The following is a 57671-nucleotide window of genomic DNA, read 5'->3' as shown; positions in this document are numbered from 1 at the left end:
GCTACCCGAACCTGCCAATCCAGATCGGCGGCGGTATCCGTTCCCTGGAGACCATCGAGCACTACGTGAAAGCCGGCGTGAGCTACGTGATCATCGGCACCAAGGCGGTGAAAGACCCAGCCTTCGTCGCCGAAGCCTGCCGGGCATTCCCGGGCAAGGTTATCGTCGGCCTGGATGCGAAAGACGGTTTCGTGGCCACCGACGGCTGGGCTGAAATCAGCACCGTGCAGGTGATCGACCTGGCCAAGCAGTTCGAAGCCGACGGCGTGTCCGCCATCGTTTATACCGATATCGCCAAAGACGGCATGATGCAGGGCTGCAACGTGCCGTTCACCGCAGCCTTGGCAGCGGCCACGAAGATTCCGGTGATCGCTTCTGGCGGCATTCACAACCTGGGTGACATCAAGTCGCTGCTGGACGCCAAGGCGCCTGGCATCATCGGCGCCATCACTGGCCGAGCGATTTACGAAGGCACCCTGGACGTTGCGCAAGCCCAGGCTTACTGCGACGCCTACAACGGCTGAGGACTGACCATGGCGCTGGCCAAACGCATCATCCCTTGCCTGGACGTCGACAACGGTCGCGTGGTCAAGGGTGTCAAGTTCGAGAACATCCGCGATGCCGGCGACCCGGTGGAAATCGCCCGTCGCTACGATGAGCAAGGTGCCGACGAGATTACCTTTCTCGACATCACCGCCAGCGTCGATGGCCGCGACACCACCTTGCATACCGTCGAGCGCATGGCCAGCCAGGTGTTTATCCCGCTGACCGTGGGCGGTGGCGTGCGCACCGTGCAAGACATCCGCAACCTGCTCAATGCTGGCGCGGACAAGGTCTCGATCAATACCGCCGCGGTGTTCAACCCTGAGTTCGTCGGCGAAGCCGCGCAGCACTTCGGTTCGCAATGCATCGTCGTCGCCATCGACGCCAAGAAGGTTTCCGGCCCGGGCGAAACCCCGCGCTGGGAGATCTTCACTCACGGCGGGCGCAAGCCTACCGGGCTGGACGCGGTGGAGTGGGCGATGAAGATGGAAGGCCTGGGCGCCGGTGAAATCCTGCTGACCAGCATGGACCAGGACGGCATGAAAAACGGTTTCGACCTGGGGGTAACCCGCGCCATCAGCGACGCCTTGGGCATTCCGGTGATCGCCTCCGGTGGCGTGGGCAACCTGCAGCACCTGGCCGACGGTGTGCTCGAAGGCCACGCCAGCGCCGTACTGGCGGCGAGTATTTTCCACTTTGGCGAATACACCGTACCCGAGGCCAAGGCCTATATGGCAGCACGCGGTATCGTCGTACGCTAAACGCTGCTGGACACCATGGCAGGCTCGCGGCACTCTCTGCGCTTGCCATGGATTCCGGTAGCCTTCATGTTCAAACACCTGCTGCTCGCCCTCGCCAGTTCCTCCATGCTCATGGTGGCTACGGCACACGCCGATGAATCGTCTGACACTTCCCTGGTGCTGCTGACGGAAAATTTCCCGCCCTACAACATGGCGAAAAACGGCAAGAACTTCGCCAAGGACGAGAACATCGAAGGCATCGCCGTGGACATCGTGCGCGAGACCTTCAAGCGCGCCGGTATTTCCTACAACCTCACCCTACGTTTTCCTTGGGAGCGAATCTACAAGCTCGCCCTGGAAAAGCCCGGCTACGGTGTATTTGTGATGGCGCGGCTGCCTGACCGTGAAGCCTTGTTCAAATGGGTAGGCCCCATCGGCCCGGATGATTGGGTGTTACTGGCCAAGGCCGACAGCAAGATCCAGCTCAACGACCTTGAGCATGCCCGCCGCTACAAAATAGGCGCTTACAAGGGCGATGCGATTGCCGAAACATTGGGAAAACAGGGGCTCAATCCGATTGTCGCCCTGCGCGACCAGGACAATGCGCAAAAACTCATGGACGGCCAGATCGACCTGTGGGCCACCGGCGATCCCGCTGGCCGTTACCTGGCGCGTCAGGTTGGCGTGACAGGGCTCAAGACCGTGTTGCGGTTCAACAGCGCGCAGCTCTATCTTGCGTTGAACAAGAACGTGCCTGATGAGGTGGTCGCCAAGCTCCAGGCGGCGCTGGATGAGTTACGCAAGAGCGGTCGTGTAGAGGAAATCATGGCGCGTTACCTCTAAAGCTGGCAGTTCCCTTGCAGCGCAGGGGAATCAGCAGAATAAACGCGGTCAAAAATGTGGGAGGGGGCTTGCTCCCGATGGCGGAGTGTCAGTCAATACATTCGGGGCTGGCCCACCGCATCGGGAGCAAGTCGAATCGTCGCACCGCCCCTCCCACATTGGATCTTCGCAACCTTCATTTAGCGGTAAATGCCGTCTTTGCCGTGCCCGGCCATAGCCCGATTACTGCGCACACTGATCATCAACTTGATATCGATCCACTCCACGCCCTGGGCCTTGAGCTTGGGCAGTTCGCGCTCCAGCACCGCCAGGGTCTGTGGGTAAGGGTGCCCGATCATCACCGCCGACCCCTGCTTATGCGCCAGCTTGATTGCGGTTTGCAGTTGGGTGGTAATCGCCGCCTCGGTGCGTTCGTCATCGAGGAACACATCCCGCGAAACATGCGCCAGGCCAATCTTCTGCGCCTCGGCGGCGGCGACGGTTTGCGCGCTGGTACGGCTGTCTACGAAGAACTTGTGACGTCGCTGCAGCTCGGCCATCAACCATGCCATCGCCTGCGGCTGCGCCGTCATGCGGCTGCCCATATGGTTGTTGATACCGGCGGTATAGGGCACGGCCTTGAATGCAGCGTCCAGGCGCTTGCCGAGTTCTTCCACCGGCAGTTCGGGGTGCCAGGCGAAGGGCCCGGTGGCCGGGTCCATGGGCATGTGCAGGATCACGATCTTGCCGGCCTTGTGGGCCTCGCGGGCGAATTCGGCGGCGTGGGGCGTGTCGGGCATGATCGCGGTGGTTACCGGCCCAGGCAGGGCCAGCACACGACGATCCCGGGTCAGGTTTTGCCCGAGGTCGTCGATGATGAGGGTCAGGTAGGCTTTGTGTGGCTCGCTGGCCGAGGTCGCTTGAGCGACCCCGGCCAGGCTGCACAGCACAGCGATGATCAGGAAAAAACGCATGATCAACGGCTGCGGGTGATGCTCAGGCCCTTGAGCAGGCTCAGCGCCTGGGCCAACTGATAGTCATCGTCCTGCGGCATCGGCTTGGCTTTGGCGCCGCTGCCGGTCGGCTGGTCGGCGCCGCCGTTGCCATTGCCCAGGTGACCTTGCAGGTCGGCCTCTTTGTAGTACTCGCTGTCGATCTCGTTGGTGATCTTGGCCTTGCGCACTTCGATGTCCGGCACGATGCCCTGGGCCTGGATCGAGCGGCCGTTCGGCGTGTAGTACAGCGCCGTGGTGATCTTCAGCGCCCGCTCATTGTTCAGCGGCAACACGGTTTGCACCGAGCCCTTGCCGAAGGTGGTGGTGCCCATCAGGACGCCGCGCTTCTGATCCTGCAAGGCGCCGGCGACGATTTCCGAGGCCGAGGCGCTGCCGCCGTTGATCAGTACCGCCAGCGGCACGTTCTCGCTCAGGTCGTTGCCGGTGGCCGAGAAGCGCAGTTCGGAGTTGGCGATACGACCCTTGGTGTAGACAATCAGGCCCTTGGTAATGAAGTGGTCGACCACTTCCACCGCCGATTGCAACACGCCGCCTGGGTTGTTACGCAGGTCGAGCACGATGCCGTTGAGTTTCTTGCCGTTGTCCTTGCGCAGCTTGGCCAGGGCCTTGGCCACTTCATCGCCGGTCTTGACCTGGAACTGGGTGATGCGGATATAGCCGTAGCCAGACTCCAGCAATTGGCTCTTGACGCTCTTGACCGTGATGGTCGCGCGGGCCAGGGTCACGTCAAACGGGTTGCCGCCGTCCCGTACCAGGGTCAGGGTGATTTTCTGGCCGAGCTTGCCGCGCATCTTGTCGACGGCCTCGGTCATGCTCTGGCCGCGGGTCGGCTGGCCGTTGATCTTCACGATCAGGTCGCCGGCCTGGATGCCGGCCTTGGACGCCGGGGTATCGTCGATGGGCGAGACCACCTTGATCTGGCCGTCCTCGGAGCCCACTTCGATGCCCAGGCCGCCGAACTCACCGCTGGTGCTTTCCTGTAGTTCAGCGAAATCTTCCGGGCCCAGGTAGGCTGAGTGCGGGTCGAGGTTGCTGAGCATGCCCTTGATGGCGTTTTCCAGCAGGGTCTTGTCGTCTACGGGTTCGACATAAGCGGCCTTGATCCGGTCCATGACCTCGGCAAAGGTGCGCAGCTCGTCCAGCGGCAATGGCGCCTTGGTGGTCGCGGCCATGGCGGCGGGTGCAGCCGGTGCGGTCTGGTCGGCGAAAGCCAGGGGCGCGCCGATCACCAGGGCGATCGTCAAGGCCAACGAAGTGAGGCGGGACAAATGCAGCATGTCGAACGAACTCCTAATGTAGATGCGACCCTATCCTTGGGATCTGCACCATTGTGCAGGATCGCTCGGGCGACCCTGCTGACGAATAGCGAAGTACAGCGCCGGGGTGTCCTGGCCGCCACTGGTACCGACAGTGGAGATGGATTCACCGGCTTTTACAACATCACCTGCCGACTTGAGTAATGTCTGATTGTGGCCGTAAAGGCTCAAATAGCCATTGCCGTGGTCGAGAATCACCAGCAAGCCGGCGCCCCGCAGCCAATCGGCAAACACCACGCGCCCACCGTGGACGGCATGGACCTGGCTGCCGGCCGAGGCGCTGATCATCACCCCATCCCACTTGGCGCGGGTGTCATCGCCACGGGTTTCACCGAAGCGTGCCAGTAGTCGACCATCAACTGGCCATGGAAGTTTGCCCCGGGCTGATGCAAAAGGGCCGCCGAACGACTCGCCGCTGCTGGACACCAGCGGGCCAGGGGCTGCGCGTGCCGGTTTGCGCGGTGCTGGCGCGTCGCTGCTGGCGGCCAGTTCGGCCTCACGCTGGCGCTTTTTTTCCGCTTCCTGCTGGGCGATCAGCGCTTTTTGCCGCGCCTCTTCGGCCTCGCGTGCCTGGCGGGCCAGGGTTTCTTCGATGGTCTTGAGCACTTTGGCCAGGTCGGCCTGGTCCTGCTCGCGTGCCTGGAGCTTGGCGTCGCGGGCTTTCACGTCGTTGTTGAGCTTGGCCAGCGCTTGCTGGCGTTCCTTGCGTACCTTGTCCAACTGGTCGCGCTGGGTATCCAGGGCGCTTTTCTGGTCGAGCAGTTGTGACTGCTGGTCGGCAATTTCCTGTTCGACGTTGGCCAACTGGCGCAGGGTTTCGTTAAAACCCTTCAATTGCGCCAGGCGCGCCTGGCTCAGGTAATCGTAATACGTGAGGGTGCGGGCGAATTTTTCCGGGTTCTGCTGGTTGAGCAGCAACTTGAGGTATTCCTGGCGGCCGCTCTGGTACGCGGCACGGGCCTGGATCGCGATCAGGCGTTGCTGTTCAACGCGTGCGCTCTGGAGTTTTTTTTTCTCAGCGTCGAGTCGCTCCAGTTCCGACTCGCTCTTCTTTAATTCTTTTTGCAACTCCTGGACCTGCTTCTCGAGCTTGCCCATTTCGGTTTCCGTGCCGCGCAGGTCTTTCTGCACGCCGGATTTTTCTTCCTGGAGCTTGCCCAGCAGCTTTTTCAGCTCGGCAATGTCCTGACGCGTAGCGTCCAGTTGTTGTTGGGTTTGTGCACGCTCATCGGCAAAGGCCGGTTGGAGCAGGCAGACAAGAGCGAGGGTTATCAAGGCGCGAAGCATAGAGGCGGGCGACACCAGGGAAAGGGACGGCCTAGTATGCCCGCCAAGCGCTGCAAAAAAAACGCCCAATTGGGGCTTGCGGGCAAGATAGGTGCCGAGTGGCAGTGGTATGGCAAAAAGATATCTACCAAACGCTGCAAAGCTAATGTGGGAGGGGGCTTGCTCCCGATTGCGGTGGGTCAGCTACTTATAAGCTGACTGATACACCGCTATCGGGAGCAAGCCCCCTCTAACACTGTTTTGTGGTGATGTCGAAATCAGACCAGGATCGAGGTCCCAGTCATCTCTTCAGGCTTCTCCAGCCCCATCAGCATCAGCATGGTCGGCGCCACATCCGCCAGCACGCCACCTTCACGCACTTTCAGGTCACGTTTGCCGACATAGATGAACGGCACCGGCTCGGTCGTGTGGGCGGTATGCGCCTGGCCGGTGGATTCGTCGGACATCTGCTCGCAGTTGCCATGGTCGGCGGTAATCAACGCTTCGCCGCCGACTTTTTCCAGGGCGTCGACAATGCGGCCAACACACAGGTCCAGGCATTCAACAGCCTTTACCGCCGCTTCCAGGTTGCCACTATGGCCGACCATGTCGCCGTTGGCGTAGTTGACCACGATCACGTCGTAACGCTGGTTGTCGATGGCATCGACGATCTTGTCGGTAACTTCCGGCGCGCTCATTTCCGGCTGCAGGTCGTAGGTGGCGACTTTTGGCGACGGGATCAGGATGCGCTCTTCGCCCGGGAACGGCTCTTCGCGGCCACCGGAGAAGAAAAAGGTCACGTGGGCGTATTTCTCGGTCTCGGCGATGCGCAGTTGGGTCTTGCCGTTCTTCGCCAAATAGTCGCCCAGCACGTTTTCCAGGCTGCCGGGGGCGAAAGCCGACGGCGCCGGGATGTTGGCGGCGTATTGGGTAAGCATGACGAACTCGACTTTCGGCTGGCGTGCGCGCTCGAAGTCCTTGAAACCCTCATCGACAAACACATGGCTCAGCTCGCGGGCACGGTCGGCGCGGAAGTTCATGAACACCACGGCATCGCCATCTTCGACCTTCACCGGTTCGCCGATGGTAGTGGCCTTGACGAACTCGTCGCTTTCGCCACGGGCGTAAGCGGCTTCCAGGCCTTCCTGGGCGGTGGCGGCATGGAATTCGGCCTGGCCGTCGACGATCAGGTTGTAGGCCTGGGACACGCGGTCCCAGCGGTTGTCGCGGTCCATGGCGAAGTAACGGCCCACCAGGCTGGCGATGCGGCCCTTGCCGAGGGCGGCGAAGGTGGTGTCGAGCAGTTCGATGGACGATTGCGCGCTTTTCGGCGGGGTGTCGCGACCGTCGAGGAAGGCGTGCAGGTAGATCTTGTCAGCCCCGCGCTTGAAGGCTAGTTCAGCCATGGCCACCAGGTGGTCCTGATGGCTGTGTACGCCGCCGTCGGAGAGCAGGCCCATGAAGTGCACGGCCTTGCCGGCGGCGACGGCTTTATCGACCGCGGCGCAGATGGTCGGGTTCTCGAAGAACTCGCCATCGCGGATCGCTTTGGTGACACGGGTGAAGTCCTGGTATACCACTCGTCCGGCGCCGAGGTTCATGTGGCCGACTTCCGAGTTGCCCATCTGGCCGTCCGGCAGGCCCACGTCCATGCCGGAACCTGAGATCAAACCGTTGGGGACGGTGGCGGCCAGGCGATCCAGTACCGGCTTGTTGGCCGAGTACACGGCGTTGTCGTGGTGGCTTTCACTGTGTCCGAAGCCATCGAGAATTATCAGGACCAAAGGTTTAGGCGTAGTAGTCATAGATCCTCTCGCGGCGGTAATAAAGGAAGACAATTGAAAAGGGAGTGGCAGTTTAAAGCGAAGTTCCAACCACGTCACCGCTTTACGGGGGTTGGCCGCCCCTGGCGCCTGTGTATACTTACCGCCATTTTAACGCCCTGGAACCTCCTTGATGGTTGATCACCTGATTGCATTTGCCACTGCCCACTACCTGCTCGTGGGTGCCTTCGTCATCCTGCTGGCGCTGCTGATCGCTCATGAACTGAGCCGCGGTGGTCGCAGCCTGAGCACGTCGGAGCTGACCGCGCTGGTCAACAAGGATGAGGCCGTTGTCGTCGATATTCGCCCGGCCAAGGATTATGCCGCCGGCCATATCGTCGGTGCCCTTAACATCCCGCAGGACAAGCTGATCGCACGCTTGGCCGAGCTGGAAAAATACAAGGCCAAGACTATCATCCTGGTCGACGCCCAAGGCCAGCACTCCGGCACCCACGCCCGCGAGATGCTCAAGACCGGCTTTACCGCCGCCAAGCTGTCGGGTGGTATCAGCAGCTGGCGTGGCGATAACCTGCCGCTGGTGAAGTGATATGAGCCAGGTTGTCGTGTATTCCAGCGATTATTGCCCTTATTGCATTCGAGCCAAGCAGTTGCTCCAAAGCAAGAAGGTGGCCTTCGAAGAGATCAAGGTCGATGGCAAGCCCCAGGTGCGCGCCGAAATGGCCCAGAAGGCCGGCCGCACGTCGGTCCCGCAGATCTGGATCGGCGCCACGCACATCGGTGGTTGCGATGACCTGTTCGCCCTGGAGCGCGCCGGTAAACTCGACGCGCTGCTGCTCGTCTGACTCCTAACCCCTTAAAGACCCCAAGATAGAGAAGGATCTGCGATGACTGACCAACAGAACACCGAAGCAGCAGAAACCCAAGGCCCACAGTTTTCGCTGCAGCGCATCTACGTGCGTGACCTGTCGTTCGAAGCGCCGAAAAGCCCGGCCATCTTCCGCCAGGAGTGGACCCCAAGCGTTGCGCTGGACCTGAACACCCGTCAGAAAGCCCTGGAAGGTGACTTCCACGAAGTCGTGCTGACCCTGTCGGTTACCGTTAAGAATGGCGAAGAAGTAGCCTTCATCGCTGAAGTGCAACAGGCCGGTATCTTCCTGATCCAGGGCCTGGACGAAGCGTCCATGAGCCACACCCTGGGTGCGTTCTGCCCGAATATCCTGTTCCCGTATGCTCGCGAGACGCTGGACAGCCTGGTCACCCGTGGCTCGTTCCCGGCGCTGATGCTGGCTCCGGTGAACTTTGATGCTTTGTACGCCCAAGAACTGCAGCGCATGCAACAGGAAGGCGCGCCGACGGTTCAGTAATCTCGAACCCGACGCAGCACTCAATGTGGGAGGGGGCTTGCTCCCGATAGCGGTGGAACAGTCACTTAGATGTCGACTGACACTCCGCCATCGGGGGCAAGCCCCCTCCCACATTTGTTTTGCGTGTTATTTGAAACCGAGTTGGCGCCAGCCTTCGTAGACGGCGACGGCCACGGTGTTGGACAGATTCAGGCTGCGGCAGCCTTCGCGCATCGGCAAGCGCAGGCGGTGGCCGTCGGGCAGGGCGTCGAGCACGTCGGCCGGCAGGCCACGGCTTTCCGGGCCGAACAGGAAGGCGTCGCCTTCGGCAAAGCTGGCATCATGAAACGGCCGTGAGCCCTTGGTGGTGAACGCAAACAGCCGTGGATGGCCCAGGCTTTCCAGGCAGCTGGCCAGGTCGGCATGGCGCTGGAGGGTGGCGTACTCGTGGTAGTCCAGCCCGGCGCGGCGTAGGCGCTTGTCGTCCATGTCAAAGCCCAGCGGCTCGATCAAATGCAGGTGGCAGCCACTGTTGGCGCACAGCCTGATAACGTTGCCGGTATTCGGCGGAATTTCTGGTTGAAAAAGGATGACGTGAAACATGCACGGCTCCGAAGGCAAAGATGCGCTGCATTCTACCCCTGAAGACGACCCCAGGCCGAAGCTATTGCCGCGGGTCTTGGGTTCGTTGGCGATTGTCGGCTTGATGATTGGCCTGATGATTGGTCGCCTGACCACCCCGGACCCGGTTGAGCTACTGGAGGTAAGGCCTGCGGTCGACGGTGTGGTGGTGTGGTTCAACAGCGAGCCCAAGCTGCATGGCGAACATATCGATGGCACCGTGGCGCTGCTGTTCGACGCACTGGGCAAGCCTGCCGGCGGGCAACTTAAGGTCAATGACAAGGATGTCAACTGGCGCGTGCGCAAGACCGACGGCGGTTTGCTGCTGAACCTGGTGGCGGCGCGGCCATTGCGAGGGGAATGGAAAGGCGAGCAGGTCGATGACCGCTGGCGGCTGGAGGTCCATCTCCAAGAGCAATAAAAGAGGGAGTTCCCGGCCTGCCTGTACCAGGGCTCCCAAAAGCGTGAAGCCCAAAGGCTCCGTATAAAAGAGGGGATTCTCGGCCTGCCTGTACCAAGGTCCCCGAAACTGGGTAGTACTGGGGTTGTTGCAGGGCGCGTGCCAGAGTCGTCGATTTGTGCCAAATAATGTCTTCAGAAAGCCAAAAGCCCCGGATTACGGGGCTTTGGTGTTTTTGCAGCTCAATATTTTCCGGGCTGTTCGGTTGTTTCATCTTTGAAAGGTCTGCCCGATGCCGGTTCATGGTGCATCGAAGCGGTGCACAATCCTGCGGCCTTGTAGAGATCCAAATGTGGGAGGGGGCTTGCTCCCGATAGCGGTGTATCAGTCAGCAACTCTGTAGCTGACCCACCGCCATCGGGAGCAAGCCCCCTCCCACATTAGACTTTCCAGTGGATCTGGGAGGTGTGATCAGGCGTCATCGCTTTCGTCGTCGTCCCCGCCATCCACCTTCATCCCCAGCTCCTTGATCTTGCGCGTCAGGGTATTGCGTCCCCAACCGAGCAACACTGCCGCGTCGCGACGGCGACCGGCGGTGTGCTTGAGGGCGGTCTCGATCATGATCCGCTCGAACGCTGGCACGGCGCTGTCCAGCAGGTTCGACTGGCCGCGGGCCAGGGCCTGGTCGGCCCATTGGCGCAAGGCCTGTTCCCAGTTGGTCACAGGGGCCGAATCCTGGGGCAGGCTCAGCAACTCAGGCGGCAGGTCGCTGATATGCACTTCGCGCCCGGACGCCATCACGGTAATCCAGCGGCAGGTGTTTTCCAGTTGGCGCACATTGCCGGGCCACGGCAGGTTCTTGAGGTATTCCTCGGTCTCGCTTTTCAGCAGCTTCGGCTCTACGGCCAGCTCCAGGGCGGCGCGGCTGAGGAAGTGGCGGGCGAGGGTGGGAATGTCTTCGCGGCGGTCCGACATGCGTGGGATATGGATACGGATCACATTGAGGCGATGGAACAAGTCCTCACGGAATTTGCCCGCGTGTACCAGGGTTTCCAGGTTCTGGTGGGTGGCGGCAATGATGCGCACATCGACCTTGACCGGCGTATGCCCGCCGACGCGATAGAACTCACCGTCCGCCAATACCCGCAGCAAGCGGGTTTGGGTATCGGCCGGCATATCACCGATTTCATCGAGGAACAGCGTACCGCCGTCGGCCTGTTCAAAACGCCCGCGCCGCAGGTTGGCGGCGCCGGTGAACGCACCTTTCTCATGACCGAACAGCTCTGACTCCATCAAGTCCTTGGGGATCGCCGCCATGTTCAGCGCGATAAACGGCGAGGCCGCCCGTGGGCTGTGGCGGTGCAGAGCATGAGCCACCAGCTCTTTGCCGGTACCTGACTCGCCGTTGATCAGCACGGTGATGTTGGAGTGGCTCAAGCGCCCGATGGCGCGAAAAACCTCCTGCATCGCCGGCGCTTCACCGATGATTTCCGGGGTGCGGGTCAGGGTGGGCGGGGCCTCCTGGTTCTGTTGTTCCTGGGCGTGCTGGTTGGCACGCTTGACCAGCGCTACGGCCTCATCCACGTCGAATGGCTTGGGCAGGTACTCAAAGGCGCCGCCTTGGTAGGACGCGACAGCGCTGTCCAGGTCCGAGTGAGCAGTCATGATGATCACTGGCAGGCGCGGGTGCTGCTCGCGGATGCGTGCGAGCAAGTCCAGGCCACTGGCGCCGGGCATGCGGATGTCAGAGATGATCACGTCCGGCTGCTGGCGCGCCAGGCGGCTCATCACGCCGTCGGCGCTGTCGAAGCTCTGGGTGGTCATGCCTTCCTGTTGCAAGGCTTTCTCCAGAACCCAGCGGATAGAACGGTCGTCATCGACGATCCAGACAGTTTCACTACGGCTCATGTCGTGGGGGCTCCTTGTTCCAATGGCAGGAAGATCGAGAACGTGGTGTGGCCGGGATGGCTTTCACATTCGATCAGGCCCTGATGCTGGCTGATGATGTTCTGGGTAATGGCCAGGCCCAGCCCGGTACCGTCCGGGCGGCCGCTGACCATGGGAAAGAAAATGGTTTCCTGCAGTTCGGCGGGGATGCCCGGGCCGTTGTCGATGATCTCGACCTTGGTCACCAGGCGATGACGCACATGGCCGATGGTGAACTGGCGCAGGGCGCGGGTGCGCAGGCTGATGCGGCCCAGGCGCAGCTCGTTCTGGCTGCTGATGGCCTGCATGGCGTTGCGCACGATATTGAGCACCGCCTGGATCATCTGCTCGCGGTCGATCAATACGTCGGGAATGCTTGGGTCGTAGTCGCGTACCAGGGTGATGCAGCCCTGGCTCTCGGCCTCGACCAACTGGCAGACGCGCTCCAGCACCTCGTGCACGTTGGTCAACGCCAGGGACGGCAATTTGTTGGAGCCGAGCATGCGGTCCACCAGGTTACGCAGACGGTCGGCCTCTTCGATGATGACGTTGGTGTAGTCCTTGAGGTGCTCCTCCGGCAGCTCCCGGGCCAGCAACTGCGCAGCACCGCGAATGCCGCCCAGGGGGTTCTTGATCTCATGTGCCAGGCCACGCACTAGCATCTTGCTGGTTTCCTGCTTGGACAGTTGCGCCTCTTCCTTGGTGATGCGCAGCAATCGGTCGCGAGGATGCACTTCGAGCAATAGCAGGGTGGCGCCGTTGCTCAGGATCGGGGTCACGGCGTAGTCGACGGTCAGGGTCTGGCCGGTGAGGGCCGTGAGCATCGCTTCGCGCTTGGTGAACGGGTGCGCCTGCTCCACCGCCTGGCGCAACGAGCTCAAGGCTTCGGCCGACTCGGTGAACAACTCGCTGATGAACTGCCCATGGCTGCGCTGGCCGCTGATGGCCAGGAGCATCTCCGCCGCCGGGTTCATGTACTCAAGGCGCAGGTCGGCATTGAGCAGGATGGTCGCGGTGGTCAGGTTGTCGAGTAACAAACGGTGCAGTGCATCGCTGATGGTCATCGGGACCTCTTTTGGAGCAAGGCGCGGGCTTGAGGCACACGCTGATACGAGGAAAATGCAAAAACCAAACCAAGGCTCCGAAAAGAAGCGTTAAAGCCCTGAAATAGGCGTTTGTGGCGCGAAACTGTGGCGTTCTGCCAGCTTGAACGGGAAGATTCGAACCAAAATGGGCTGTGGCTGGAGTGAGGGTGCAACCTATCGCACCAATATAGTGCGGTTTTGTGAAGGTTGTTCAGGAAGCTGCCAGAGATGGCCCTGAATGCATACAGCCCAAATGTGGGAGGGGGCTTGCAGTCATTAACCTTTATAGATGCAGAGTTCGGCGGTGGCGCGGATCATTGCCAGTTGGCGCAGCGGATCGTTCAGCGGTTCGTGCACGGCCTCGGCCAGCCACTGCGGACACTGCGGGTCGGTGCGCTGCGGGGTGAAAGCGGCCAATTGCTCAAGCAGGCGCTTTTGCAGTTGATCCAGCTGCGGGCGAATCTGCTTGACCAGGTCCGGGCGCGGATCGTCAGGCGCCTTGCCCTGGAACTGCCAGTCGGACAGGTGGGTGTATTGCACCAGTTTGTTCGCCTCGATCTGTGCCGAGAAAAACTGCTCGGCGGCGGCAGGGTCAAGCTTGTAGCTCGGGGCTTGGGCGACGACGCTGGCGATCACTTCCTGCTCGCGTTTTTTGTCTTCGACGGGCTTGTGGCTGTCCCATTTGCTCAAGGCCACCTGATCGGCAATCTCCAGGCGTTCGGCGATGCTGTTGAGCAGTGGCTCCAAGGTAGGTGGGGCGGCGTAAACACCGGCGCTGACGAACAGCAGGGCGAACACGAATTTATGTTTCAACGCAGATCTCCTTGTGGGAGGGGGCTTGCTCCCGATGGCTGTGTGTCAGTAACACACATATTGCCTGACACTCTGCCATCGGGAGCAAGCCCCCTCCCACCTTTTTGATTGAGTTTGCAGATTTGAAGCTGCATAACTCCCAGGCAAAAAAAGACCTCCCGGAGGAGGTCTTTTTCATCACGCCACGTTAAGCAGCGCTACCGGATCAGCAGCTGTAGTACAGCTCGTATTCCAGTGGGTGTACGAAGGTGCGAACCTTGATTTCTTCTTCGCTTTTCAGCTCGATGTAGGCATCGATGAAGTCGTCGCTGAATACGCCGCCCTTGGTCAGGAACGCACGGCCCTTGTCCAGCTCTTCCAGGGCTTCTTTCAGGCTGCCGCACACTTGTGGGATCTCTTTGGCCTCTTCAGGCGGCAGGTCGTACAAGTTCTTGTCGGCGGCATCGCCTGGGTGGATCTTGTTCTGGATGCCGTCCAGGCCAGCCATGACCAGCGCAGCGAAGGCCAGGTATGGGTTGGCCGCTGGGTCCGGGAAACGCGCTTCGATACGGCGAGCGCGAGGGCTGGACACGTAAGGAATACGGATCGAGGCGGAACGGTTGCGGGCCGAGTAGGCCAGCATTACCGGCGCTTCGAAACCTGGCACCAGACGCTTGTAGGAGTTGGTCGACGGGTTGGTGAAGCCGTTCAGGGCCTTACCGTGCTTGATGATGCCGCCGATGAAGTACAGGGCAGTGTCGGACAGGCCGGCATAACCTTCGCCAGCGAAGGTGTTCTTGCCTTCTTTGGCGATGGACAGGTGAACGTGCATACCCGAACCGTTATCGCCATACAGCGGCTTAGGCATGAAGGTCGCGGTACGGCCGTAGGCATCCGCCACGTTGTGTACGCAGTACTTCAGGGTTTGTACTTCGTCAGCCTTGGCGACCAGGGTGTTGAACTTCACACCGATTTCGTTCTGGCCGGCAGTGGCCACTTCGTGGTGGTGAACTTCGATGACCAGGCCCATCTCTTCCATGGCGTTGCACATGGAGGTACGGATTTCGTGGTCGTGGTCGAACGGCGGAACTGGGAAGTAGCCACCTTTGATGCCCGGACGGTGGCCCTTGTTGCCGCCTTCGATGTCTTGGTCGGACATCCACGAACCCTGTTCGGAGAAGATCTTGAACATGGAACCGGAGATATCGGACTTGAACTTGACCGAGTCAAAGATGAAGAACTCTGGCTCAGGACCAACGAATACGGTGTCACCGATACCGGTGGACTTCAGGTATTCCTCGGCACGCTTGGCGATCGCACGTGGGTCGCGGTCGTAGCCTTGCATGGTCGAAGGCTCGATCACGTCGCAGACGATGATCAGGGTTGGGTCTTCGGTGAACGGGTCGAGCACGGCAGTGCTGTCGTCCGGCATCAGGATCATGTCGGAAGCTTCGATGCCTTTCCAGCCAGCAATGGAGGAGCCGTCGAACATTTTGCCTTCTTCGAAGAAAGCGTCATCCAGCGCGTCGCGAGCCGGCATGGTCACGTGGTGCTGAGTGCCTTTGGTGTCCGTGAAGCGCAGATCAATCCATTTAACGTCATGATCTTTGATGAGTTGAACCGACTTCGACATGGTGTCCTCCGGGTGGCTTCGGGCTGGGTAGTGGAGTTAGCCCTTAGAATGTGGGTGATGCCGGCGCGGATACTCCGCCATGGCAACCTGCCTCACAAGAGAGCAAATTGCATGCCAGTGCGCCAACATGGCCGTTTTGCCTCAAAATGGCCCCTATAACGGTGCAATCCGCCAAAACGTAATAAATAGCGCACTGCAATGTAGCGTTAATTGGCGCTAATGACCCGTTTTGGTGCGTTGCACAAGCGGTGCATATTAACTGGTTAAACCTTGAGCGATTTCCGCTATAATCCGCGCCCCCCTTTTTCAGCAGGCCCGGCGCGCGCTGTTTCCATGAAATTAATCGTAAAAGTCTTCCCCGAGATCACCATCAAGAGCCGACCGGTACGGACGCGTTTCATCCGTCAGTTGGCCAAGAACATCCGTGCCGTGCTCCGTGACCTGGACCCGGCTGTGGTGGTGAACGGCGTGTGGGACAATCTCGAGCTGGAAACCCGTATTACCGACGCCAAAGCCTTGAAGGACATGACCGAGCGCCTGAGCTGCATGCCGGGCATCGCGCATTTCCTGCAGGTGGATGAGTACCCGCTGGGCGACTTCGACGACATCACCGACAAGTGCAAGCAGCACTACGGCAGCTCGCTGGAAGGCAAGGTTTTTTCGGTGCGTTGCAAGCGTGCCGGCAAGCACCCGTTCAGCTCCATGGACGTCGAGAAATACGTCGGCAGCAAGCTGCGTCGCGAGTGCGGCGCAGCTGGAATTTCCCTCAAGGCGCCGCAAATTGAAGTGCGCATGGAAATTCGCGACCAACGGTTGTTTGTGATTCACAGCCAGCACGACAGCATCGGCGGCTACCCATTGGGCGCCCTGGAACAGACCCTGGTATTGATGTCCGGCGGTTTCGATTCCACGGTGGCGGCCTACCAGATCATGCGCCGCGGCCTGATGAGCCACTTCTGCTTCTTCAACCTGGGCGGGCGTGCACATGAATTGGGCGTGATGGAAGTCGCGCACTACATCTGGAAGAAGTACGGCAGCTCCCAGCGTGTGCTATTTGTGAGCGTGCCGTTCGAGGAAGTGCTGGGGGAAATTCTCGGCAAAGTCGATAACAGTCATATGGGCGTGGTATTGAAGCGTATGATGTTGCGCGCTGCCTCGCGAATTGCCGATCAACTGCAGATCGACGCGCTGGTGACCGGCGAAGCGATTTCCCAGGTATCCAGCCAGACGCTGCCGAACCTGTCGATCATCGACTGTGTTACCGAGAAGCTGGTGTTGCGCCCGCTGATCGCCAGCCACAAGCAGGACATCATCGACCTGGCAGAACAGATCGGCACCGCCGACTTTGCCAAGCACATGCCTGAGTACTGCGGGGTCATCTCGGTGAACCCCAAGACCCACGCCAAGCGGCATCGCGTGGAGCATGAAGAGAAAGAATTCGACATGGCGATTCTGGAGCGTGCGCTCGAGAACGCCAAGCTGGTGCCAATCGATCGCGTCATCGACGAGTTGGGCCAGGATGTGCAAATCGAAGAAGTCAGTGAGGCCCTGGCCGGCCAGATCGTCATCGACATCCGTCACCCGGACGCCGCTGAAGACGAGCCGCTGGAAATTACTGGCATCGACGTGCAAACGCTGCCGTTCTACGCACTGAACGCGCGTTTCAAGGAACTGGATAACAGCCGTCAGTACCTGCTGTATTGCGACAAAGGCGTGATGAGTCGCCTGCATGCCCACCATTTGCTCAGTGAGGGGCATGCCAATGTGCGCGTTTATCGACCGAGCTAAGAGCCCGGGGCTGTTTGCCTGTGGCCTGCGTCACCGGCCCCCCGACTCTGCCGTCAAGCTGTAACGGCAAGGCCTGACTCTACTGTTAATCGCTGCCACGACCTGTCAGCACACCGAATCCTCTGATCGAGATACACAAGTGATCGAAAATCTACGTAACATCGCCATCATTGCCCACGTTGACCATGGTAAAACCACCCTGGTAGACAAACTCCTGCGTCAATCCGGCACCCTGGAGCGCAACGAGCTCAACGACGAGCGCGTGATGGACTCCAACGACCAGGAAAAAGAGCGCGGTATTACCATCCTGGCAAAAAACACCGCTATCAACTGGAACGGCTACCACATCAACATCGTGGATACCCCGGGCCACGCCGACTTCGGCGGCGAAGTAGAACGCGTAATGTCGATGGTCGACTCCGTTCTGCTGCTGGTTGACGCTCAAGACGGCCCTATGCCGCAAACCCGTTTCGTGACCAAGAAGGCCTTCGAAGCCGGCCTGCGTCCGATCGTGTGCATCAACAAGGTTGACCGTCCAGGCGCGCGTCCGGACTGGGTTCTGGACCAGATCTTCGACCTGTTCGACAACCTCGGCGCCACCGAAGAACAGCTCGATTTCCAGGTCATCTACGCCTCGGCCCTGAACGGTATTGCTGGTCTTGACCACAACGACATGGCTGAAGACATGACCCCGCTGTACCAGTCGATCGTCGACAACGTACCGCCGCCGAAAGTTGACCGTGAAGGCCCGTTCCAGATGCAAATCTCGGCACTGGACTACAACAGCTTCCTGGGTGTTATCGGCGTTGGCCGTATCGCTCGTGGTAGCGTCAAGCCGAACACCCCGGTTGTGGCTATCGGTGCCGACGGCAAGAAGCGTAACGGTCGTATCCTGAAGCTGATGGGTCACCACGGCCTGCACCGCATCGACGTTGAAGAGGCTTTCGCCGGCGACATCGTGTGCGTGAGCGGTATGGACTCGCTGTTCATCTCCGACACCCTGTGCCAGCCAGACAACGTCGAGGCGATGAAGCCTCTGACTGTTGACGAGCCAACCGTTTCCATGACCTTCCAGGTAAACGACTCGCCATTCTGCGGTAAAGAAGGCAAGTTCGTGACCTCCCGTAACATCAAGGAGCGTCTGGACAAAGAGCTGCTGTACAACGTTGCACTGCGCGTTGAAGAAGGCGACTCGGCTGACAAGTTCAAAGTCTCCGGCCGTGGTGAGCTGCACCTCTCGGTACTGATCGAAACCATGCGTCGCGAAGGCTTCGAAATGGGTGTTGGTCGTCCGGAAGTGATCATCCGTACTGTTGACGGCGTGAAGCAGGAACCGTTCGAAAACGTCACCATCGACACCCCTGAAGAATCCCAGGGCAAGGTCATGGAAGAGATGGGCCTGCGTAAGGGCGACCTGACCAACATGGTGCCGGATGGCAAGGGCCGTGTACGTCTGGAATACAACATCCCTGCTCGCGGTCTGATTGGTTTCCGTAACCAGTTCCTGACCCTGACCAACGGTGCTGGCATCCTGACCTCGATCTTCGATCGTTACGACACCATGAAGTCCGGCGACATGTCCGGCCGTCAGAACGGTGTTCTGGTATCGGTAGAAACCGGCAAGGCGCTGACCTACTCCCTGGAAACCCTCCAGGCGCGTGGCAAGCTGTTCGTTGAACACGGTCAAGAGATCTACAACGGCCAGATCGTTGGTCTGAACAGCCGTGACAACGACATGGGCGTCAACCCAACCAAAGGCAAGAAGCTCGACAACATGCGTGCTTCGGGCAAAGACGAAACCATCGCCCTGGTTCCACCTGTTCGCTTCACCCTGGAACAGGCCCTGGAGTTCATCCAGGATGACGAGCTGTGCGAAGTCACGCCTAAGTCGATCCGCCTGCGTAAGAAGATCCTGGACGAAGGCGAGCGTACCCGCGCTGCCAAGAAAGCCAAGAACTGAGTTAACTCAGGCTGAATGAAAAACGCCCCCGGTCGAAAGGCCGGGGGCGTTTTTTTATGCCTGCTGGTTTTGTGGCGCCTGTACCGGCCTCATCGGGAGCAAGCCCCCTCCCACACTTGAATGTGTTCACAAATCAAAATGTGGGAGGGGGCTTGCTCCCGATGAGGCCCTTCAAAACACTACAAATCTTGGATCAGAACTTATCGAGGGTTTTGAAATTGGTCTCGCGCACCACTTCTTTCGGCTTATACGCGCAGTACCCCGGCCGCGGCCCGATTTTCGGGTGGTTGCGGCAAGTATCCGGGCGCTTGTCATAAATAGTGCAGAAGCGCGTCTTACGATCCAGGTACAGGCAGTCGTTGTTGCTCATGCGCTGCAGGGTAAAAATCTCGGATTTGTTGTTATAGCGCTCGACGATGCCTTCCTTCTGCAAGCGCTTGGCGATGTTCTTCGGCGGGTCGCCGCGCTCGAACTCATCGACGATGCCAATGCGGATCAGGTCCTTGATCTTCACCTCCACCGGCAGGGTGCAGCAGCTGGATACGCAGCCGCCGCACATGTGGGCGGAATATTTCTGCCACGTTTCGAGACGGTCGAGTTCCGCGGCGGCGATCAGTTGAGGCTTCATCAGGGTTCCAAGGTGGGGCGGTGTCCGGGCGCGCGATCATACCGGGATTGATGATTTTTTGAACAATATTTTCAGGTTTTTCATCTTCGGTGGCGTTCGGGCACGACCCCTGCATCTAATCCCCTTAACAGTGAATGAGTTAAAAAACTGACGAACCAGAGCCGGCGCCGTGTGTCAGAGCGTCTAGGCTCTAGCAACTCCTTCTATCTCGCCCGAGGTCGCAACTGATGTCTCAGGAACCACTTGCACGAGAAGCAGAGGTAGCCGCATTCCGCGATGCTGTCTTGACCAAACTCACCTACGCGGTGGGCAAGGACCCGGATCACGCCTTCGACCATGACTGGTTCGAAGCCATTGCCCTGGCCGCTCGCGACCAGATGGTCGATCACTGGATGGACCATACGCGGCGTATTTATCGCAAAGGCCAGAAGCGCGTTTACTACCTCTCCCTGGAATTCCTCATCGGTCGTTTGCTCTACGACAGCCTGAGCAACCTTGGCGTGCTGGAAATCGCCCGCGAAGCCTTGTCCGAACTGGGCGTCGACCTGGAACGCATTCGCCTGCTGGAGCCCGACGCGGCCCTCGGCAACGGTGGCCTGGGGCGCCTGGCCGCCTGCTTCATGGAAAGCATGTCGACCCTGGGCATTGCCGGCCACGGTTATGGCATCCGTTATGAGCACGGTCTGTTCCGCCAGGCCATTGTCGACGGCTGGCAGCAGGAACAAACCGAACGCTGGCTGGATTTCGGCAACCCGTGGGAGTTTGAACGAGCCGAGGTGATTTACCCGATCGGCTTTGGCGGCAGTGTCGAAACTATTCCGGACGCCTCCGGCAAGATGATCCAGGTGTGGTCGCCCAACGAGACCGTACGCGCAGTAGCCTATGACACACCGGTAGTCGGCTGGCGCGGCGCCAGCGTCAATACCCTGCGCCTGTGGCGTGCACGGGCCGTAGAAGACTTGCACCTGGAGCGCTTCAACGCCGGTGACCACTTGGGCGCCGTCGCCGAAGTGGCCCGCGCCGAAAGCATCTCCCGCGTGCTGTACCCGGCCGACAGCACCGAAGCCGGACAGGAATTGCGCCTGCGCCAGGAATATTTCTTCGTGTCCGCTTCACTGCAGGATCTGCTGCGCCGCCACAAGAACATGCACGGCTCGGTGCTGAGCCTGGGCGAACACGCCGCCATCCAGCTCAACGATACCCATCCGTCCATCGCCGTGGCCGAGTTGATGCGCCAACTGGTCGACCTGCATGACATTCCTTGGGAAGCCGCGTGGGACGTCACCGTCGAAACGCTTTCCTACACCAACCACACCTTGCTCCCCGAAGCGCTGGAAACCTGGCCGGTAGGTTTGATGGAGCGCATGCTGCCCCGGCACATGCAGATCATCTACCTGATCAACGCCCAGCACATTGACTCGCTGCGCGCCAAGGGCATCCACGACTTTGACGTACTGCGCGCCGTGTCACTGATCGAAGAAGACAATGGCCGCCGCGTGCGCATGGGCAACCTGGCGTTCCTCGGCTCCCATAGCGTCAACGGCGTGTCCGGCTTGCATACCCAGCTGATGCGCAGCACGGTGTTCTCCGAACTGCACAAGCTTTACCCCGAACGGATCAACAACAAGACCAACGGCATCACCTTCCGCCGCTGGCTCTACCAGGCTAACCCCAAGTTGACCGAGATGCTGGTGGAGGCCCTGGGTCCGGACATTCTCGATAGCATGGAAACCCGCCTGACGGAGTTGGAAACCTTCGCCGAGAAACAGACCTTCCGCAAATCCTTCGCCGAACAGCGCTTGCACAGCAAGCGTGCACTGGCCGAGATCATTCATGAGCGCCTGGGCATCGCGGTCAACCCGGCGGCGATGTTCGATGTGCAGGTCAAGCGTATTCACGAATACAAACGCCAACTGCTCAACCTGTTGCACACCGTGGCCCTGTACCAGGCGATTCGTGCCGAACCCGAGGTCGACTGGGTGCCAAGGGTGAAAATCTTCGCCGGCAAGGCGGCTGCCAGCTACCACCAGGCCAAGCTGATCATCAAGCTGACCAACGACATCGCCCGCACCGTCAACAACGACCCGACCGTACGTGGTTTGCTCAAGGTGGTGTTCCTGCCCAACTACAACGTCAGCCTGGCGGAAAGCATCATTCCGGCGGCGGACTTGTCGGAGCAGATCTCCACGGCCGGTTTCGAGGCGTCAGGCACCAGCAACATGAAGTTCGGCCTCAACGGTGCGTTGACCATCGGCACCATGGACGGCGCCAACGTGGAGATGCACGAGCGTGTCGGCGCCGAGCACATGTTTATCTTCGGCCTCAGTGCCCAGCAGGTGGAGGCGCGCAAGCACGCGGGTGAATTCAATGCCGGGCCGGACATCGCCGTGTCCCACCGTTTGAGCGACGTGCTGCAAGCGATTCGCGGCGGGGTGTTCTCGCCGGATGATCCGGGGCGTTATGTCGGCCTGATCGACGGGCTGATCGACTACGACCGCTTCTTGGTGTGTGCCGATTTCGATTCCTACTGGGATGCCCAGGCACGGGTCGAGGCGCATTGGCATGACTCCAAGGAATGGTGGCGTTCGGCTGTGCTGAATACGGCAAGGATGGGCTGGTTCTCCTCGGACCGTACCATCCGCGAGTACGCCACCGAGATCTGGAAAGCCCTCGACTAAACACCGCAACACAAAATGTGGGAGGGGGCTTGCCCCCGATGACGGAGTGTCAGCATTGAATGTATCAGCTGATCCACCGCTATCGGGGGCAAGCCCCCTCCCACATTGCTTCTGCGTCGATATACTGGCCTTCGGTTCGCTCAGGGAATATCGACCATGCAATGGATTTTCATGCTGATTGGCGTGGTACTCGGCTGGGCGCTCGATGAGTCTTTCAGCGATGCGGGTATCGGTGCATTGTTTGGGTTGGGCATCGGCCAGGCGCTCCGCCTGTCGCAGTTGTCGGCCCAGGCGCAGCAGCAGGCCAGTCAGTTGGAAACCATGCAGAAGGCGCTGATAGCCTTGGGCGAGCGCCTGCGGCAGCTGGAAGTGCCCACGCCGACCAGCAACGTTGCAGCCGACCCCCCTGTGCCTGAGCCGACCCCTGTCGTCAAACCGTCCGAACTGGTTTGGGAGCTGCCTGCTGAATTGACGCCTGTGGCCATAATTGCCGAGCCGAGCCGGCCGCTACCGGATGACGCCTGGGCGCCTGCCGCCGCGCCACGCGCCCCCGAACCACTGCGCAGTCCCACGCTGTTCGAACGCGCCATCACCGCTGCACGCAATTGGCTGTTCGGCGGCAATACCGTGCTGCGTGTCGGTTTGGTGCTGTTGTTCCTTGGCCTGGCGTTCCTGCTTCGCTACGCCACGGAAGGCATGGTGGTGCCGATCCAGCTGCGGTACGCCGGAGTAGCGACGGCTGCCATCGGCCTGCTGGGCCTGGGCTGGTGGTTGCGGCGACGTAACAGTAATTACGGCCTGATGCTGCAAGGCGCCGGTATCGCAGTGCTGTACCTGACGGTATTCGCCGCAATGCGCTTGCACCCGTTGATCGACCCGGGCACGGCGTTTGGCCTGTTGGTGGTCGTCACCGTTTTTTCCGCGATTCTGGCGCTCACTCAAGATGCGTTGGGCCTGGCCTGCGCGGCCGTGCTGGGCGGTTTTGCTGCGCCGCTCCTGGCGTCTACCGGTGCCGGCAGCCATGTGACGTTGTTCAGCTACTTCGCCCTGCTCAATGCCGGCATCCTTGCCATCGCCTGGTTCAAGGCTTGGCGCCCACTCAACCTGATCGGCTTTGTCGGCACTTTCGGTATCGGCTTCGTCTGGGGTGTGCGTGCCTATACGCCGGACATGTTGTGGAGCACTGAGCCGTTCCTGATTGTATTTTTCCTGATGTACCTGGCCGTAGGCTTGTTGTTTGCCTGGCGCAAATTGCACGAGATGGCCGATGCGCCCGAGGATGACAGCCGTGGCGCATGGCTGCGCTGGTCGGCGGCCAAGGGCGATTATGTTGACGGCAGCCTGTTGTTCGGTCCGCCGTTAGTGGGCTTTGGGTTGCAGTTCGCATTGGTACAGCACCTGGAATTTGCCGCAGCGTTCAGTGCCTTGGCACTGGGCATTCTCTACATGGCCCTGGCGCGCTGGCTGAGCGGCGGGCGTACCTTGTTGCTGGCGCAAACCTGCCTGGCCCTTGGGGTGATTTTCGTCAGCCTGGCGATTCCCCTGGGGCTTGATGCGCGTTGGACCACGGCGGCCTGGGCAGTAGAGGGCGCCGGAATCTTCTGGCTCGGCTTGCGCCAACAGCGGCTATTGGCGCGGGCATTTGCCTTGTTGCTGCAGCTGGGCTCGGCACTGGCGTTTTTCAGCGAGTTGCGTCCCGGTACAGACACGCTGCTGGAGGGGCCGGCACTGAGTGCGTTGTTGCTAGGCGCAGCGTTGCTGTTCACGTTTTATCAGGTTCACAAAGCTGCGCTTGAGCTCGCCCACGCCTGGGAACGTAAAGGCGCACCGTGGCTTGCGGCGCTCGGCCTGGGCTGTGGATATCTACTGGCGCCGTTGCTGTGGTCGACCCAGGGCAGCGTTATCGGCTGGGCGCTCGCCGGCCTGGTGACGGTGTGGGCAGGCCGGCGGCTCGGTTCGCAGACTTGGGTGCGTTGTGCCGTGGCCGTGCAACTGCTCAGCGGCATCAGCTTTGCGCTCGACCCCGTCAGTAATTTCTACACACCGATGATCATTGCCCTGGCAGCAATGACCAGTGCCTGGTGTTTGCGGCATCAGCAATCGACCCGCAGCTCCAAACTGCTGCTGGGCTGGGGCGTGGTGTGGTGGGGGTTGGCGGTGCTCGGCGAAGTGTGGCGCTCAGCCCCGACGGATTGGCACGCGACCTGGTTATACGCGGCAGCGGCACTCAGCACGGGGCTGTGGTGCTGGCTGGCGCTGCGCCTGCGTTGGGTGGCGCTCGGGGCGGTGTGCACCTTGCTGATGCCGGTTGCCGGTATGGTGCTGCTTGGCACATGGGACGAGTACTACCATCCGGCCGCCAACCTCGCCGGGTTGGCATGGGTGGCGGTTTACGTGCTGCACTTCGTTTCACTGCGCCGCCTGGCGTTGCTGGTGCCGCAGCAAGCGCTGAGTGTTGCCCATGTGCTCGGCTGCTGGATGTTGATCGGCGTGCTGACGCTGGAGCTGCGCTACGGCCTGATGCAGCTGTCGAGCGAGTACAACGCCTGGCGCTGGCTGGGTTGGGCGATTCTGCCAAGTCTGTATCTGATGCTCGCGGCGGCACCACGTGCCTGGCCGTGGCCGGTGTCGGGCTATCCGCGTGAGTACCGCGTGCTGGCCGCGCTACCCCTGGCCGCATTGATGCTGGGGTGGTTCTGGCTGGCGAATATGTTCAGCGACGGTACCGCCAAACCGATGCCCTACGTGCCGCTGATCAGCCCGCTGGACCTGGGCCTGCTGTTTGCGTTGCTCGGGGTGTACCTGTGGTCGCGCAGCGTGGCGCCGCAACGCGGGTCGCAAGTGACATTAATCGCCCAGGCGGTGGTGGGTGCCTCGTTGTTTGCTTTCTTTACCGCGCTGGTGATGCGCACCGCGCACCATTGGAGCGGTGTGCCGTTCCATTTGGATGCGCTGCTGGAGTCGATGCGGGTCCAGGCAGGGTTGTCGATTATTTGGACCCTGATCGCCCTCGGCCTGATGATCGGCGGTCACCTGCGCCATCGTCGCGAAGTATGGCTGGTCGGTGCGGTGCTGATTGCGGTGGTGGTGGCCAAGCTGTTCTTTGTCGAGTTGAGTAACCGCGGCGGCCTGGCGCGGATCGTGTCGTTCATCGGCGTGGGTGGGTTGCTGCTGGTGGTGGGGTATTTCGCACCGCTGCCGCCCAAGCGGGCTGAGCCTGCGGGCAGGCCTTGAACTCTATTGGAGTTAAATCCTCTGATTAGAGGAAATACACCTCGACTCGCGCTAAACTGCGCGGGTTTTCAGCCCCCCATTCTCCGGAGCCGTCCATGTCCCGCGTTACCCTGAGTCGCTATTTGATCGAGCAGACCCGCAGCAACAACACGCCTGCTGATCTGCGCTTCCTTATCGAAGTGGTGGCGCGTGCTTGCAAGGAAATCAGCCACGCCGTATCCAAAGGCGCCCTCGGTGGCGTGCTGGGCAGCATGGGCACTGAAAACGTGCAGGGCGAAGTGCAGAAGAAACTCGACGTAATCTCCAACGAGATCCTGCTCGAAGCCAACGAATGGGGCGGTCACCTGGCTGGCATGGCGTCCGAAGAAATGGACAATGCCTACCAGATCCCGGGCAAATACCCGAAAGGCGCGTACCTGCTGGTATTCGATCCACTGGACGGCTCGTCCAACATCGATATCAACGCACCAGTCGGCACCATCTTCTCGGTACTGCGTTGCCCAAGCGAATACCTGAGCCAGAACGAAGCCCTGAACGAAAAGGCCTTCCTGCAGCCAGGCACTGAGCAGGTGGCTGCCGGCTATGCGATCTACGGCCCACAGACCATGTTGGTGCTGACCCTGGGCGACGGCGTCAAGGGCTTCACCCTCGACCGCGAAATGGGCAGCTTTGTGCTGACCCACGAAGACATTTCGATTCCTGCCTCTACCCAGGAATTTGCGATCAACATGTCCAACCAGCGTCACTGGGAAGAGCCGGTGAAACGTTACGTCAACGAGCTGATGGAAGGCGAAGAAGGCCCGTTGAAAAAGAACTTCAACATGCGCTGGGTCGCTGCGATGGTGGCCGACGTGCACCGTATCCTGACCCGTGGTGGCCTGTTCATGTACCCACGCGACAGCCGTGAGCCATCCAAACCGGGCAAACTGCGTTTGATGTACGAAGCCAACCCGATGTCGTTCCTGGTCGAGCAGGCGGGCGGTGCGTCCACCGATGGCCACCAGCGTATCCTCGATATCCAGCCTGAGGGCCTGCACCAGCGCGTGGCGGTGTTCCTGGGTTCGAAGGAAGAAGTTGAGCGTGTGACCGGCTACCACAAGAAGTAATACACGGCGATAAATTATCCGCCGTGTTGTGAGGCCGTTCACCCTTGAAGAAGCCCCGAAACGTTTCAGCGTTTGCGGGGCTTTTTTGTTTTCGCTCGTCGGGAACCAGACACCTCTTTTCCCTTCTAAGCTTCTGGCAGATACCCCAGCTGCTTTGTCTCTCCAGGAGCTTTTCCATGTCTTTACGCCGTCTCGCCCTGCTGGCTTTTTGCGTGCTGTTAGCCGCTTGCAGCAAGGTCACTCAAGAAAACTACCAGAAACTGTCGGCTGGCATGGCCAAGGCCGAGGTGGAGTCGTTGCTGGGCAAGCCGACCGATTGTTCCGGCGCACTGGGCATGTCCAGCTGCACCTGGGGCGATAAAAACAGCTTTATCAGCGTGCAATACGCCGGTGACAAAGTTCTGATGTTTTCCGGGCAAGGCCTGAAGTAAACCGGGGCGCGAGCCTGCGGGAGAAGAAGAATGATGCGTTTTGTTTTGTTCCTTTGCGCCAGCCTGTTTTTGGCGGGCTGTGCCAGCCATTCTGGCGATGATCTGCAACCCAAGACTGCGAGCAACGTCAACCTCAAGCGTTACCAGGGCACCTGGTATGAGTTGGCCCGATTGCCCATGTACTTCCAGCGCAACTGCGCGCAATCCGAAGCGCGCTATACCCTGCTGCCAGATGGCGACATGTCGGTGTTCAACCGCTGCCTGACAACTGAGTGGAAGTGGCAGGAAGCCAAAGGCACGGCCACGCCGCAAGTGCCCGGCAAGACCGACAAGCTTTGGGTCGAATTCAATAACTGGTTCACGTCACTGCTGCCGGGCGTCGCCAAGGGCGATTACTGGGTGCTGTATGTGAGCGATGACTACAAGACCGCCATCGTCGGCAGCCCGAGCCGGCGCTATATGTGGATCCTGTCGCGCACGCCGACGGTGAGCGCCGATACCCGCGAAGACTTGCTCAGTAGGGCGCGGCAGCAGGGGTATGACACCACGCGGTTGATCTGGCGTACTTCAGATAAACAAATGGCCAAGACTTCGCAGTAATTAAATGTGGGAGGGGGCTTGCTCCCGATGCAGTGTGTCAGCCAGTACATCTGATACTGACACACCGCTATCGGGAGCAAGCCCCCTCCCACATGTGTTAGGTGTTGGCCGTTAGCCCAACAAAGCCTTCAAGACCTGGGTGAATGCCCGGTTGCTTTCCTCTTCACCGGCATGCCGCCCATCCCGCACCACCCACTTGCCATTGACCAGCACATCGCGCACCTGCCGATCACCGCCGGCGAACAACCAGCGGTTGAGAATTGCGTCCTCGGTAGCTGTGGCCAGGTACGGATCGTTACCGTCCAGCACGATCCAATCCGCACGCTTACCCACTTCCAAGCGACCAATCGGCTGGCCCAGCGCCTGTGCGCCACCGTCCAGCGCAGCATTGAACAGCGTGCGCCCAACCATCGGCTGATCACTGCGATACAGGCGATTACGCCGTTGATCGCGCAGGCGCTGGCCGTATTCCAACCAACGCAGTTCTTCCACCACGCTCAGTGATACATGGCTGTCGGACCCGATACCCATGCGTCCACCCTGGGCGAGGAAATCCACCGCCGGAAAAATCCCATCGCCCAGGTTCGCCTCGGTGGTCAGGCACAAACCGGCAATCGCCCGGCTCTTGGCCATACGTGTCACTTCATCGGGGTCGGCATGGGTGGCGTGCACCAGGCACCAGCGTTCATCCACCTCGACATTGTCATACAGCCACTGCAATGGGCGCTTGCCGCTCCAGGCCAGGCAATCGTCGACTTCTTTTTGCTGCTCCGCGATATGGATATGCACCGGACAAGTCTTGTCACTGGCGGCCAGGACGTCGTGGATTTGCTGGGGGATGACGGCGCGCAGAGAGTGGAAACACAGTCCCAGTCGTTGCGCGGGTTGTGCCGCCAGGATCGGCTGCAAGCGTGCTTGCAGGTCCAGGTAGTTTTCGGTGCTGTTGATAAAACGGCGCTGGCCTTCATTCGGCGCCTGGCCGCCGAAGCCTGAGTGGGTATAGAGCACCGGCACCAACGTCAGGCCGATCCCGCTGTTGGCGGCCGCCAGGCTGATCTGGCGCGACAGCTCGGTACGGTCGGCGTAGGGCTGGCCGCTGACATCGTGGTGCACGTAATGAAACTCGGCCACCGAGGTGTAGCCGGCCTTGAGCATTTCGATATACAGCTGGCGGGCGATGACCTGCAATTGCTCGGGGCTGATCTTGCCGACCATGCGGTACATCAGGTCGCGCCACGTCCAGAAACTGTCATTGGGGTTGCCAGCCACTTCGGCCAGACCTGCCATTGCGCGCTGGAAGGCATGGGAATGCAGGTTTGGCATGCCCGCCAATACCGGGCCCCTGAGCCGTTCGGCAGCGTCTGCACTGGCATTGGGCTCAACCTGGGTCAGCAGGCCATCGGCGCTGACTTCAAGACGTACATCGTTGGCCCATCCATTAGGCAGCAGCGCGCGTTCGGCAAAGAAAGCGGACATGATCAAGGCACCCCGGTCGTGTGTTTATTTGTATATACATATACAGACGTTTGCCTGCTCGGTAAACTCCGGCAATCTATGCATCTTTTCTTCCTGCAAGGATTCCCTGTGCCGACTCCGCCCGCCAAGTCTTCGCTGGCTGCCCACATGGACGAAAGTCCGGCGCCCTTGTATGCCCGCGTCAAACAGATGATCAGCCAGCAGATCCTCAACGGCAACTGGCCGCCCCATTACCGCGTGCCGTCGGAGAGCGAGCTGGTCAGCCAGTTGGGCTTCAGCCGCATGACCATCAACCGCGCACTGCGCGAACTGACCGCCGAAGGGATGTTGGTGCGCATGCAAGGTGTGGGCACGTTTGTCGCCGAACCGAAGAGCCAGTCAGCGCTGTTTGAAGTGCACAACATTGCCGATGAAATTGCCTCCCGCGGGCATCGGCACACGTGCCAGGTCATCACCCTGGGCGAAGAAGCCGCCGGTTCCGAGCGTGCCGTGGCCCTGGAAATGCGCGAAGGCGGGCGGGTGTTTCATTCGTTGATCGTGCATTACGAGAACGACATTCCCGTGCAAATCGAAGACCGTTTCGTCAACGCCCTGGTCGCGCCGGACTACTTGCAGCAGGACTTCACCCAGCAAACCCCATATGCCTACTTGAATCAGGTAGCGCCATTGACCGAGGGCGAGCATGTGGTTGAGGCGATTCTTGCCGACGCCGCCGAGTGCAAGTTGTTGCAGATCGAGCCGAGCGAGCCGTGCCTGTTGATTCGTCGCCGCACCTGGTCGGGTCGCCAGCCGGTAACCGCTGCGCGCTTGATCCATCCAGGCTCCCGTCACAGCCTCGAAGGACGTTTCAGTAAATGAGTGAAATCAAGGTCTGGCGCGCCGCCGACTACGTACGCATGCCGTGGAAAAACGGTGGCGGCAGTACCGAAGAAATCAGCCGTGATGAGGGCGCTGGCCTGGATGGGTTTGGCTGGCGCCTATCGATTGCCGATATTGCGGAGTCGGGTGGTTTCTCCACCTTCGCCGGCTACCAGCGTGTGATCACGGTGATCAAAGGCGCGGGCATGGTACTGACCGTGGACGGCGAGGAGCAGCGTGGTTTGTTACCGTTGCAGCCGTTCGCGTTCCAAGGTGAAAGCCAGGTGTCCTGCCGCTTGATCACGGGGCCGATCCGCGACTTCAATCTGATCTACTCGCCTGAGCGTTACCATGCGCGCTTGCAGTGGATTGACGGTGTACAGCGATTCTTCAGCACGGCGCAGACGGTGCTGGTGTTCAGCGTGGCGGATGAAGTGAAGGTGTTGGGCGAGAAGCTCGGCCATCACGATTGCCTGCAAGTAGACGGTAATGTTGGCCTGCTGGATATATCGGTCACCGGCCGTTGCTGCCTGATCGAACTGACCGCACGCGGTTGAAAAATGTGGGAGGGGGCTTGCTCTCGATAGCGGTGGTTCAGTCAATTGATAGGTGACTGATAAACCGCTATCGGGAGCAAGCCCCCTCCCACATTTTGTTTTGTGTGATCCATAGATCTGTTTCCAGCCTGCGCACCAATTTGTTACTTAATGCCCCAGCGTGACGCAAAGCTGCGCTGTCGTGACAAATCCCTCTTGCCGTAAAACATCTCCGTAAGAAATTTCATCAAGCTTCGAAGCCTTTATTTTCAAGGCCTTTGCTCGTCTTCGGAAAAAATCTGCAGGGCTCACTCCAAGAGTTGGCCGCTCGATTGCATATGCTTGTACATACAAGTAAAGATGTGTGCGTAAGACTCTCCTTCGCACCATCCATGTTCGCGCATCGATCGCCGAGGAGTTCTAGCAGTGACCAAGTCTACAAAATACCGTGACGTCGAAATCCGCGCCGCCCGCGGTAACAAGCTCACCGCCAAAAGCTGGCTGACTGAAGCGCCGCTGCGCATGCTGATGAACAACCTCGATCCACAAGTGGCCGAGAACCCGAAAGAACTGGTGGTGTACGGCGGTATTGGCCGTGCGGCGCGCAATTGGGAGTGCTACGACCAGATCGTCGAGAGCCTCACCAACCTGAACGACGACGAAACCCTGCTGGTGCAATCGGGTAAACCGGTCGGCGTGTTCAAGACCCACAGCAATGCCCCCCGCGTGCTGATCGCCAACTCCAACCTGGTGCCGCACTGGGCCAGCTGGGAACACTTCAACGAACTGGATGCCAAGGGCTTGGCCATGTACGGCCAGATGACCGCCGGCAGCTGGATCTACATCGGCAGCCAGGGCATCGTTCAGGGCACCTACGAAACCTTCGTCGAGGCCGGTCGCCAGCATTACAACAGCGACCTCACCGGCCGCTGGGTGCTCACCGCCGGTCTCGGCGGCATGGGCGGGGCCCAGCCGCTGGCGGCAACCCTGGCTGGCGCCTGCTCGCTGAACATCGAATGCCAGCAGGTCAGCATCGATTTCCGCCTGAGCAGCCGTTATGTCGACGAGCAAGCTACCGACCTCGACGACGCCCTGGCGCGCATTGCCAAGTACACCAAGGAAGGCAAGGCTATCTCCATCGCCCTGCTGGGCAACGCCGCCGAAATCCTGCCGGAACTGGTCAAGCGTGGCGTACGTCCGGACATGGTCACCGACCAGACCAGCGCCCACGACCCGCTTAACGGCTACCTGCCAGCCGGCTGGACCTGGGACGAATACCGCGCCCGCGCCAAGACCGAGCCTGCCGCCGTGATCAAGGCCGCCAAACAGTCGATGGCCGTGCACGTCAAAGCCATGCTGGAATTCCAGAAGCAGGGCATCCCGACCTTCGACTACGGCAACAACATCCGCCAGATGGCCCAGGAAGAAGGGGTGGAAAACGCCTTCGACTTCCCGGGTTTCGTACCGGCCTATATCCGCCCATTGTTCTGCCGTGGCATCGGCCCGTTCCGTTGGGCTGCACTGTCCGGCGACCCGCAGGACATCTACAAGACCGACGCCAAAGTCAAAGAGCTGATCCCGGACGATGCCCACCTGCACAACTGGCTGGACATGGCTCGCGAACGCATCAGCTTCCAGGGCTTGCCGGCTCGTATCTGCTGGGTTGGCCTGGGTCAGCGCGCCAAGCTCGGCCTGGCCTTCAACGAAATGGTACGCAGCGGCGAGCTTTCTGCGCCGGTCGTGATCGGCCGTGACCATCTGGACTCCGGCTCGGTCGCCAGCCCGAACCGCGAAACCGAAGCCATGCAGGACGGTTCCGACGCCGTGTCCGACTGGCCGCTGCTTAACGCCTTGCTCAACACCGCCAGCGGCGCGACCTGGGTCTCGCTGCACCACGGCGGTGGTGTGGGCATGGGCTTCTCTCAACACTCCGGCATGGTGATCGTCTGCGACGGCACCGACGAAGCGGCTGAGCGAATTGCCCGCGTGCTGCATAACGACCCGGCGACCGGGGTGATGCGTCATGCCGATGCCGGTTACCAGATCGCTATCGATTGCGCCAAGGAACAGGGCCTCAACCTGCCGATGATCAACGGCTGACGCACCCACTGTAGGAGCGAGCTTGCTCGCGAAGGTATTCCAGGCGCATCGCTGCGTTGAATGTACGTTTTTCGCGAGCAAGCTCGCTCCTACAGAAAAGCATCGAACAATCCATCAGAGGTTGAACCCCATGGCTGCGAATGACACCACCCCGTTGATCGAAAGGCGCTCGATCGACTATATCCCGGAAGCGGAAAGACACGGTCGTCTATTCAGCCAGTTCACCCTGTGGATGGGGGCCAACCTGCAAATCACCGCGATTGTCACCGGGGCCCTGGCCGTGGTGCTGGGTGGTGATGTGTTCTGGTCGTTGATCGGCCTGCTGGTCGGTCAACTGATTGGCGGCGGCGTCATGGCCTTGCATGCGGCCCAAGGCCCCAAGCTTGGCCTGCCGCAGATGATTTCCAGCCGGGTGCAGTTCGGCGTGTATGGCGCGGCCATCCCGATCGTGCTGGTGTGCTTGATGTACCTGGGTTTCACTGCAACCGGCACCGTGCTGTCGGGTCAGGCGCTGGGACAGTTGTTTGGGGTCAGCGACAGTGTCGGCATCCTGATTTTCGCCAGCGTCATCGTGCTGGTCACCGTGCTGGGTTATCGGGTGATCCATTTCATCGGCCGTATCGCCAGCGTCATTGGCGTGATTGCCTTTGTCTACCTGTTCAGTCGCCTGATGAGCCAGACCGACGTTGGCACACTTCTGCAGATCCGCCATTTCAGCTGGAGCAGTTTTCTGCTGGCCGTGTCGCTCGCGGCATCCTGGCAGATCGCTTTCGGCCCGTACGTGGCGGATTATTCGCGTTACCTGCCGAGCAGGACCTCATCGGTGAAAACCTTTCTCGCCGCTGGTGCAGGTTCGGTCGTCGGTGCACAGGTGGCGATGGTCCTTGGCGTGTTTGCCGCGGCGATGTCCAACGGGCAGTTCGCCGGTCACGAAGTGGCCTACATCGTGGGCCTGAGCGGTACGGGCGCCACCGCTGCATTGCTGTACTTCAGCATCGCGTTCGGCAAGGTCACCATCTCCACGCTCAACTCCTACGGCAGCTTCATGTGCATTGCGACCATCATCAGCGGCTTTCGTGGCCGCCTGGAGGTCACGCGTATGCAACGCCTAGTGTTCGTGCTCGCCATCGTCGGTACGGCAACCCTGATCGCCCTGCTCGGCCAGCACTCGTTCCTCGGTGCGTTCAAGTCGTTCATCCTGTTCCTGCTGGCGTTCTTTACGCCCTGGAGTGCGATCAACCTGGTGGATTACTACTGCATCACCCGCGAGCGCTATGACGTGCCGGCACTGGCCGACCCGAACGGCCGCTACGGGCGCTGGAACCTGCTGGGTATCAGCGTCTATGTCTTCGGCGTGCTGGTGCAGCTGCCGTTCATCGCCACCAAGTTCTACACCGGCCCTTTGGTGGCCGCGCTGGGTGGCGTGGATATTTCCTGGATCATCGGCCTGGTACTGCCGGCGGCCCTGTATTACGTGTGTGCGAAAAAATGGCACGGCACGGTACCCGATCACCTGATCCTGCCAAAAGAGCAGGGCGCTTTACCCACAACAAACGGGCTGGCTGCACAAGCCTGATGGGACGTGGACAGGGCAGGACGCCTACTGACTGCCGTAATCCATTTCATGATTGGGAGCGTCACAACAATGACTATGAATAAGACCTTGCTGGCTACCTTGTTCTCGGCTGGCTTGCTGGCAAGCGCCGGCGCCCAGGCGGCCGGCTGGTGCGAATCCGGCAAACCGGTGAAATTCGCCGGCCTGAACTGGGAAAGCGGCATGTTGCTCACCGACATCCTGCAAACCGTGCTGGAAAAAGGCTACGACTGCAAAACCGACAGCCTGCCGGGCAACTCCATCACCATGGAAAACGCCCTGGGCAGTAACGATATCCAAGTGTTTGCCGAGGAGTGGGTAGGCCGCAGCGAGGTCTGGAACAAGGCCGAGAAGGCCGGCAAGGTCGTGGGCGTCGGTGCCCCGGTCGTCGGTGCGGTCGAAGGCTGGTACGTACCGCGTTATGTGATCGAAGGCGACGCCAAGCGCAAGCTGGAAGCCAAGGCCCCGGACCTGAAAAGCATCGCCGACCTGGCCAAGTACGCCTCGGTGTTCAAGGACCAGGAAGAGCCCTCCAAGGGCCGTTTCTACAACTGCCCGGCCGGCTGGACCTGTGAGCTGGACAACAGCGAAATGCTCAAGAGCTACGGCCTGGAAAGCACCTATACCAACTTCCGCCCGGGCACCGGCCCGGCGCTGGACGCGGCGGTGCTGTCGAGCTACAAGCGTGGCGAGCCGATCCTGTTCTACTACTGGTCGCCGACGCCGCTGATGGGCCAGGTCGACCTGGTCAAGCTGGAAGAAAAGCCCGGTGTGGATAAAAGCGTGACCATCAAGGTCGGCCTGTCCAAGACTTTCCACGAACAAGCCCCGGAACTGGTGGCCGTGCTGGAAAAGGTCAACCTGCCCATCGACCTGCTGAACCAGAACCTCGGTCGTATGGCCAAGGAGCGGATTGAGTCGCCAAAACTGGCGAAAATTTTCCTCAAGGAACATCCTGAAGTCTGGCACGCCTGGGTGAGCGACGACGCAGCCAAGAAAATCGAAGCGGCCTTGTAGGTCAAGTGTGCGCGGCTACCCTCAAGGGTGGCCGGGCGGCTGGCCACAACCCACTGGATCGAGAGCACTATATGTTTCCTGAGAGTTTTACGTTTTCCATCGCCGACTGGGTCAACGGTTGGGTGGACTCGCTGGTTACCAACTACGGCGATGTGTTCCGGCACATTTCCGACACCCTGCTATGGGCCATCGTCAACCTGGAAGGGTTGCTGCGCATGGCGCCTTGGTGGCTGATGCTGGCCATCGTCGGCGGCGTTGCCTGGCACGCCACGCGCAAGCTGGTAACCACGGCGGTGATCGTCGGTTTGCTGTTCCTGGTGGGCGCGGTTGGCCTGTGGGACAAGCTGATGCAAACCCTGGCACTGATGATGGTCGCCACGGTGATTTCGGTGCTGATCGGTATTCCCCTGGGCATCCTGTCGGCGCGCAGCAATCGCCTGCGTTCGGTGCTGATGCCACTGCTCGACATCATGCAGACCATGCCCAGCTTCGTGTACCTGATCCCGGTGCTGATGCTGTTCGGCCTGGGTAAGGTCCCGGCGATCTTCGCCACGGTGATCTACGCCGCACCGCCGCTGATCCGCCTGACGGACCTGGGCATTCGCCAGGTCGATGGCGAAGTCATGGAGGCCATCAATGCCTTTGGCGCCAACCGCTGGCAGCAACTGTTCGGCGTGCAACTGCCGCTGGCGTTGCCGAGCATCATGGCCGGGATCAACCAGACCACCATGATGGCGCTGTCGATGGTGGTGATTGCCTCGATGATCGGCGCCCGTGGCTTGGGCGAAGACGTGCTTGTCGGCATCCAGACCCTCAACGTCGGCCGTGGCCTTGAAGCCGGGCTGGCGATCGTGATTCTCGCAGTGGTCATTGACCGCATTACCCAGGCTTATGGCCGCCCACGGCATGAGGCGAGCAAATGACGACTGTCAGCAAAATCGAAGTCAAAAACGTCTTCAAGATCTTCGGCACCCGTTCCAAGGACGCCCTGGCGATGGTCGGCCAGGGCAAGACCAAGGACCAGGTACTGGCCGAGACCGGCTGCGTGGTCGGCGTGAATGACCTGTCCCTGAGCATCGGCACTGGTGAGATCTTCGTGATCATGGGCCTGTCAGGTTCCGGTAAATCCACCCTGGTACGCCATTTCAATCGCCTGATCGACCCCACCAGCGGCGCGATCCTGGTGGACGGCGAAGACATCCTGCAACTGGACATGGAAGCGCTGCGCCAATTCCGCCGGCACAAGATCAGCATGGTGTTCCAGAGCTTTGGTCTGTTGCCCCACAAGAGCGTGCTCGACAACGTTGCCTACGGCCTGAAAGTACGCGGCGAAACCAAGCAGGTGTGTGCCGAGCGCGCCCTGCACTGGATCGAAACCGTAGGCCTCAAGGGCTACGAAAACAAATACCCGCACCAGCTTTCCGGCGGCATGCGCCAGCGTGTGGGCCTGGCCCGGGCCTTGGCGGCCGACACCGACATCATCCTGATGGACGAGGCCTTCAGCGCCCTCGACCCGCTGATCCGCGCCGAGATGCAGGACCAGTTGCTCGAGCTGCAAAAGACCCTGCACAAGACCATCGTGTTTATCACCCACGACCTCGACGAGGCCGTACGCATCGGCAACCGCATTGCGATTCTCAAGGACGGCAAGCTGATCCAGGTCGGCACGCCGCGGGAGATTTTGCATTCGCCGGCGGACGAGTATGTGGATCGCTTTGTTCAGCGGCGGGCGGCGGTGGTCTGAGCCGGGATTTGTGGTGAGGCTGCTGGCCCTATCGGGAGCAAGCCCCCTCCCACATTTTGAACTGTGAACACCTTTAAAGGTGGGAGGGGGCTTGCTCCCGATGGGGCCGCTAAGGCTGCACAAGAATTGAAGAAGGTATGAAGATGCCCCAGGCAACAACAATCATCATCGCCGACACCCCGATGCGCTGGCAGGACGTGGCCGCCGTGGCTCGCCATGGCGCCGTGCTCGAGCTCTCGGGCCAGGCCTGGGCGCGCATCGACAACGCCCAGGCCATCGTGCAACGCATCGTCGCCAGCGGCGAGCGCGCCTACGGCGTCAATACCGGCCTGGGCGCCTTGTGCAACGTGTCGCTCAAAGACGAGCAACTGAGCCAGCTGTCGCGCAATACACTGCTGAGCCACGCCTGTGGCGTCGGCCCGGTGCTCAGCGACGAGCAGACCCGCGCAATCATCTGCGCGGCGATCATCAACTACAGCCACGGCAAGTCCGGCCTGCATCCGCAGGTGGTGCACTCGTTGCTGGCGCTGCTCAATCACGGCATCACCCCACAAGTGCCGTCCCAGGGTTCGGTGGGTTACCTGACCCACATGGCCCATGTCGGCGTGGCCTTGCTCGGCGTCGGCAATGTGAGCTATCGCGGCCAGGTGGTCACGGCGCAACACGCTTTGCAGGCTGAAGGCTTGCACCCCGTGGTGCTCGGCGCCAAGGACGGTCTGTGCCTGGTCAACGGCACGCCGTGCATGACCGGCCTGAGCTGTTTGGCCCTCGCCGATGCCCACCCTATGCTGCAATGGGCCGATGTGATCGGAGCCATGAGCTTTGAAGCACAGCGTGGCCAGATAGATGCTTTTGACGAAGAAATCATCGCCCTCAAGCCGCATCCGGGCATGCAGCAGGTCGGCAGCAACCTGCGAGCCTTGCTCGACGGCAGCGAAGTCATCGCCAGCAGCAAAGGTATTCGCACCCAGGACGCCCTGAGCATCCGCTCGATCCCGCAGATCCACGGCGCCGCTCGCGATCAGCTTGAGCACGCCACTCGCCAGATCGAGACTGAACTCAACAGCGCCACGGACAACCCACTGCTGCTTGGCACGCCGGATAACTATCGCGTGGTATCCCAGGCCAACCCGCACGGCCAGTCCGTAGCGCTGGCGGCGGACATGCTGGCGATTGCCATGGCCGAAATCGGCTCGGTGGCCGAACGCCGCCTGGACCGCCTGATCAACCCGCACGTCAGCGGCTTGCCGGCGTTCCTGGTCAGTAACCCCGGGGTCAACTCCGGGATGATGATCGTGCAGTACGTCGCCGCTTCCTTGTGCGGGCAGAACCGCCAACTGGCGCAACCGGCGGTGCTCGACAACTTCGTCACCTCGGGCCTGCAGGAAGACCACTTGAGCATGGGCACCAACGCCGCGCTCAAGCTGCACCAGGTGCTGGCCAACGTCACCCAGATCCTCGCCATCGAGTATCTGCTGGCAGCCCAGGCGTTCGAATTCCTCAAGGACCAGCGCTTCGGCGTGGGCACCGACCACGCCTGGCGCTTGTTGCGCGAAGTGGTCCCCGCTTACGAGCAGGACCGTTGGCTGGCGCCGGATATTGCCGCCGCTGCCCAGTTGCTTAAAGGCACTGCGTTACCGAATTTGCACTGAACACCTAAGAATAATTCACAAGGAGAACGAATGTGACTGCGCTAAACCTGATTCCAGGCCAACTGACCCTCGCCCAGCTGCGGGCCATCTACCAGCAGCCGGTAACCCTCAGCCTGGATGACAGCGCCTCGGCCCAGATTGAAGCCAGCGTCGCCTGTGTGGAGCAGATTCTCGCCGAGAACCGCACCGCTTACGGCATCAACACCGGTTTCGGCCTGCTGGCCTCGACCCGCATCGCCAGTGAAGACCTGGAAAACCTCCAGCGTTCCCTGGTGCTGTCCCACGCCGCCGGCGTCGGTGAGCCGATCAGCGATGCGCTGGTGCGGCTGGTCATGGTGCTCAAGGTCAACAGCCTCAGCCGCGGGTTCTCCGGGATCCGTCGCCAGGTGATCGACGCGCTGATCGCGCTGATCAACGCCGAGGTGTACCCGCACATTCCGCTGAAAGGTTCGGTCGGCGCCTCTGGTGATCTGGCGCCGTTGGCGCATATGTCCCTGGTGCTGCTTGGCGAAGGCAAAGCGCGTTACAAGGGCGAATGGCTGGAAGCCACCGCAGCCCTGAAAGTTGCTGGCCTTACACCGCTGACCCTGGCCGCCAAAGAAGGCCTGGCCTTGCTCAACGGCACCCAGGTATCCACCGCTTACGCATTGCGCGGCCTGTTCGAAGGTGAAGACCTATTTGCTGGCGCGCTCACCTGTGGCGGCCTCACCGTGGAGGCCGTACTGGGTTCGCGCTCGCCGTTCGATGCGCGTATTCATGCGGCGCGTGGCCAGCGTGGGCAGATCGATGCGGCTGCGGCCTATCGTGACCTGTTGGGCGAAAGCAGCCAGGTGTCGCAGTCGCACCAGAACTGCGACAAGGTCCAAGACCCTTACTCCCTGCGTTGCCAGCCACAGGTCATGGGCGCCTGCCTGACCCAGTTCCGCCAGGCTGCCGAAGTGCTGGTGGTGGAAGCCAACGCGGTATCGGATAACCCGCTGGTATTTGCCGCCGAAGGCGATGTGATTTCCGGTGGCAACTTCCACGCCGAACCGGTGGCCATGGCCGCTGACAACATGGCCTTGGCCATCGCCGAAATAGGTTCCCTGAGCGAGCGGCGCATCTCGCTGATGATGGACAAGCACATGTCGCAACTGCCGCCGTTCCTGGTAGGCAATGGTGGGGTGAACTCCGGTTTCATGATTGCCCAGGTCACTGCCGCTGCACTCGCCAGCGAGAACAAGGCATTGTCCCATCCCCATAGCGTCGACAGCCTGCCGACCTCGGCGAACCAGGAAGACCACGTCTCCATGGCCCCGGCCGCGGGCAAGCGCCTGTGGGAAATGGCTGAGAACACCCGTGGCATTCTCGCGGTGGAATGGCTTGCAGCGTGCCAGGGCCTGGACCTGCGCGACGGGTTGAAAACCTCGCCTGCGCTTGAAAAGGCCCGGAACATGCTGCGCGACAAAGTAGCGTTCTACGACAAGGACCGCTTCTTTGCCCCGGACATCAATGCCGCCAGCGAACTGCTTGCCACCCGTTGCCTGAATGAGCTGGTGCCGGCCAAGTTGCTGCCAAGCTTGTAAGCACGACCGCCTTCACTGTAGGAGCGAGCTTGCTCGCGAAAATCGCCAACGATTACGCGGTAAACCTGACATCCATCAGCGCTCTCAGGTTTTTCGCGAGCAAGCTCGCTCCTACAGGTGAGGTCGCGTTTTTCTCAGGATAAGAATAATAGGGAAGAGAAATGCACCAACAAGAAAAGGGTTTGAAACGCGGGCTCAATGCCCGACATATTCGCTTCATGGCGCTGGGTTCCGCGATCGGCACCGGGCTGTTCTACGGCTCTGCCTCCGCCATCCAGATGGCCGGCCCCGCCGTGCTGCTGGCTTACCTGATCGGCGGCGCCGCGGTGTTCATGGTGATGCGCGCCCTCGGTGAAATGGCTGTGCACAACCCGGTGTCCGGCTCCTTCGGCCAGTACGCCAGCACCTACTTGGGGCCAATGGCCGGGTTTATCCTCGGCTGGACCTATGCGTTTGAAATGATCATCGTCTGCCTGGCCGACGTCACCGCCTTCGGCATCTACATGGGCTTCTGGTTTCCTGAGGTCGCCCGTTGGGTCTGGGTGCTGGGCATCGTGTTTTTGATCGGCGGCCTTAACCTGTGCAACGTCAAGGTTTTTGGCGAGATGGAGTTCTGGCTGTCACTGCTCAAGGTCGGCGCTATCGTGGCGATGATCCTTGGCGGGTTTGGCATCATGCTGTTCGGCATTCATTCGGCGGGTGAAACCCAGGCCAGTGGCCTGAGCAACCTGTGGGCCCACGGCGGCTTCATGCCCAACGGCGTCGGCGGGTTGATCGCCTCGTTTGCGGTAGTGATGTTTGCCTTTGGCGGGATCGAAATCATCGGCATCACGGCCGGCGAAGCCAAGGACCCGCAGCGGGTGATCCCCAAGGCGATCAACGCGGTGCCGCTGCGTATCCTGTTGTTCTACGTGCTGACTCTGTTCGTGTTGATGGCGATCTACCCATGGCCGCAGATCGGCAGCCAGGGCAGCCCGTTCGTGCAGATCTTCAGCAACCTGGGCATAGGCTCGGCAGCGACCATTCTCAATATTGTGGTGATCTCGGCGGCCGTGTCGGCGATCAACAGCGACATCTTCGGCGCTGGCCGCATGATGTACGGCCTGGCCCAGCAAGGGCAGGCGCCCAAGGGTTTTGCGCAGTTGTCCAGGCAGGGCGTGCCGTGGATGACTGTAGTGGTGATGGGCGCCGCGTTGCTCGGCGGTGTGGTGCTCAACTACCTGATCCCGGAAAACGTGTTCCTGCTGATCGCGTCGATTGCCACCTTCGCCACCGTGTGGGTGTGGCTGATGATTTTGTTCACCCAGGTCGCCATGCGTCGCTCCATGACCAAGGAACAGGTCGCCGAGCTGAAATTCCCGGTACCGTTCTGGCCCTATGCGCCGGCAGCGGCCATTGTGTTCATGCTGTTTGTGTTTGGCGTGCTCGGTTACTTCCCGGACACCCAGGCGGCCTTGATGGTCGGCGCCGTGTGGATCGTGCTGCTGATCCTCGCTTACTTGCTGTGGGTCAAGCCCGCCGCCGGGCAAACGGCCAGGGTCCACTACGACCCGGCCTTGTCTCATCGATAACTTAGGGAGGCGTTGATGAAAACCCTTTGGCACCACTGCCACGTCGCAACCATGGCCCAGGGCAAATACTCGATCATCGAGGACGCCGCCATGGTGACTGTCGGCTCGCTCATCGAGTGGGTCGGCCCCCGCAGCAAGGCACCCACGGTGGATTACGCCCAGGTGCATGACCTGCAAGGCGCGTGGGTCACCCCCGGGCTGATCGATTGCCACACCCACACGGTGTTCGGCGGTAATCGCAGCGGCGAATTCGAGCAGCGCCTCCAAGGCGTCAGCTACGCCGACATCGCGGCCAAGGGCGGCGGTATTGCCAGCACCGTGCGTGCCACCCGCGCTGCCACGGAAGATGAACTGTTTGCCAGCGCTGAAAAGCGCCTGCGCAGTCTGTTGCGTGACGGCGTGACCACGGTGGAGATCAAATCCGGCTACGGCCTGGACCTGGCCAACGAACGCAAGATGCTGCGCGTGGCCCGGCGCCTGGGTGAAGCGCTGCCAGTCAGTGTGCGCGCCACGTGCCTGGCCGCCCACGCGTTGCCGCCGGAATACAAAGACCGCGCCGACGCCTACATCGAGCACATCTGCACCGAGATGCTGCCGGCCCTGGCTGCAGAAGGGTTGGTGGATGCGGTGGACGCCTTCTGCGAATACCTGGCGTTTTCCCCGGAGCAGGTTGAGCGTGTATTTAAAGTCGCCCAGCAGCTCGGCCTGCCGGTGAAGCTGCACGCCGAGCAACTCTCGTCCCTGCACGGTTCAAGCCTGGCGGCGCGTTACCACGCGCTGTCGGCGGACCACCTGGAGTTCATGACCGAAGACGACGCCATCGCCATGGCTGCTGCCGGCACCGTCGCCGTCTTGCTACCGGGGGCTTTCTACTTCCTGCGTGAAACCCAGTTGCCGCCGATGGAGGCCCTGCGCAAGCACGGGGTGAAGATCGCCATTGCCAGCGACCTCAACCCTGGCACCTCGCCGGCGTTGTCGGTGCGCCTGATGCTGAACATGGCCTGCACCCTGTTCCGCATGACCCCGGAAGAAGCCCTGGCCGGCGCCACGCAGCATGCGGCTACCGCGTTGGGCATGGGCGACACCCATGGTTCCCTGGAAGTGGGCAAAGTTGCGGATTTTGTCGCCTGGCAGATCGATCGTCCCGCCGACCTGGCCTACTGGCTGGGCGGCGAACTGGATAAACGCGTCGTGCGCCATGGCGTCGATGTCACTGTTTAAGGAGCTCTGTTGTGGATAAGGTCCTGACATTCAAACAAGGCCGCGTACCGCTGCTGATCAGCATGCCCCACGCCGGCCTGCGCCTGACGCCTGCGGTCGAGGCCGGGTTGATCCCCGAGGCGCAAAGTCTGCCGGACACCGACTGGCATATCCCCTTACTGTACGACTTTGCCGAAGAACTGGGCGCCAGCACCCTGGCCGCGGAGTACTCGCGGTTTGTCATCGACTTGAACAGGCCCTCGGATAACAAGCCGCTTTATGCAGGCGCCACCACCGGCCTGTACCCGGAGACGCTGTTCGATGGCGTGCCGTTGTTCCGTGAAGGGCAGACGCCCTCCGAAGAAGAGCGCGCGAGCTACCTGCAAAAGATCTGGGGTCCTTATCACCGCCAGCTGCAAGAGGAACTGGCGCGCCTCAAGGCCGAGTTTGGCTACGCGCTGCTGTTCGATGCGCACTCGATCCGCTCGGTGATCCCGCACCTGTTCGACGGCAAGTTGCCGGACTTCAACCTCGGTACCTTCAACGGCGCCGCATGCGATCCGGAACTGGCCAGCCAGCTCGAAGCCATCTGCGCCGCGCATCCCCAGTACACCCATGTGCTGAACGGGCGTTTCAAGGGCGGCCACATCACCCGGCACTACGGCGACCCGGCGCAGGATGTCCATGCCGTGCAATTGGAGTTGTGCCAGAGCGCGTATATGGAGGAGTTTGAGCCGTTTCGCTATCGTCCCGACCTGGCCGAACCGACCCAGGTGGTGTTGAAGCAACTGCTGCAAGGGTTTTTGTCTTGGGGGCAAAGCCGGTACCGATGATTCAGGGTGTGGCTCAAATAGCTATCGGGAGCAAGCCCCCTCCCACATTTTGACTGCGTTCACACAGTCCAAATGTCGGAGGGGCTGGAGGGGTCGACTGTAGGATTATCTGCGGAGCGAACTGCTGACACAGGTCTAAGTGCTCAAGGACATGCTCATTGCACAATTCGGGTTTATGATGCCTGACGGCAAAATAATAGACGTCCCCCCAGGGATGAACCCGACACCCTACGGAGCGCGCAATGCAGACTTGGTACCCGCAGATCAAACCCTACGCCCGGCATGATCTGGCTGTCGATGACACCCACACCCTGTATGTCGATGAAAGTGGCTCCCCCGAAGGCTTGCCTGTCGTGTTCATCCACGGTGGCCCAGGTGCCGGTTGCGACGCCCAGAGCCGCTGCTATTTCGACCCGAACCTGTACCATATTGTGACCTTCGACCAGCGTGGCTGCGGTCGCTCGACCCCGCGTGCCAACCTCGAAAACAACACCACCTGGGATCTGGTCGCCGACCTTGAGCGCATCCGCGAGCACCTGGGCATCGACAAATGGGTACTGTTCGGTGGTTCCTGGGGCTCGACCCTGGCCCTGGCCTACGCGCAAACCCATCCCGAGCGCGTGCTTGGCCTGATCGTGCGCGGCATCTTCCTCGCCCGCCCGCAGGACATCCACTGGTTCTACCAGGAGGGTGCGAGCCGCCTGTTCCCGGATTACTGGCAGGACTACCTGGCGCCGATCCCGGTGGAAGAGCGCCACGACATGATCGCCGCCTACCACAAGCGCCTGATCGGCAACGACCAGATCGCCCAGATGCACGCAGCCAAGGCCTGGTCTGGTTGGGAAGGGCGCATGCTTGGCCTGTGCCCGAGCCCGCAGCATGTCGAGCGCTTCTCCGAGCCGCAGCGCGCCTTGTCCATTGCCCGCATCGAATGCCATTACTTCACCAACAACTCCTTCCTGGAACCCAACCAGCTGATTCGCGATATGCACAAGATCGCTCATCTGCCCGGCGTCATCATCCACGGTCGCTACGATATGATCTGCCCGTTGGATAACGCCTGGGAGCTGCATCAGGCCTGGCCCAACAGCGAGCTACAGGTGATTCGCGAGGCCGGGCACGCGGCCTCCGAGCCGGGTATCACCGACGCTTTGGTGCGAGCGACCGGCGAAATGGCACGGCGCCTGCTTGATCTGCCCCCTGAAGAAGCATGAAGGGCCTGTTGCAGCGGGTGCGTGGCGCCCGCGTCGAAGTTGCCGGGGAGGTCGTGGGCGCGATTGACCAGGGTTTGCTGGTGCTGGTCGCCGTCGAACCTTCAGATACGCCCGAGAGCGCCGACAAACTGTTGCACAAGCTGCTTAACTATCGGGTGTTCAGCGACGACGAGGGCAAGATGAACCTGTCGCTCAAGGATATCGGCGGCGGTTTGCTGCTGGTGTCGCAGTTCACCCTGGCGGCGGATACAAAAAGCGGGCTGCGGCCAAGTTTCTCCACGGCGGCCCCACCGGCCCTGGGAGCGGCGCTTTTTGAGCACTTGTTGTTACAAGCGCAACAATTGCATGGCAAGGTGGCTTCAGGGCGTTTTGGCGCCGATATGCAGGTGCATTTGGTCAATGATGGCCCTGTGACCTTCCTCTTACAGACATGAATGTATTAAAAACGACTTTAATGCTGAAAAACGCAGGTTTTCGCTACAAATACTTCACTGTCCCTGATGCGTTGTCTCGCGGGCTACTAGATAATCGCGCGCTACGGGGATCAGCGTTGTTTGGTCCATTTTTGACTTAGGTAGAGACTTGTCCGATAGCCTTTGGGGAATCATTTGGCCCTAGGGGAGTCGGAACATTGCTCGCCAACCTGGCATATAGATAGCTGGCCGTTGGTTTTTTGATCTGTTTTCGGCGAGGGTTGCTCGTGATTGTTAGTCCCTGTAATGCACCAAAATTGTCTGCCAAACGGTTACGAAACGCACTGGTGACGGGCTCTGCCCTGTTTTGCCTGTTCGGCGCGGGTCAACTGTGGGCATTCAGTCTGGATGATGTGTCGGCCAAGGCAAAAGAGCTGGCCGGGCAGAAATACGAAGCTCCGCGCAGCAATCTGCCGAACGAATTCCGCGAAATGAAATTCGCTGACTACCAGAAGATTCGTTTCCGCAATGAAAAAGCCGAGTGGGCCGATCAGAACACCCCGTTCAAGCTGTCCTTCTATCACCAGGGCATGCATTTCGACACGCCGGTGAAAATCAACGAAGTCACTGCCGACAGCGTGCATGAAATCAAGTACGACCCGACGCGTTTCGATTTCGGCGACGTGAAATTCGATCCCAAGGCCACTGAACAGCTGGGTTATGCCGGTTTCCGTGTGCTTTTCCCGATCAACAAGGCCGACAAGCAAGACGAAATCATGACCATGCTCGGCGCCAGCTATTTCCGCGTCGTGGGCAAGGACCAGGTATATGGCCTGTCTGCCCGTGGGATGGCCATTGATACCGCACTGCCGTCCGGCGAAGAGTTCCCGCGTTTTACCGAGTTCTGGATCGAACGTCCAAAACCGGGTGACAAGCACCTGGTGATCTTCGCCTTGCTGGATTCGCCGCGCGCCACTGGCGCCTATCGCCTGATCCTGCGTCCTGGCACCGACACCGTGGTCGATGTGAAATCGCAGATGTACCTGCGCGACAAGGTCAGCAAGCTGGGCGTGGCCCCATTGACCTCGATGTTCCTGTTCGGCGCTAACCAGCCGTCCAAGGTCCTCAACTACCGTCGCGAGCTGCACGACTCCAGCGGCCTGTCGATCCATGCCGGCAATGGCGAGTGGATCTGGCGCCCGTTGAACAACCCTAAACACCTGTCGGTCAGCAACTTCAGCGTCGAGAACCCGCGTGGGTTCGGCCTGCTGCAACGTGGCCGCAACTTCAGCCACTACGAAGACCTGGACGACAACTACGACAAGCGCCCAAGCGCCTGGATCGAGCCTGAAGGCGATTGGGGTAAGGGCTCCGTCGACCTGGTAGAGATCCCGACTGCCGATGAAACCAACGACAACATCGTGGCTTTCTGGAGCCCGGCCGAACTGCCGGAAGTCGGCAAGCCACTGGACATCGCCTACCGCCTGCACTGGACCCTGGATGACGCGGCATTCCACTCGCCGGAGAGCGCCTGGGTCAAGCAGACCCTGCGTTCCACCGGTGACGTGAAACAATCCAACCTGATCCGTCAGCCCGATGGCAGCGTGGCCTACCTGGTGGACTTCGAGGGCCCGTCCCTGAAGAAACTGCTGCCGGACGCCCCGGTGCGCAGCCAGGTGAGCGTGGGCGATAACGCCGAGCTGGTCGAAAACAGTGTGCGCTACAACGAGCACACCAAAGGCTGGCGCCTGACCCTGCGCATGAAGATCAAGGACGCCGGCAAGCCAACCGAAATGCGTGCGGCACTGGTGCAGGATATCGTGCAGCCAGAGCCTGAGCCGGTTTCCACCCATGTATTGAAAGCCGACAAAGTCTTGGCCAAGCAGCACGAGAAGCAGGCCAAGAAAGACGCGAAAGACAAGCAAGCCCAGCAGCCAGAAGCTGCCCCAGCCACTCCGGAGCCGATCAAGACCGAGCAAGTCCTGACCGAAACCTGGAGCTATCAGTTGCCTGCCGATGAGTAATTCCCAAGTAACGCCTGAGACTCTGTCCGAGTACCTGGCGCATCTGCCCATGACGGCCGAGCAGCGCGCCGAGCTGGCGGGCTGCCGCTCGTTCAGCGAGTTGCATGAGCGTCTGTCGTCAAAAACCTTCGACGCACCGACCGACGCCGCCCAGGCCTCTGTCGGCCGTCGCTTGACCCTCAGCACTGCCGAAGAGCTGCAAGACGCCGAAATGCTGGCGCTCGACGCCAGCGGTCGCGTATGCCTCAAGGCCACGCCGCCGATCCGCCGGACCAAAGTGGTGCCCGAGCCTTGGCGCACCAATATCCTGGTGCGTGGCTGGCGGCGGATCACCGGTCGCACCAATCCGCCCAAGCCACCGAAAGACGAGCGGGTGTTGCCGGCTGCGCGCTGGCGTACCGTGGGTTCGATCCGGCGCTATATCCTGCTGGTGCTGATGCTCGGCCAGACCATCGTGGCTGGCTGGTACATGAAAGGCATCATGCCGTACCAGGGCTGGTCGCTGGTCGACTTCGACGAAATCCGCAACCAGACCCTGCTGCAAACGGCAACCCAGGTACTGCCTTACGCCCTGCAAACCAGCATCCTTATCATGTTCGGGATTCTGTTCTGCTGGGTGTCGGCTGGTTTCTGGACCGCGCTGATGGGCTTCCTCGAGCTGCTGACCGGTCACGATAAATACCGCATCTCCGGTAAAAGTGCCGGCGACGAGCCGATTCCGAAGGATGCGCGCACCGCGCTGGTGATGCCGATCTGCAACGAAGACGTGCCGCGTGTATTCGCGGGTTTGCGTGCGACGTTCGAGTCGGTGGCCGCCACCGGCGACCTGGATCGCTTCGATTTCTTCGTGCTCAGTGACAGTAACGAGGCCGACATCTGCATCGCCGAGCAGCAAGCCTGGCTCGATGTGTGCCGCGAGGCCGGTGGCTTCGGCAAGATCTTCTATCGCCGCCGTCGTCGCCGCGTAAAGCGCAAGAGCGGTAACCTCGACGACTTCTGCCGTCGCTGGGGCGGTGACTACAAGTACATGGTGGTGCTCGACGCCGACAGCGTGATGAGCGGCGAGTGCCTGACCAGCCTGGTGCGCCTGATGGAAGCCACGCCGGATGCGGGGATCATCCAGACCGCGCCACGGGCGTCGGGCATGGACACCCTTTATGCGCGCATGCAGCAGTTCGCCACCCGCGTGTACGGCCCGCTGTTTACCGCCGGCCTGCACTTCTGGCAGCTGGGTGAATCCCACTACTGGGGTCACAACGCGATCATCCGCATGAAGCCATTCATCGAGCACTGCGCCCTGGCGCCGTTGCCCGGTAAAGGCGCGTTTGCCGGTGCGATCCTCTCCCACGACTTCGTTGAAGCTGCGCTGATGCGTCGTGCCGGCTGGGGCGTGTGGATTGCCTACGACCTGCCGGGCAGCTACGAAGAGCTGCCGCCGAACCTGCTGGACGAACTCAAGCGTGACCGTCGCTGGTGCCACGGTAACCTGATGAACTTCCGCCTGTTCCTGGTTAAAGGCATGCACCCGGTGCACCGTGCGGTGTTCCTGACCGGCGTGATGTCCTACCTGTCGGCGCCGTTGTGGTTCTTCTTCCTGGTGTTGTCCACCGCGTTGCTGGCGGTGAATACCCTGATGGAACCGCAGTACTTCATGGCTCCACGCCAGTTGTACCCGCTGTGGCCACAATGGCATCCGGACAAGGCGGTAGCGCTGTTCTCCACCACCATCGTGCTGCTGTTCTTGCCTAAACTGCTGAGCATCATCCTGATCTGGGCCAAGGGCGCGAAAGAGTTCGGCGGCAAGTTCAAGGTGACCTTGTCGATGCTGCTGGAAATGCTGTTCTCCATGCTGCTGGCGCCGGTGCGGATGATTTTCCACACGCGTTTCGTGCTTGCCGCGTTCCTCGGATGGGCCGCCACCTGGAACTCGCCGCAGCGTGACGACGACTCCACGCCATGGAGCGAAGCGGTCAAGCGCCACGGGCCGCAAACCCTGCTGGGCTTCCTGTGGGCCCTGCTGGTGGTGTGGTTGAACCCAAGCTTCCTGTGGTGGCTGATCCCGATTGTCGGCTCGCTGATGCTGTCGATCCCGGTGTCGGTGATTTCCAGCCGGGTCAAGCTGGGTCTCAAGTCCCGCGACGAGAGCCTGTTCCTGATCCCTGAGGAATACAATCCGCCGCAAGCGTTGCTGTCGACCGAGCAATACACCCATGAAAACCGCTGGCACGCCCTCAATGACGGGTTTGTACGTTCGGTGGTCGACCCGCAGCAGAACGCCCTGGCCTGCGCCTTGGCGACCTCCCGTCACCGTGAGGCAGAGCCGATCGAGTACCTGCGCATGGAACGTGTTCGCCACGCGTTGAAAGTCGGCCCGGCCGGCCTCAACAACAGTGAGCGCCTGGCCTTGCTCAGCGACCCCGTGGCCCTGGCCCGCCTGCATGAGCAGGTCTGGAGCGAAGGTCACGCCGAGTGGCTTGGTGCCTGGCGTGCATCGATCAAGGCTGATCCGCATGCGCCGTTGCTGCCGCTGCAACCGCAGTCGGCCCAGGCTCAACCGGCCTGATTCAGACGCCCCCGAGGGCTCGCCTCGGGGGTGCTCCAGACGCTGGTCCTACAGCGTTTACAGTTCCTTCTTTGCATCGCTAACTCCTTGTTATTTCGAAACAAAAGACCTTTGTTCGAAGCGTATTGCCGTGCCTGTAGCTGGGTTAGCATCGCCCCCCAAAATTTGACTCGCCACGGGGGCATCCATGATCAAGAAGTACTGTGCTGCATTGCTGATTAGCTGTTTCCTATTGGTACACACTGGGCTGCTGAAGGCGGGTGCGCTGGACGATGCTGTTCGCCGTGGTGTGCTGAAAGTCGGCACGACTCCCAATTACGTACCCTTTGAAATGCTTGATAAGCAGGGGCGCATCATCGGCTTTGAAATCGACTTGCTTCATGCCATGAGCCGTGCGATGGGCGTAAAGCTTGAGCTGGTGGCGGTGCCCTATAAGGAGCTGCTGCCGGGGTTGATGGCGAAAAAGTTTGATCTGATTGGCAGCGGCATGACTGTCACCCAGGAGCGCAATATGAAACTCAATTTCAGCGACTCGTTCATCGTGGTGGGCCAGTCCGTGCTTTTGCATCCTCGCCTGGCGAGTGCGGTTTCCAGCATCGAAGACTTGAACCAAGCCGGTTATCAAGTCGTCTCCATTGAAGGCACCACAGGAGAGGCCGCGGCACGGCGCTTTCTCGGGGCGGCGCGTCTCACGACTGTGACGACCCCGGAAGAGGGGGTGCGGCAGGTCGTAGACGGTGAGGTTGACGCGTTTGTGCATGACGCGCCCTACAACCTGATCGCGATGAACCGGCCGCAGAACAGCGCATTGCTGGCACTGGAGCAACCCTTCACCTTCGAGCCCCTGGCCTTCGGCTTGAAGAAAGGTGATTACGACAGCCTCAACTGGATCAATCACTTCCTCAACCAGATCGCCCAGGACGGCACCTACGATCGCCTGCATGACAAGTGGTTCACGGACACTGCCTGGGTGTCTGAGCTTGAGTGATCGTCATAACTACTTACACATCAATCAATTGCCCAGCCGCTGCGCCGATGTGTCTACCTCTGCATTGAACTGCAACGCTGTCGGGGTTTTCCGACATACGCCGATATGATTTACCCGTGAAACCTTTGTGACGGACAACGAGTGGGTTAGGATCGCACCCCGAAATGGCGCAGCCCTTTGCGCGCCGACCTTATAAGAATCGTTCAGGGGACTTGTTGATGAAAAAGTATCTTTCGATGCTGCTGCTCGGTGTCACTGCGCTGGTCGCTGCCACGGCGGCACAGGCCGGTGCCATCGACGATGCGGTCAAGCGCGGCACGCTGAAAGTCGGCATGGACCCAACCTACATGCCGTTTGAAATGACCGACAAGCGCGGTGAGATCATCGGTTTCGAAGTCGACATCCTCAAGGCCATGGCCAAGTCCATGGGGGTCAAGCTGGAGCTGGTTTCTACTGGCTATGACGGCATCATCCCGGCCTTCCTGACCGGCAAGTTCGACATGATCGGCAGCGGCATGACCCTGACCCAGGAGCGCAACCTGCGCCTGAACTTCAGCGAACCCTTCATCGTGGTCGGCCAGACGCTGCTGATCCGCAAGGACCTGGAAGGCACGATCAAGTCCTACAAAGACCTGAACGACGAGAAATACCGCCTGACCTCCAAGCTCGGCACCACCGGTGAAATGGTGGCCAAGAAGCTGATCTCCAAGGCCAAGTACCACGGCTATGACAACGAGCAAGAGGGTGTGCTGGACGTGGTCAACGGCAAGGCCGATGCCTTTGTATATGACGCGCCGTACAACGTGGTTGCCGAGAAGAAAGTCGGCAACGGCAAGCTGGTGTTCCTGGAAGAGCCCTTCACCTTCGAGCCCCTGGCGTTCGGCTTGAAGAAGGGTGACTACGACAGCATCAACTTCATCAACAACTTCCTGCACCAGATCAAGAACGACGGCACTTACGATCGCATCCATGACAAGTGGTTCAAGAGCTCCGAGTGGCTCAAGGACATGGAATAAAAGCTTGACGGTGTAGGAGCGAGCTTGCTCGCGAAAATCGTCAATGGTAACGCGGCAATCCTGACACCCAACGGGTTCTCGGATTTTTCGCGAGCAAGCTCGCTCCTACAAAAGCACTGCATCCGGAAAATGAAATGAAACAGAAAAAAGCCCAATGGCCCTGGCACCTGCTCACCGTGGTTGTGCTGGTCGGCCTGGCTGGCGCCTTGTACTACGCCACCTCGCTGATGTCCTACGAGTGGCGCTGGAACCGCGTTCCGCAATACTTTGCCTATCAAGCCGAGACCTCCCAACGCGCTGCGGATATGTCCACCGTGGTCGAGTTGGTGCGCAAAGGCGACATGGCCGAAGTCACCCTGCGCAATGACGCGGGGGGCGAGCAAAAGCTCACGGTTGCCGACGACAGCCTGCAAGTGGCCCGCGGCGACGATGTAGCTGAGGGCGAGGTGGTCGGCGTGACTCGCCAGTGGGCGCTCGGGCCGTTGATGTGGGGCTTGTGGACCACGTTGTGGCTGTCGGTGGTGTCCGGCGTCCTAGGCTTGGCCATTGGCTTGGCGACCGGGTTGTGCCGGCTCTCCAAAAACCCGACCTTGCGCGACCTGTCGACGATCTACGTCGAACTGGTGCGCGGTACGCCGTTGCTGGTGCAGATCTTCATTTTCTATTTCTTTATCGGCACGGTACTCAACCTATCCCGGGAGTTTGCCGGGATCGCCGCGCTGTCGTTGTTCACCGGCGCCTACGTGGCGGAAATCGTCCGCGCCGGGGTGCAGTCCATCACCCGTGGCCAGGACGAAGCGGCGCGTTCCCTGGGCTTGAGCGCCAGCCAGTCGATGCGCCATGTGGTGTTGCCGCAAGCCTTCAAGCGCGTGCTGCCGCCCCTGGCCGGGCAATTTATCAGCCTGGTAAAAGACACGTCGCTGGTGTCGGTGATCGCGATTACCGAGTTGCTCAAGAGTGGCCGCGAGGTGATCACCACCTCGTTCTCGCCGTTTGAGATCCTGTTCTGTGTGGCAGGCCTGTACCTGCTGATCAACCTGCCGCTGTCGAAAATGGCCAGCCGGCTTGAGCGGAGGCTCGCCCAAAGTGATTGAAGTGCGCGATCTGGTAAAAGTCTTCGATACCCGTGGGCACGTGGTGCGCGCGGTGGATCATGTCACCACCCAGGTCGCCAAGGGCGAAGTGCTGGTGGTGATCGGCCCGTCGGGCTCCGGCAAGTCCACCTTCCTGCGCTGCCTCAACGGTCTGGAAGAATTCGACTCGGGCTCGGTGAGCATCGACGGCCTGCAACTGGCCGACCCTAAGACCGATGTGAATGCCTACCGGCGTGAAGTTGGCATGGTGTTCCAGCATTTCAACCTGTTCCCGCACATGACCGTGCTGGAAAACCTGTGCCTGGCGCAAAAGGTTGTGCGCAAGCGCGGCAAGCAAGAGCGCGAGGCCAAGGCCCTGGCCCTGCTGGAAAAGGTCGGTATCGCACAGAAGGCCCATGAGTTTCCGTCACGCCTGTCTGGCGGCCAGCAGCAGCGGGTCGCGATTGCCCGGGCCCTGGCCATGGAGCCCAAGGTGATGCTGTTTGACGAGCCCACCTCGGCCCTCGACCCGGAAATGGTCGGTGAAGTGCTGGACGTGATGAAGACCCTGGCCCTTGAAGGCATGACCATGGTCTGCGTCACCCACGAGATGGGCTTTGCCCGGGAAGTGGCGGACCGGGTGCTGTTTTTCGACCACGGCAAACTGCTGGAAGATGCCGCGCCCGCCGCCTTCTTCGCCGCTCCCCAGGACCCACGGGCACAAGCCTTCCTGCGCCAGGTGCTGTAGCCGCTCAGACCTTGAAGCGGCCTACCGAACGCGCCAGCTCGGAGCCCAGGCGTGCCAGTTCAACACTGGCTGCCGCCGTCTGCTCACTGGCCGTCGAGGTTTGCTCCGACGCTTCCTTGACCTTCAGTACGCTGCGATTGATCTCCTCGGCCACTGCGCTTTGCTCCTCGGCCGCCGCGGCAATCTGCGGGTTCATTTCCTGGATCACCGAGACCGTGCGGGTGATGTTGGCCAGCGCCTGACCTGCGCGACGCGTCAGTTCCACACTGTTGTCGGTCAGGCTGAGGCTGTTGTCCATGATGTCGGCAGTGTGTTGTGTGCCCCGCTGCAGCCCCTCGATCAACCCTTCGATTTCCTCGGCTGATTGTTGGGTACGCTGGGCCAGGGTGCGCACCTCGTCGGCGACCACGGCGAAACCGCGACCTGCCTCACCCGCGCGTGCCGCTTCGATAGCGGCGTTGAGGGCCAACAGGTTGGTCTGCTCGGACACCGACTTGATCACCTCCAGCACGCTGCCGATCTTCTGGCTTTCCTGTTGCAGGCCTTGCATTGCCTCGCTTGAGCGGTTCATTTGCTCGGCCAGGTGCTCGATATGGGTAATCGCCTCGGCCACCACCTGGTCACCCACGCCCGCTTGTTGATCAGCCTCGGTGGCGGCAATCGAGGCTTGCTCGGCATGGCGTGCGACCTCTTGGGAGGTGGCGAGCATTTCATTCATGGCGGTGGCGACCTGTTCGGTTTCCAGTTTCTGGCCATTGACCCCGGCGCGGGTTTGCTCGGTGACGGCGGACAATTGCTCGGCGGCGCTGGCGATCTGGCGGGCGCTGTCGGTGATGCCACCGATCAGCGTGCGCAGGTTCAGGGTCATTTGGCCGATGCTGCGCTGCAATTGGCCCAGTTCATCGCGCCGTGACGTGGTGATGTCGTGGCTCAGGTCACCCTCGGCTATACGGTTGGCGGTTTGCAGCGCCTGGCGCAGCGGCCTGACGATCTGACCGGCGATCAGCCAGGCGGCGAGGGCGCCGAGCAGCAGCGCTGCGCCGGTTACATAGAGCATCAGCAGGCGCGCCAGGTCGGCTTCCTTGTCGCGTTGCTGGGTTTGCTCCTCGCTCAACCGGTCGCTTTGCGACAGCAGTTGGTCCAGCCACTGCTCCAGTTGGTTCTGGACGGTTTCAACGGTGACCTGCGCCTCCTTGAGGCGATCGAGTTGGGCGCGATAATCGAGCAAGGCACTGTTCAGCGCGGTGCTGTCTACCGGCAGCGCCGTCACGGCAGACTGGGCGCCGTCGAGGGTTTTGAGCGCAGCATCCACCGCTTGCGTGTAGAGCTGCAGTGTGTCGGCGGCCCAGGCCGGGGACTTGGCGCGGTCTTCGGCGGCCTCCATGGCCTGGCGCAGGTTTTCTACGCTGTCCAGGGCTTTCTCGTCATTCTGGTCGGGCAAGTCGCTGGACAGTTGTCCAAGGGTGTCACTGGCGTTCACGGAGCTGTTGGTGAGCCGTTTCTGCGCTTGCTCGCGTTGCTCCATCAGATTGGGCAGACCGGCCAGTGCCGTCTTGAAGCGTGCGCTGAGGCGGCTGGAATCCTGGACTTGCTGCAGGTGCATGGGGATCTTCAGGCGGTCGGCCAACTCGACCAGATAACCGTCGATTTTCTCCATGTGCCGGCCGAGTTTGTCAAAGCTTGCCGGGTCATTCACGACGCGGTACACAATCCGCTCGGCGCGCAATTCTTCGCCGGTCACGGCGAGGCGCGAAAGGGTGGTCAAGGTTTGAGCGCGAAACAGCGAGGCGTTCAGGGCCTGCCATCCCGTCAGGGCGACAGCCATGCACAGCGCCAGTACCAGGCCGAAGCCAAGGATGAGTTTGAGGGTGACGCTGGTGTTGCCTAATACGCGGGTCAGTGGTCGAAACATGATGCACCTCCATCAGAAAAGAGAGCGCTTCGCACCCCGGCTGACGCAGGTCAGGAGGAGTGAGAACGCTAAATCTTTTCGGCATAGGGCGCGTAAGAATTGACCTGAAAGACGTGTAGGAAATTTCATAAGTTGCAGGCGGCCCAGGACGGGCCGCCACCAGGGTGGGATCAGGTCAGACCCGGAAGCGGCCGACCAAGGCTTGCAGATGAGTGCCCAGGCGCGCCAGTTCGGTACTCGAGGCGGCGGTCTCTTCGCTGGCTGCCGCCGTTTGCTCGGAGATATCGCGCACATTCAGCACGCTGCGGTTGATCTCTTCGGCTACCGCACTTTGTTGCTCGGCGGCGGTGGCGATCTGTGAGTTCATCGCCTGGATGGTCGAGACGGTGCGGGTGATATTGCCCAACGCATTCCCGGCTCGGCGCGTCAGCTCAACGCTGCTTTCGGTCAGCCCACGGCTGTTGTCCATGATGGCCGCCACCTGCTGTGTGCCGCTTTGCAGGCCGACGATCAACTCTTCGATCTCCTCAGTGGACTTCTGCGTGCGCTGGGCCAGGCTGCGCACCTCATCGGCCACCACGGCAAAACCGCGCCCGGCCTCACCGGCACGCGCCGCTTCAATGGCTGCGTTGAGGGCCAGCAGGTTGGTTTGCTGGGCCACGGACTTGATCACGTCGAGCACGCTGCCGATCTTGTCGCTTTCGCGCTTCAGGTCGCCCATGGCGACCGTGGAGTTGCCGACCTCGGTCGCCAGGCGTTCGATCTGGGCGATGGCTTCACCGACCACCTGGTCGCCTTCACGGGCCTGCTGGTCGGCGGCCACGGCGGCTTCGGACGCCTCCTCGGCATTGCGCGCCACTTCCTGCACAGTGGCGGCCATTTCGTTCATGGCGGTAGCCACCTGGTCGGTCTCGACTTTCTGGCTATTGACCCCGGCGCTGGTCTGCTCGGTCACCGCGGACAACTGTTCGGCCGCGCTGGCGATCTGGGTGACACCCTCGCTGATACCGCCGATCAACTCGCGCAGGCCCACGGTCATGCTCTGCATGGCGCGTTGCAACTGGCCCAGTTCGTCCTGACGGGCGGAATCCAGATTGTGGCTCAGATCGCCGGAGGCCACGCGCTCGGCGACTTTGAGGGTCTGGTTCAGGGGAATGACGATCTGGCGAGTAATGGCCCAGGCAGCGAGCACGCCGAAGATCAGCGCCAGTACGGTGGCGAGCAATAGCCAATATTTGGCCTGGGCGGCATCGTGATCTCGCACGGCGGTTTGCGATGTGGTGAGTTTGTCACTGTGGCCCAGCAGGATGTCGCCTTGGGTGGTCATGATTTTCAACGCCGCCGCACTGGCCACCTGGGCGTCGCGATACTGGCTGACTGCAGCGCGGTAGGCTTGCAGTGAAACACCTGCTTCTTGCAGGTTGGCCTGGTACTGCGCCGGCACCTGGCCTTCGAGTTCAGTGACTTTCTTCAGGGCGTTGTCGATGGCGTCCAGGGCCGGCTGCTCGGCTTCGACCTTGCCGCTGTAGGTGTAGCCGCGTACCTGGAAGCGCGCTTGCTGGATCAGCTTGCTCAGGTCGACGACGCTATTGAATTGGATGACGCTGTCGCCTTGCAGCAGGGCTTTTTCAACTTCGTTGATCTTGGCCACGGCGTTGTCGGCGGTATCGCCGAGCTTGCTGCGCGCGCCCTCACGCTTGAGGCCCGCCTGGACCATGGCGGTGAAAGCTTTTTTATACTGGTTCAAGGCTTCCAGCTGTTGTTCGACCAAGGCTTTATCGTCGGGTTGCTCAATCAGCTCGGCGGCGGTTTTCAAACCGCTGTCCAATTGGGCGAGCAGGCCGTCGACCGCGTCGGTGCCT

At 60.8% G+C, this 57671-nt stretch carries 46 protein-coding genes and 2 pseudogenes (2 of these 48 running past the window's edge); 34 read left to right on the top strand and 14 right to left on the bottom strand.

All coding sequences use genetic code 11. From position 1 onward, the window contains the following. The 3 genes from hisA to ASD70_RS19315 all read left to right on the top strand — a co-directional run. Positions 1-524, top strand: partial view of a 1-(5-phosphoribosyl)-5-[(5-phosphoribosylamino)methylideneamino]imidazole-4-carboxamide isomerase gene (hisA, locus tag ASD70_RS19325; protein ID WP_046070503.1) — the 3' portion only. 214 nt of this gene lie to the left of the window's left edge; the window shows 524 of its 738 coding nt (coding positions 215-738); its start codon lies off the left edge, out of view; it ends in the stop codon at positions 522-524. Between the two features lie 9 nt (positions 525-533). Beyond that, on the top strand, positions 534-1304 hold the full coding sequence (gene hisF / locus ASD70_RS19320; RefSeq protein ID WP_003187786.1) for an imidazole glycerol phosphate synthase subunit HisF: 771 nt from the start codon (positions 534-536) through the stop codon (positions 1302-1304). Positions 1305-1370: 66 nt separating this feature from the next. After that, entirely contained in the window at positions 1371-2126 is a 756-nt protein-coding gene (locus ASD70_RS19315; protein WP_046070504.1) for a substrate-binding periplasmic protein, read from the top strand. Between the two features lie 179 nt (positions 2127-2305). On the opposite strand, the gene ASD70_RS19310 is transcribed toward ASD70_RS19315, so the two are convergent. The 4 genes from ASD70_RS19310 to gpmI form a co-directional block, all read right to left on the bottom strand. Then, on the bottom strand, positions 2306-3079 hold the full coding sequence (locus ASD70_RS19310) for a divergent polysaccharide deacetylase family protein (RefSeq protein WP_046070505.1): 774 nt from the start codon (positions 3077-3079) through the stop codon (positions 2306-2308). Positions 3080-3081: 2 nt separating this feature from the next. Continuing rightward, positions 3082-4398 (bottom strand): S41 family peptidase, encoded by a 1317-nt coding sequence (locus ASD70_RS19305; protein ID WP_046070506.1) that lies wholly within the window; start codon positions 4396-4398, stop codon positions 3082-3084. A 30-nt stretch (positions 4399-4428) separates the two neighbouring features. Then, positions 4429-5724: a murein hydrolase activator EnvC family protein gene (locus ASD70_RS19300; RefSeq protein WP_046070507.1), complete on the bottom strand. Its 1296-nt coding sequence runs from the start codon at positions 5722-5724 to the stop codon at positions 4429-4431. Between the two features lie 257 nt (positions 5725-5981). Continuing rightward, entirely contained in the window at positions 5982-7508 is a 1527-nt protein-coding gene (gpmI, locus tag ASD70_RS19295; protein ID WP_056847181.1) for a 2,3-bisphosphoglycerate-independent phosphoglycerate mutase, read from the bottom strand. 151 nt (positions 7509-7659) lie between these two features. On the opposite strand from gpmI, the gene ASD70_RS19290 reads away from it, so the two are divergent. From ASD70_RS19290 to secB, 3 genes are read left to right on the top strand one after another with little or no spacing between them, the layout of a single operon-like run. Further along, positions 7660-8073 (top strand): rhodanese-like domain-containing protein, encoded by a 414-nt coding sequence (locus ASD70_RS19290; protein ID WP_003187796.1) that lies wholly within the window; start codon positions 7660-7662, stop codon positions 8071-8073. 1 nt (position 8074) lies between these two features. Beyond that, positions 8075-8329: a glutaredoxin 3 gene (gene grxC / locus ASD70_RS19285; protein WP_043047291.1), complete on the top strand. Its 255-nt coding sequence runs from the start codon at positions 8075-8077 to the stop codon at positions 8327-8329. 42 nt (positions 8330-8371) lie between these two features. Continuing rightward, positions 8372-8851, top strand: a complete 480-nt coding sequence (secB, locus tag ASD70_RS19280) for a protein-export chaperone SecB (RefSeq protein ID WP_043047290.1) — start codon at positions 8372-8374, stop codon at positions 8849-8851. 126 nt (positions 8852-8977) lie between these two features. Here the strand turns inward: secB and ASD70_RS19275 are convergent, their stop codons facing one another. Next, on the bottom strand, positions 8978-9433 hold the full coding sequence (locus ASD70_RS19275; protein ID WP_046070509.1) for a tRNA (cytidine(34)-2'-O)-methyltransferase: 456 nt from the start codon (positions 9431-9433) through the stop codon (positions 8978-8980). Between ASD70_RS19275 and ASD70_RS19270 the strand changes: the two genes are divergently transcribed. After that, positions 9432-9872: a hypothetical protein gene (locus tag ASD70_RS19270; protein WP_056847180.1), complete on the top strand. Its 441-nt coding sequence runs from the start codon at positions 9432-9434 to the stop codon at positions 9870-9872. The genes ASD70_RS19275 and ASD70_RS19270 overlap by 2 nt on opposite strands. 450 nt (positions 9873-10322) lie before the next feature. Here ASD70_RS19270 and ntrC read toward each other — a convergent pair whose 3' ends face one another. The 4 genes from ntrC to glnA all read right to left on the bottom strand — a co-directional run bounded on the left by ntrC (position 10323) and on the right by glnA (position 15287). Next, complete coding sequence (gene ntrC / locus ASD70_RS19265; RefSeq protein ID WP_046070511.1) at positions 10323-11759, bottom strand: nitrogen regulation protein NR(I); 1437 nt, start codon at positions 11757-11759, stop codon at positions 10323-10325. Beyond that, entirely contained in the window at positions 11756-12841 is a 1086-nt protein-coding gene (glnL, locus tag ASD70_RS19260; protein ID WP_046070512.1) for a nitrogen regulation protein NR(II), read from the bottom strand. Before glnL ends, ntrC begins: the two co-directional genes overlap by 4 nt. 297 nt (positions 12842-13138) lie before the next feature. Next, a complete protein-coding gene (locus ASD70_RS19255) occupies positions 13139-13675 on the bottom strand; it encodes a chorismate mutase (protein ID WP_046070513.1) in 537 nt (178 codons plus the stop codon). 205 nt (positions 13676-13880) lie between these two features. Further along, positions 13881-15287 carry a glutamate--ammonia ligase gene (gene glnA, locus ASD70_RS19250; RefSeq protein WP_034117297.1) on the bottom strand — a complete coding sequence of 469 codons (1407 nt, stop codon included), beginning with the start codon at positions 15285-15287 and terminating at the stop codon, positions 13881-13883. A gap of 333 nt (positions 15288-15620) precedes the next feature. On the opposite strand from glnA, the gene thiI reads away from it, so the two are divergent. Together thiI and typA are read left to right on the top strand one after the other, a co-directional pair. Further along, positions 15621-17075 carry a tRNA uracil 4-sulfurtransferase ThiI gene (gene thiI / locus ASD70_RS19245; RefSeq protein ID WP_046070514.1) on the top strand — a complete coding sequence of 485 codons (1455 nt, stop codon included), beginning with the start codon at positions 15621-15623 and terminating at the stop codon, positions 17073-17075. A gap of 139 nt (positions 17076-17214) precedes the next feature. Further along, positions 17215-19035, top strand: coding sequence for a translational GTPase TypA (typA, locus tag ASD70_RS19240; RefSeq protein ID WP_043047284.1), 1821 nt, complete (start codon positions 17215-17217; stop codon positions 19033-19035). Positions 19036-19228: 193 nt separating this feature from the next. On the opposite strand, the gene ASD70_RS19235 is transcribed toward typA, so the two are convergent. Next, positions 19229-19663, bottom strand: coding sequence for a YkgJ family cysteine cluster protein (locus tag ASD70_RS19235; protein ID WP_003187815.1), 435 nt, complete (start codon positions 19661-19663; stop codon positions 19229-19231). Positions 19664-19890: 227 nt separating this feature from the next. Between ASD70_RS19235 and ASD70_RS19230 the strand changes: the two genes are divergently transcribed. The 5 genes from ASD70_RS19230 to ASD70_RS19210 all read left to right on the top strand — a co-directional run bounded on the left by ASD70_RS19230 (position 19891) and on the right by ASD70_RS19210 (position 27712). Beyond that, a complete protein-coding gene (locus ASD70_RS19230) occupies positions 19891-22341 on the top strand; it encodes a glycogen/starch/alpha-glucan phosphorylase (RefSeq protein WP_056847179.1) in 2451 nt (816 codons plus the stop codon). A gap of 156 nt (positions 22342-22497) precedes the next feature. Continuing rightward, complete coding sequence (locus ASD70_RS19225; RefSeq protein ID WP_056847178.1) at positions 22498-25575, top strand: DUF2339 domain-containing protein; 3078 nt, start codon at positions 22498-22500, stop codon at positions 25573-25575. A gap of 95 nt (positions 25576-25670) precedes the next feature. After that, positions 25671-26681, top strand: a complete 1011-nt coding sequence (locus ASD70_RS19220) for a class 1 fructose-bisphosphatase (RefSeq protein WP_034117301.1) — start codon at positions 25671-25673, stop codon at positions 26679-26681. A 176-nt stretch (positions 26682-26857) separates the two neighbouring features. After that, positions 26858-27112, top strand: a complete 255-nt coding sequence (locus tag ASD70_RS19215; RefSeq protein WP_043047281.1) for a lipoprotein — start codon at positions 26858-26860, stop codon at positions 27110-27112. Between the two features lie 30 nt (positions 27113-27142). Further along, on the top strand, positions 27143-27712 hold the full coding sequence (locus ASD70_RS19210; protein WP_056847177.1) for a lipocalin family protein: 570 nt from the start codon (positions 27143-27145) through the stop codon (positions 27710-27712). A gap of 111 nt (positions 27713-27823) precedes the next feature. Here ASD70_RS19210 and ASD70_RS19205 read toward each other — a convergent pair whose 3' ends face one another. Beyond that, complete coding sequence (locus ASD70_RS19205) at positions 27824-29188, bottom strand: formimidoylglutamate deiminase (protein WP_056847176.1); 1365 nt, start codon at positions 29186-29188, stop codon at positions 27824-27826. A 147-nt stretch (positions 29189-29335) separates the two neighbouring features. Here ASD70_RS19205 and hutC point away from each other — a divergent pair, with 147 nt between their 5' ends. The 20 genes and pseudogenes from hutC (at position 29336) to ASD70_RS19105 (ending at position 53897) form a co-directional block, all read left to right on the top strand. Further along, a complete protein-coding gene (hutC, locus tag ASD70_RS19200) occupies positions 29336-30046 on the top strand; it encodes a histidine utilization repressor (protein ID WP_236708731.1) in 711 nt (236 codons plus the stop codon). Next, positions 30043-30603: a HutD/Ves family protein gene (locus ASD70_RS19195; protein ID WP_056847175.1), complete on the top strand. Its 561-nt coding sequence runs from the start codon at positions 30043-30045 to the stop codon at positions 30601-30603. Before hutC ends, ASD70_RS19195 begins: the two co-directional genes overlap by 4 nt. Before the next feature lie 405 nt (positions 30604-31008). Further along, positions 31009-32682 (top strand): urocanate hydratase, encoded by a 1674-nt coding sequence (gene hutU / locus ASD70_RS19190; RefSeq protein WP_056847174.1) that lies wholly within the window; start codon positions 31009-31011, stop codon positions 32680-32682. 130 nt (positions 32683-32812) lie between these two features. Beyond that, positions 32813-34258 (top strand): purine-cytosine permease family protein, encoded by a 1446-nt coding sequence (locus ASD70_RS19185; RefSeq protein ID WP_056847173.1) that lies wholly within the window; start codon positions 32813-32815, stop codon positions 34256-34258. A gap of 69 nt (positions 34259-34327) precedes the next feature. Beyond that, positions 34328-35293 (top strand): ABC transporter substrate-binding protein, encoded by a 966-nt coding sequence (locus ASD70_RS19180; RefSeq protein ID WP_046070522.1) that lies wholly within the window; start codon positions 34328-34330, stop codon positions 35291-35293. A gap of 71 nt (positions 35294-35364) precedes the next feature. After that, complete coding sequence (locus ASD70_RS19175) at positions 35365-36216, top strand: ABC transporter permease (protein WP_034108788.1); 852 nt, start codon at positions 35365-35367, stop codon at positions 36214-36216. After that, entirely contained in the window at positions 36213-37037 is an 825-nt protein-coding gene (locus tag ASD70_RS19170; RefSeq protein ID WP_056847172.1) for a quaternary amine ABC transporter ATP-binding protein, read from the top strand. Before ASD70_RS19175 ends, ASD70_RS19170 begins: the two co-directional genes overlap by 4 nt. 143 nt (positions 37038-37180) lie before the next feature. Next, complete coding sequence (locus ASD70_RS19165) at positions 37181-38689, top strand: HAL/PAL/TAL family ammonia-lyase (protein ID WP_056847291.1); 1509 nt, start codon at positions 37181-37183, stop codon at positions 38687-38689. Positions 38690-38721: 32 nt separating this feature from the next. After that, positions 38722-40254, top strand: a complete 1533-nt coding sequence (hutH, locus tag ASD70_RS19160; RefSeq protein WP_056847171.1) for a histidine ammonia-lyase — start codon at positions 38722-38724, stop codon at positions 40252-40254. 161 nt (positions 40255-40415) lie between these two features. Beyond that, on the top strand, positions 40416-41825 hold the full coding sequence (locus tag ASD70_RS19155; RefSeq protein WP_056847170.1) for an amino acid permease: 1410 nt from the start codon (positions 40416-40418) through the stop codon (positions 41823-41825). A 15-nt stretch (positions 41826-41840) separates the two neighbouring features. Beyond that, complete coding sequence (gene hutI, locus ASD70_RS19150; RefSeq protein WP_056847169.1) at positions 41841-43046, top strand: imidazolonepropionase; 1206 nt, start codon at positions 41841-41843, stop codon at positions 43044-43046. An 11-nt stretch (positions 43047-43057) separates the two neighbouring features. Beyond that, positions 43058-43858: an N-formylglutamate deformylase gene (gene hutG / locus ASD70_RS19145; protein ID WP_056847168.1), complete on the top strand. Its 801-nt coding sequence runs from the start codon at positions 43058-43060 to the stop codon at positions 43856-43858. A 242-nt stretch (positions 43859-44100) separates the two neighbouring features. Then, positions 44101-45072 carry a prolyl aminopeptidase gene (gene pip, locus ASD70_RS19140; RefSeq protein WP_056847167.1) on the top strand — a complete coding sequence of 324 codons (972 nt, stop codon included), beginning with the start codon at positions 44101-44103 and terminating at the stop codon, positions 45070-45072. Beyond that, on the top strand, positions 45069-45506 hold the full coding sequence (gene dtd, locus ASD70_RS19135; protein WP_043047266.1) for a D-aminoacyl-tRNA deacylase: 438 nt from the start codon (positions 45069-45071) through the stop codon (positions 45504-45506). The genes pip and dtd overlap by 4 nt, the downstream gene beginning before the upstream one ends. Before the next feature lie 323 nt (positions 45507-45829). Continuing rightward, on the top strand, positions 45830-47509 hold the full coding sequence (locus ASD70_RS19130) for a glucan biosynthesis protein G (RefSeq protein WP_233518742.1): 1680 nt from the start codon (positions 45830-45832) through the stop codon (positions 47507-47509). Beyond that, a pseudogene (gene mdoH, locus ASD70_RS19125) lies at positions 47502-50074 on the top strand (glucans biosynthesis glucosyltransferase MdoH); the annotation flags it as partial. The gene ASD70_RS19130 and the pseudogene mdoH, both read left to right, overlap by 8 nt. 185 nt (positions 50075-50259) lie before the next feature. Next, positions 50260-51060, top strand: coding sequence for a transporter substrate-binding domain-containing protein (locus ASD70_RS19120; protein WP_046070529.1), 801 nt, complete (start codon positions 50260-50262; stop codon positions 51058-51060). A gap of 218 nt (positions 51061-51278) precedes the next feature. Further along, positions 51279-52076, top strand: coding sequence for a transporter substrate-binding domain-containing protein (locus ASD70_RS19115; protein WP_046070530.1), 798 nt, complete (start codon positions 51279-51281; stop codon positions 52074-52076). A gap of 134 nt (positions 52077-52210) precedes the next feature. Beyond that, positions 52211-53170, top strand: a complete 960-nt coding sequence (locus ASD70_RS19110) for an amino acid ABC transporter permease (protein WP_056847166.1) — start codon at positions 52211-52213, stop codon at positions 53168-53170. Next, positions 53163-53897, top strand: a complete 735-nt coding sequence (locus tag ASD70_RS19105) for an amino acid ABC transporter ATP-binding protein (RefSeq protein WP_032878328.1) — start codon at positions 53163-53165, stop codon at positions 53895-53897. Before ASD70_RS19110 ends, ASD70_RS19105 begins: the two co-directional genes overlap by 8 nt. Positions 53898-53901: 4 nt before the next feature. Here ASD70_RS19105 and ASD70_RS19100 read toward each other — a convergent pair whose 3' ends face one another. The 3 genes and pseudogenes from ASD70_RS19100 to ASD70_RS30020 all read right to left on the bottom strand — a co-directional run. Beyond that, complete coding sequence (locus ASD70_RS19100; RefSeq protein ID WP_056847165.1) at positions 53902-55809, bottom strand: methyl-accepting chemotaxis protein; 1908 nt, start codon at positions 55807-55809, stop codon at positions 53902-53904. A 175-nt stretch (positions 55810-55984) separates the two neighbouring features. After that, positions 55985-56698, bottom strand: a complete 714-nt coding sequence (locus ASD70_RS30025) for a methyl-accepting chemotaxis protein (protein WP_371851103.1) — start codon at positions 56696-56698, stop codon at positions 55985-55987. Between the two features lie 144 nt (positions 56699-56842). Next, positions 56843-57671: pseudogene (locus ASD70_RS30020) on the bottom strand (methyl-accepting chemotaxis protein); its annotated part runs 230 nt beyond the window's last position; the annotation flags it as partial.

The organism is Pseudomonas sp. Root569, assembly GCF_001427465.1.
In the GTDB taxonomy this organism is placed as follows: Bacteria; Pseudomonadota; Gammaproteobacteria; order Pseudomonadales; family Pseudomonadaceae; genus Aquipseudomonas; species Aquipseudomonas synxantha.
Note: the sequence above shows the minus strand (reverse complement) of the source record. Positions and strands in the feature narration are given on the sequence as shown.

Excerpts from the sequence above, each read along its gene's own strand:
- hisF (WP_003187786.1), top strand. The coding sequence starts at position 534 with ATGGCGCTGGCCAAACGCATCATCCCTTGCCTGGACGTCGACAACGGT.
- ASD70_RS19315 (WP_046070504.1), top strand. The coding sequence starts at position 1,371 with ATGTTCAAACACCTGCTGCTCGCCCTCGCCAGTTCCTCCATGCTCATG.
- ASD70_RS19310 (WP_046070505.1), bottom strand. The coding sequence starts at position 3,079 with ATGCGTTTTTTCCTGATCATCGCTGTGCTGTGCAGCCTGGCCGGGGTC.
- ASD70_RS19305 (WP_046070506.1), bottom strand. The coding sequence starts at position 4,398 with ATGCTGCATTTGTCCCGCCTCACTTCGTTGGCCTTGACGATCGCCCTG.
- ASD70_RS19300 (WP_046070507.1), bottom strand. The coding sequence starts at position 5,724 with ATGCTTCGCGCCTTGATAACCCTCGCTCTTGTCTGCCTGCTCCAACCG.
- gpmI (WP_056847181.1), bottom strand. The coding sequence starts at position 7,508 with ATGACTACTACGCCTAAACCTTTGGTCCTGATAATTCTCGATGGCTTC.
- ASD70_RS19290 (WP_003187796.1), top strand. The coding sequence starts at position 7,660 with ATGGTTGATCACCTGATTGCATTTGCCACTGCCCACTACCTGCTCGTG.
- grxC (WP_043047291.1), top strand. The coding sequence starts at position 8,075 with ATGAGCCAGGTTGTCGTGTATTCCAGCGATTATTGCCCTTATTGCATT.
- secB (WP_043047290.1), top strand. The coding sequence starts at position 8,372 with ATGACTGACCAACAGAACACCGAAGCAGCAGAAACCCAAGGCCCACAG.
- ASD70_RS19270 (WP_056847180.1), top strand. The coding sequence starts at position 9,432 with ATGCACGGCTCCGAAGGCAAAGATGCGCTGCATTCTACCCCTGAAGAC.
- ASD70_RS19275 (WP_046070509.1), bottom strand. The coding sequence starts at position 9,433 with ATGTTTCACGTCATCCTTTTTCAACCAGAAATTCCGCCGAATACCGGC.
- ntrC (WP_046070511.1), bottom strand. The coding sequence starts at position 11,759 with ATGAGCCGTAGTGAAACTGTCTGGATCGTCGATGACGACCGTTCTATC.
- glnL (WP_046070512.1), bottom strand. The coding sequence starts at position 12,841 with ATGACCATCAGCGATGCACTGCACCGTTTGTTACTCGACAACCTGACC.
- glnA (WP_034117297.1), bottom strand. The coding sequence starts at position 15,287 with ATGTCGAAGTCGGTTCAACTCATCAAAGATCATGACGTTAAATGGATT.
- thiI (WP_046070514.1), top strand. The coding sequence starts at position 15,621 with ATGAAATTAATCGTAAAAGTCTTCCCCGAGATCACCATCAAGAGCCGA.
- ASD70_RS19235 (WP_003187815.1), bottom strand. The coding sequence starts at position 19,663 with ATGAAGCCTCAACTGATCGCCGCCGCGGAACTCGACCGTCTCGAAACG.
- ASD70_RS19230 (WP_056847179.1), top strand. The coding sequence starts at position 19,891 with ATGTCTCAGGAACCACTTGCACGAGAAGCAGAGGTAGCCGCATTCCGC.
- ASD70_RS19225 (WP_056847178.1), top strand. The coding sequence starts at position 22,498 with ATGCAATGGATTTTCATGCTGATTGGCGTGGTACTCGGCTGGGCGCTC.
- ASD70_RS19220 (WP_034117301.1), top strand. The coding sequence starts at position 25,671 with ATGTCCCGCGTTACCCTGAGTCGCTATTTGATCGAGCAGACCCGCAGC.
- ASD70_RS19215 (WP_043047281.1), top strand. The coding sequence starts at position 26,858 with ATGTCTTTACGCCGTCTCGCCCTGCTGGCTTTTTGCGTGCTGTTAGCC.
- ASD70_RS19210 (WP_056847177.1), top strand. The coding sequence starts at position 27,143 with ATGATGCGTTTTGTTTTGTTCCTTTGCGCCAGCCTGTTTTTGGCGGGC.
- ASD70_RS19205 (WP_056847176.1), bottom strand. The coding sequence starts at position 29,188 with ATGTCCGCTTTCTTTGCCGAACGCGCGCTGCTGCCTAATGGATGGGCC.
- hutC (WP_236708731.1), top strand. The coding sequence starts at position 29,336 with ATGGACGAAAGTCCGGCGCCCTTGTATGCCCGCGTCAAACAGATGATC.
- ASD70_RS19195 (WP_056847175.1), top strand. The coding sequence starts at position 30,043 with ATGAGTGAAATCAAGGTCTGGCGCGCCGCCGACTACGTACGCATGCCG.
- ASD70_RS19185 (WP_056847173.1), top strand. The coding sequence starts at position 32,813 with ATGGCTGCGAATGACACCACCCCGTTGATCGAAAGGCGCTCGATCGAC.
- ASD70_RS19180 (WP_046070522.1), top strand. The coding sequence starts at position 34,328 with ATGACTATGAATAAGACCTTGCTGGCTACCTTGTTCTCGGCTGGCTTG.
- ASD70_RS19175 (WP_034108788.1), top strand. The coding sequence starts at position 35,365 with ATGTTTCCTGAGAGTTTTACGTTTTCCATCGCCGACTGGGTCAACGGT.
- ASD70_RS19170 (WP_056847172.1), top strand. The coding sequence starts at position 36,213 with ATGACGACTGTCAGCAAAATCGAAGTCAAAAACGTCTTCAAGATCTTC.
- ASD70_RS19165 (WP_056847291.1), top strand. The coding sequence starts at position 37,181 with ATGCCCCAGGCAACAACAATCATCATCGCCGACACCCCGATGCGCTGG.
- ASD70_RS19155 (WP_056847170.1), top strand. The coding sequence starts at position 40,416 with ATGCACCAACAAGAAAAGGGTTTGAAACGCGGGCTCAATGCCCGACAT.
- hutI (WP_056847169.1), top strand. The coding sequence starts at position 41,841 with ATGAAAACCCTTTGGCACCACTGCCACGTCGCAACCATGGCCCAGGGC.
- pip (WP_056847167.1), top strand. The coding sequence starts at position 44,101 with ATGCAGACTTGGTACCCGCAGATCAAACCCTACGCCCGGCATGATCTG.
- dtd (WP_043047266.1), top strand. The coding sequence starts at position 45,069 with ATGAAGGGCCTGTTGCAGCGGGTGCGTGGCGCCCGCGTCGAAGTTGCC.
- ASD70_RS19120 (WP_046070529.1), top strand. The coding sequence starts at position 50,260 with ATGATCAAGAAGTACTGTGCTGCATTGCTGATTAGCTGTTTCCTATTG.
- ASD70_RS19115 (WP_046070530.1), top strand. The coding sequence starts at position 51,279 with ATGAAAAAGTATCTTTCGATGCTGCTGCTCGGTGTCACTGCGCTGGTC.
- ASD70_RS19110 (WP_056847166.1), top strand. The coding sequence starts at position 52,211 with ATGAAACAGAAAAAAGCCCAATGGCCCTGGCACCTGCTCACCGTGGTT.
- ASD70_RS19100 (WP_056847165.1), bottom strand. The coding sequence starts at position 55,809 with ATGTTTCGACCACTGACCCGCGTATTAGGCAACACCAGCGTCACCCTC.
- ASD70_RS30025 (WP_371851103.1), bottom strand. The coding sequence starts at position 56,698 with ATGAACGAAATGGCCGCCACTGTGCAGGAAGTGGCGCGCAATGCCGAG.